This is a genomic window from Streptomyces fructofermentans (assembly GCF_014651055.1).
Classification (GTDB): domain Bacteria; phylum Actinomycetota; class Actinomycetes; order Streptomycetales; family Streptomycetaceae; genus Streptomyces; species Streptomyces fructofermentans.
Window position 1 is genome coordinate 40,087 of sequence record NZ_BMWD01000019.1, and the last position, 55,000, is coordinate 95,086.

The following is a 55,000-nucleotide window of genomic DNA, read 5'->3' on the forward strand; positions in this document are numbered from 1 at the left end:
CGGGCGGGCGGCCGGGGGCAGCGGGACCGCCCCGGCCGCCCGCCCGTCGCACAGCCCCACGACCGGACAGCCCGTCCTCCCACCCTCCTTCCGGCGGGAACAACCGCACGCCACGGCGTTGTTGAACTCCCGCAAGCCGCCACGACCGCGGGGCGGACGTGCGCCGAGACGCCGTACGAGGCCGTCGTCCACGGGCGCCCGGGGCCGGCGCGCGCGAAGCCCACCTCCCCTCCCCGCCGCGCGGCGGGGACCGTGCCGACCCCGGAACCAGGAGCCCGCGATGACGGACCGAGCAGAACTGGCGGCCTTCCTCCGCACACGCCGTGAGTCCCTCCAACCCGAGGACGTCGGACTCCCCCGCGGACGCCGTCGGCGCACGGGAGGCCTGCGCCGCGAGGAGGTGGCGGTCCTGTGCGACATGTCGGTGGACTACTACAGCCGCCTGGAACAGCCGCGGGGCCCGCACCCCTCGGCTCAGATGCTCGCCGCCATCGCACGCGGACTGCGCCTCTCTCTGGAGGAGCGGGACCATGTGTTCCAGCTCGCCGGGCACGCGCAGCCGCACAGGCGGCCGCGCCGCGACCACATCAGTCCGGGGATGCTGCGCATTCTCGACCGACTGGAGGACACACCCGCCCAGGTGGTCAACCATCTGGGCGAGACGCTGAAGCAGACACGGCTCGCGGTGGCGCTGCTGGGTGACGAGACGGCCTTCACGGGGCTCGCCCGCAGCCTGCACCACCGCTGGTTCACGGACCCGGCCGCCCGCTCGCTCCGGCCGGCCGACGACCACGACGAGCAGAGCCGCCTCCTCGTGGCGGACCTGCACGGCGTCCACGCACGCCACGCCGACGACCCTCGCGTGACCGAACTCGTGGAGGCACTGCACCGCGCATCGCCGGAGTTCACGGCGCTGTGGCGCGAGCATCCGGTCCTCGGGCCGTACTGCGCGTCGAAGCGCTACCTGAACCCTCAGGTCGGCACGGTGGAACTGCACTGCCAGACCCTCGTCGACCCCGACCAGTCACAACGGCTGCTCGTCCACACGGCCACACCCGGCACCACGAGCCACAGCCGTCTCCAGCTCCTGTCCGTCGTCGGCGACTCCTTGCGTCCGACACCGGCGGAGCCGAACTGAGCCTGCCACAGGGCCGGTTGCGCACGGCCACGAGCGTGCGCAGACGGGGCTGTCCGACGCGGGCGCGGGCGCGGGCGGGACCACATCGCCGAGAGACGTACGTCACTGTCGAGACCTGTCACGGATGGGCGCATGGCCTGGTCAATGAGGTGTAACGGTCCTACTGGCGAGGAGAACCCATCATGGATGCGCGTATCAACTACTTCGGCAACGCCCTTGCGGGCAAGGTCATGAAGCACCTCAACTCGGCCGGGATGGCGGTGCACTCGTCCCTGCCGATCCTCACGCAGGAGCTGGTGAAGATCCGCGCCAGCCAGATCAACGGCTGCGGATTCTGCACGGACATGCACATCAAGGACGCGGTCGCCGCGGGCGAGGACCAGCAGCGCCTGAACCTGGTGGCCGTGTGGCGCGAGGCGAAGGTGTTCACCGACGCCGAGCGTGCCGCTCTTGAGCTGACCGAGCAGGGCACCCGGATCGCGGACGCGTCGGGTGGCGTGTCCGACGAGGTCTGGGCGAACGCCGCCAAGCACTACGGCGAGGACGAGCTGGTCGCGCTGATCTCCCTGATCGCGATCATCAATGCGTACAACCGGATCAACGTCATCAACCAGCAGCCCGCCGGTGACTACGTTCCCGGCATGTTCGGCTGAGTCACGCCACACCCCACGGAACGCCACGCCTCCCGGCCGACGGAGCCTTCGGCCGGGAGGCGTAGGCCTCCGTCGGCGCCACCGCACTCACCGCGGCGTGGTCATACCCGGGGAGGGTTCACCGACCTCGTCGCAGGCCGCGGGGTGCCGACCATGGTCTCCCTCCCGGCCGACGTCCGGGAGGGAGACTGTCACAATGGAAGCCGCTGTCCGGTCAAACCTGGCACAACGGGCCCAGCACCACGCCGCAGGCACCCGTCTGCGGCCGCCGGAGCCCACCGTTGATCGACCTGCCCACGAACCGTTCCGAACCAGGGAACCGGCAACGTCGATCACCAGGAGGAGGGAATGGCGAGCATGTCGTATCCGGAGCAGAAGTACTGGGGAGAGAACGGCGAGGTCAGCGCCTCGTTCCGACCCGCCTCGACCCCGGCCGACAGGGGCCAGGGCGACAGCGGTCAGGACGCCATCCACTATCTGGCGACGACCGCTGCAACACGGGGCGAGTTCGGGCTGTACCGCGTCGAGATGAAGCCGAAGGCGGGCGGCCCGAAGACGCACTTCCACAAGACCATCTCGGAGTCCTTCTACATCCTCGACGGCACAGTGCGACTGTTCGACGGCGAGCGGTGGGTCGACGCCCGCAAGGGCGACTTCCTGCATGTGCCGCAGGGCGGACTGCACGCCTTCCGCAACGACTCCGACGCCCCCGCCGACATGCTGCTCCTCTTCACACCCGGCGCGCCTCGCGAGGAGTACTTCGAGCAGGTGTCGGAGCTGGCCGACGCGAGCGAGGAAGAACGTACGGCCTTCTTCGACAAGCACGACTCGTACTTCGTCGACTGAGCGCCTGCCGTCGGCCATCGTCCGAGAATGTCCCGCGCATGAGAAATCCGACCGTTTCCGGACCAGGTCCAGTTCCCGTGAACGAGGAACGGGACGACTACGCTGTCAGCGCCGAGTTCTACGACGTCCTGCAGGCCCGCCGGGACGAGTTGCGCGTCCACCGTCTGTACGCCCACGCGGTGGGCGACGCACGACTGGGAGTGCTGGACGTCGGTTCCGGCACCGGACGGGTGGCGTTGATGAGCCTCGCCGAGTCCCGGGTGGCCGTGCACGCCGTGGAGCCCGCGCGCGCGATGCGCGCACCCTTGATGAGCCGACTCGCTTCCCTGCCGACGGAGTTGAGGGACCGGGTCACCGTGCACGCGCTGCCCCTGAACGAGGCGGCACTGCACCGGGTCGCGGACGTGGCTGTCTGCCACAACACGGTCGCGGCCCTGCCGCCCGCCGAACGGCACGCGTTGTGGCCGGCCGTCGCCGACGCTCTCGTTCCCGGGGGTTCGCTGCTCCTCGAACTCCCGCCGTCCCGGCTGCCCGTTCACGACATCGTCCGCGCCCTCCCGATCCAGCGGTTCGGTGAGCACGAATACGGCGGGCGGATGTCGATGTCGACGGAAGGCGACCGGATCCGCACGCGGTTCGACTACTGGGTACGCGGATCGGCAGGCCTGCTGCGGGAGCACACGGAGACGTTCTGGATGTGGCCGGCCTCGCGGGACCAACTCGTGGACGACCTCGGCCGGCATGGCTTCACCGCCGTCCCCGGCGAACGGAACCCGGACGTCCTGACCGTGAGTCTCCCGTCCTGAGCACGGCTCGGTCCGTCACCGCGGTCCGAAGGGGCGGTCGCGCGCACGGAGGCGGCCGCGGCCGCCGAGCAGCGGATGCGACGGCCGTGGCCAGGACCTATCGTGACAGTGACGTGGCGTCCGGGCGGCACGTGGGGAACGAGTGCCCGCGCGGCGCCCGAGTCCTTGCTCATCGTTCCGTGCGTCTCGGCGGCACGGACGGGAGGCCGGAGATGGGCTGCGCGCGTCATGGGTCCGGCTCAGCGCTTCTCGGGTCCGGCGACTGCCTCTCGCCGGTTCCCACCCGTCCGGCCGACCGCCGCCGCTCCGGCCGGGAGCCGGCGTCACCCGCTCGACCCGCGGGTGGTCCGTGCGCCGGGGCTCGGCGGCGGTTCCACCACCGGTCGCGGCGCCGGGAACGGTGGCCGACCGCCTCGCGGCCTCCAAGGTCGACCAGCGGAGAGTTCAGCAGTGCGGCCCGCTCCCGACGAGGCAAGGACACACCATGAAGATCTCCTCATTGATCATCCGAGTGGCGGAACTCGAGCGGTCCATCGAGTTCTACTCCCGTGTCCTGGGCGTGGAAGTGGCCCTGCGCGACACCAACTTGGTCCTTCTCACGTCCGCCGACGGCTCGCAGATCTACCTGCACGGGCAGAACTCGACGAGGACTACCGGTCGCCTCGGCCTGCATGCCGCCACGTGGACGGCAGAATCCGAGGCGGATCTGCTCGCCGTGGAGTCCCGTCTGAAGGAACTGGAAGCGCACCGGCGGACCATGAAGCACGACGACTACATGATCGTCGAGGGCCGGGACCCGGACGGCATGGCCGTCCTGATCTCGTATCCGGGCCCCAGTGACTCCGTCCGCCGCACGATCATCTCGGCCGTCGCCACGTGGTGAGCAGGTCCGCGCGCCGCTGCTCGGCCCGGGGGTCCACCCACCGGGGGCGCGAGGCCTGAACGGTCCGCCGCAGGCCGCCGAGCAGGTACTCGGTCGCCGCCCGGTACCGGGTACCTCGCCGCAGACCGCCACCGTGCCTCATGCCGCCTTGGCCGGTGGAGCCGCACGCGAGACGACCACGAGCGCCGCCGTCACGAGGAGGGCGGGTATCGCCGGCGCCGCGAGTCGGGCCCAGCGGATCGCGAGCCCTCCGAGCGCCGCGCCGACGGGAATGAGTACGACGATCAGCGCAACGTGCTTCTGGAACTGCTTGTTCGCCACCAGCTCCGACACCACGCCCGTGATGGCCCCCGTCATGTAGGCCGTGGTCTGCGCGCCCCCGGTGACGATCCGTACCCCGCCGCTCTGGCAGCCCATGGCCAGAGAACCGCCCGCGAGCAGCGTCGCCTGCTGGGCGGACCCGGGCTCGCCGCCCACGGCCAGCCAGAACACCCATACCGCCCACAGCACGACGGCCTCGGCGACGAGCGCGCCCCGCATCCCCGGAGGCCGTTGCCGCGAGCCCAGCGCGGCCTTGCTGCCGAGGGCCACGCCCACCAGGTACGCGACGATGGCCAGCGCCGCGAGGTGTGCCACGGCCGGGTACCCGCCGGCGAGCGCCAGACCGAGCAACGCCGAGTTCGCCGTCATGACACTGGTGAACACTCCGCCGAGGGCCAGATACCCCACGGCGTTGACACACCCGGCCGCCGTGGTGAGCAGCATCTGCGCCGTCCGTCGGAGCCCCGGCGCGGAGTGGTCGCCCCTCCCAGCGGACATGGCTCCTCCGTTCACGGCCCGGCAAAGACCGCGCCCACGTGCCGCCGTACGCCGCGGGCTGCGGCCGGACGGCGACGGGTGCGAGGCACGCGGACGCCCCGGAGACGGCTGCGGCGGACTGGACCTCGACGCCACGCCTTCCACGGTAGGGCCCGCCGCCCGAGGCCGCCTCACCAGCGCGGAGGCGGGCCCGTGGCCACCGTGGAAGGGCTCGGGCGCCCGCTCGGCCTCCCTGCGCCGGCGCGGGGCGCTCGGTGGTCCTCAGCGGGCGGGTGGGACGAACTCCGGCTGGTCGAGCAGGCGCAGCCAGGTCCCGTCGGACTGGCGCCTGACGACCTGGGCGCGGGCGCCGGCCCCGTCCCTCGGAGGTGTCGACGTGAGGGCGATGCCGTCGCCGACCAGTGTGGGCAGCGGTTGTTCCGGTTCGAAGCGCGGGCGGTGGGCCAGCACCTTCTCCCACAGTGCCCGGATCGCCTCCCTCCCCACCGTCAACTCCCCGGGCGGGTAGGCCATCACCGCCTCCTCCTCGTACAGGGCGGCGACCCCGGCCGCGTCACCGGCGTTGGACCGCTCGACGAACAAGCGGGTGATGTCCTCGGGCCGCAGGGCCTTCTCGTACTCCGGCACGGTTCCTCCTGACGTCGGGTTTCCTCACAGCCCAGCCTGGTCGGACGATGATCAGAAGTCCAACAGATGGATCAGCTGGCAACTAGAATCACCAGTCATGGAGCTGAGGCAGTTGGAGTACTTCGTCGCGGTCGCCGAGGAGCGCAACTTCACCCGCGCCGCGGAGCGCGTGCACATCAGCCAGTCCGGTGTCAGCGCCCAGATCCGTCAGCTGGAACGCGAACTCGGCGCCGAGCTGTTCGACCGGTCGACACGCGCCGTCACCCTCACCGTCGCGGGAGAGGCCGCGCTCGGACCGGCACGCGCGGCACTCGCGGCGGCCGAGGCCGTCGGCCAGGCGGTCGGGGAGGTGACCGGCCTCATCCGGGGGCGGCTGACGGTCGGCATGGTGACGGGCTGCACGGTCACCCCGCTGTTCGACGCGCTCGCCGCGTTCCACCGGGAGCGTCCCGGCGTCGAGATCGCACTCGCGGAGGACAACTCCGAGCGGCTCGTCGAGGCAGTGCGCGCCGGAGGCCTCGACCTGGCCCTCGTGGGTACCGCGGATGCCGTGCCCGACGGTCTGGACAGGCTGACCATCGTCAGCGAACGGCTCGTCGCCGCGGTTCCTGCCGGACACCCTCTGGCGGGGCGGCGCCGGATCACCCTCGACGACGTGGTGGCCCACCCCGTCGTGTGCATGCCGGTGGGGACCGGTCTGCGCACGGTGTTCGACCGTGCCTGCGCGGCCCGGGGCGTCCGGGCGTCGATCCCCCTGGAGGCCGGTGCGGCGGACGCGGTCGCCGGCCTCGCCGTGCGCGGGCTCGGCGTCGCCGTCCTCAGCGAGTCGATGGCCGCGGGTCACGCCGAGCGGCTCACGGCCCGCACCATCGTGGACGTCGAGGCACCGGCGCTGCTCGCGCTCGTCTGGAGGAGCGCGCACAACCCGGCCCTGCGCGAGGTGCTGGTGCACTGCAGGGAGGCGTTCGACCTGCCGGACCCGGCGTGAGGCCTCCTCGTACGGGATCGGAGGCAGGACCGGGATCGGGACCGCCCGGCGATCAGGCGCCGGGCGTGGCTCCGGAAACGGCCGTCGGGGACCGTGGGCGGCTCCGGAACCGACGGACGGGCGCCGTGCGCGGCTCCGGGACCGGTCGTGGGCTGCGCCCCCGATCGACGGTGGTCAGTAGGCCCTTCGTGGTCCGGGGCGGCGCGGAGGGATGCCTGCCGTGAGCCGAAGCCCGGTTCGCCGTCGCCCTCTGGCTATCGTCGGGACGACAGGAGTGACCGCCGGGCATCGGGCCCAGAATCAGGGGTACTCCTCCTGTGGAGGTTCATGATGTTCGAAGCAGGCGACATCCGCGAATGGCGTGGCCACGACGTGGTGGATCGCGACGGCCACAAGATCGGGACCCTGGAGTCGATCTATGTCGACACGGGAACCGACGACCCCTACTTCGCCACGGTGACCGTCGGCATGCCCACCCGCCGCCGACTGGTGTTCGTACCCCTCACCGGTGCCACGGTCGGCCCCGGGTACGTGAAGGTGACCCATGACCGGAACCTCGTGAAGAAGGCTCCTTCCATCGACACGGACGGGGTACTGCCCGCCGTGGACGAGCCCGAGGTCTTCGCCCACTACGAATTGGACTACGAGCCGGGCCTCAAGGGCGAACGCCGCCTCGGCCGCCGCTGATCCGCCGAAGCCGCCCAAGCCGCCGGGAGATCCGATGCGCCTGTTCCTGTTCCTGCTCCTCGTGGCCCTCGTCCTGGGCATCATCGGATTCGCCGCCGAGAGCCTCTTCTATCTGCTCGTCATCGGCGCGGTCGTGCTGGTGATCGCCCTCGTCCACGGCGCCCTGCGCTTCCGCCGGGGCGGAAGGAGGCAGCGCGTCGCGCGCTGACTCCCCTCCCCCGCCTCCCACTTGGACGCGGTGACGGTTCCGCCCGCGCACCGGGCCGAACCGCCACCGCGTTGTCGTGCCTGCCTCAGCCGCTCAGGTGAGGGCTGTAGAGCGCGGACAGGAAGCGGGTCACGACGACCTCGCGGGTCTCCGGGGGCAGGGCGTCCAGGAGACGGTTGACCGGTGCCATGCGCGCCGCGTCCTCTCCCGACAGGTCGACGCCCGCGGCGGGCAGCAGCGCCGCGAAGGAGGCGTTGTCGAGTTCCGTCAGGTCCACCTGACCGAGCAGGTCCACGATGTCCGCGGGAGGGGTCGGGGGCCCGAGCGGGCGGACCGCCTCGACGCATTCGCGCAGGGTGGCGAGCAGTTCGCCGACCCCCTGCTCGCTGACGCCCGTCAGGGTCAGGTGCAGGTTGGCGGGGAGGCCGTCGAGGCTGAGTTGCGGCTGGAGGAAGAAGCCGCGGGCGCGGGTCTCGTCGGCGAGGGCGAACAGGTCGAGCGGGCTCTCGTCGTCCGGGTCCGCGCCGATCGCGACGAGGGTGGCCTCGGGGGTGCCGAGGACGGTGAGGCCGTCGATGGCCTCCACTCCGGCGATCAGGCTGCGGGTGGCGGACAGGGCGGCGCGGCCGAGTTCGCGGTAGCCGTCGGCGCCCAGCGCCTGGAACGTCGCCCACGCCCCGGCGAGGGGTCCGGCCCCCTTGCTGCTCTGGATGGTCGAGTTGACGACCGTGTAGCCGGGCCAGGCCGCGCAGGCGTAGTAGGCGTTGAGGCGCATGGCCTCGTCCCGGAACAGCAGGACCGAGGCGCCCTTGGGCGCGTAGCCGAACTTGTGCAGGTCACAGGAGAGCGAGGTGACTCCGGGGACCGAGAGGTCGAAGGCGGGGATCTCGGCCCCGGCGTCGGCGAGCCAGGGCAGGAGCCAGCCGCCGACGCAGGCGTCGACGTGGCAGGGGATGCCCCGGGCGGCGGCGTCGGCCGCGATCTCGGCGACGGGGTCGATCACGCCGTGGGCGTAGGAGGGCGCCGAGGCGACGACGAGGACGGTGTTCTCGTTGCAGAGAGCGGCTGTGGCGGCGGGGTCGGCCCGGTAGGTCGCCGGGTCGACGGGGGCGCTGCGCACCATGACCCGCAGATAGCTGCCCGCCTTGTGGAAGGCGGCGTGGGCGGTGACGGGGACGACGATCTCGGGGGCGGTGACGTCCGGGCGGGCGTCCCGGGCGGCCTTCACCGCGAGGATGATCGACTCGGTTCCCCCGCTGGTGAAGATGCCCGGGGTGGCGTCGCCGCCGCCGAGACGGGCCGCGGTGGCTCCGACGACCTGGCGCTCCAGTTCGACGATGCTGGGGAAGACGGTCGGGTCGAGCCCGTTGACCTCCATCATGGCCACGTACGCCTGTTCGGCGGCGTCGCGTATCTCGGGACGGCCGCTGTCATAGACGTAGGCGGCGGTGCGCCCTCCCCGGGTGGGCAGGTCGGCGGCGGTGAGGACGGCGAGTTCGGCGAGGAGGTCCGCGCCGGTGCGGCCGGTTTCGGGGAGCCCGGGGTGGCCGGTGAGCGGGGAGGCGGGGGCCTGCTGAGGGGTCGTCATCGGTTGGGATCCGTTTCTTGCGGGGCGCGGCGGCGGCCGTAGGCGCGCAGGGCCGGCAGGGAGAGCAGCATGAGCAGGGCGGGGACCAGGCTGAAGCCCAGCAGGATGCCGGTCCGCGCGGTGGCGGTCTGGGCGACCGGGTGGTCGAGGGTCGAGGAGGCGAAGCCGGTGGCGGCCAGCGCGATGGCGTAGGCACCGGGACCGGCGGCGAGTCCCGCGGTCTCACCCGCCGTCCAGAGTCCTGTGAACGCCCCGGACTGGACCTGTCCGGTCCTGGCCGCGTCGGCGTGCACGGTGTCGGGCAGCAGGGCCAGCGGCAGGACCTGGAGTGCGGCGTAGCAGACGCCGAGTAGGCCGCAGAGCGCCAGTGTGGCGGCGACCGCCACGGTTTCGCCGTCTGCTCCCGCCGCGGGGAGCAGGGCTGTCGCTCCGAGTGCGTATCCGCAGGTCGCGACCTTGAGGCAGCGCAGCCGCCCCCAGCGTCCGGCGGCCTTGGCCCACAGCGGTACCGCGACGGCGCTCGGTGCGACGAGGCAGACGAACAGCACCGAGGTCAGGCCGTAGCTGCCGAGTCGGTAGGTGGCGACGTAGGGCGCGGCGGCCAGCATGATCGCCACGGCGGCCGCCTGCAGGACGAACGAGGCGAGCAGGGCGAAGAACGCGCGGTTGCCGCGTGCGGTGCGGAAGGCCGCGACCAGGCCGAGGGGTTCGGGTCCGGGGCGTGAGCGGACCCAGCGGGTGCCGAGGGCGGGCACGAGCATGACGGCCGCGATGACGAGGCCGGCGGTCAGACCCATCACCCCGTAACCGGTCCGGCCGCCCCCGGCGGCGTCGACCACGAGGGGCGCCGCGCCGCCGGCTGCCAGGATGCCCAGGGTCAGGAAGACGATCCGCCACACGGTGATCCGGGTGCGGACGGACGGATCGGCCGACATCTCGGTGGGCAGGGCCACGTACGGCACCTGGAACAGCGCGAAGGCGCTCGCGGCCAGGACGAAGGTGACGGACACCCAGACCGCCGCGCCGGTCCCGGTCATCGGTGAGAGGAACATGGCGGCGAACGCGGCGGGCAGCGCGAGCCCTCCGGCGACCAGCAGGCGGGTCCGCCGGCCGGTGCGGACGGCCTCACGGTCGCTGGCGGCGCCGACCATCGGGTTGAAGAAGGCGTCCCATGCCTTGGGCAGTGCGACCACGAGTCCGGCCACGCCGGCGGGGACGCCGAGCGCGTCGGTCATGAAGTAGAGGAGCAGAAGGCCGGGGACGGTGGCGAACAGGCCCGTGCCGACCGAGCCGAGTCCGTAGACGAAGAGGCGTCGGCGGGTGAGTTCGTCGACAGCGGCGGAGGGTGGCGCCGCGGTCGTCACGCGTGCTCCGCGTCGCGTGGTCCGCGGGCACCGAGTCCGAGGTCGCGCAGGACGAGACCGCGCAGGTGGGCGCGGAAGCGGGGGACCTCGGTCCGGATGCCCGAGCGGCAGAAGCCGTGCGTGGTCCACAGGACCGTCCAGACGGTCATCTCGACGTCGTCGGGTGTCGCGGCCGCCGCCGGGAGCGCGGCCAGGGCCTCGTCCACGGTGTCGCGGACCGACTCGATCAGCGGACGCGCGTACGAGGCCTCCAGGTCCGCGAACTCGGCGGCGTCCGCCAGCCAGCGGCGCATCCACAGGGCGGGGATGTGCGGCTGGGCGAGGCAGAAGTCGAGGTACTCGTCGACCAGGCCGGTCACGGCGGCGACCGGGTCGGTGGGCGCGAGTTCCCTGAAGGCGGCCAACGCGGCCGTGAGCGCCTGCTGTTCGGCGAGGTGGGCGCGGCGCATGACCTCTCGGTAGAGGTCTGGTTTGCCGCCGACGTGATAGGCGACGGTGGCCATGTTCAGGCCTGCCTCGGCCGCGATCCGACGGGTGCTCGTGCCGTCGTATCCGTGGTCGGCGAAGAGTGCGGTGGCAGCGGCGACGATGCGTTCGCGACTGGCGTCGGCGGACGACGGGACGGGGTCCGGCGAGGCCGGCGGCGACTCGGGCATGGCGCGGACACTACGCGTTCGATCCGTGTCCATCAATCGATTGATGGACACGATTTCCGCGCTCCTCCCCCGAAGCCCGGGCGAGGGGCGCCGCCCTCCGCCCGCCGCGCGGCTCCCGCAGCGGGAAAAGGAGAGTTGAACATGTTCAGAAATGATGCCAGCATGGCGGGACCGTGATCGGCCGGCGCTGGATCACAGCCACCTTGACGCCGCGTCTCCCGGAAGGGTCAGGGCCGTGCCGATCAACTCACCCGGAACCAAAAGGGGTTGGCTCGCGACACCCGCAGCCTGCGTCCTCCTCGCCGCACTCGCGGGATGCACGCCCCACATGTACGACGAGGTGCCCGCCGTCCAGGACGCGAAGCGGAGCGAGGTGTCGGGGACGTGGATCGGCGCGGAGCGCACGAACGTCGTCCTGCGGCCCGACGGGAAGGCCGACATCCGCCTCCTGGACGGGCAGGAGTGGGACTTCGACGAGAGATGGCGCCTGTCGGGCACGGGAACCTGGCAGCTCACCGACGAGCCGGCGGGCTGGAACGACGGCCGGCACGTCCGGCTGACACTCACCTCACGCACCTCGGTCGCACATCGCGTCCCGGACCCGGACGAGCCGGTCGCCCCTATGACCGAAGAGCCCGAGACACCGACGACCTACACGTGGACGTTCGAGTTGCGGCGCGACCGGACGAAGGCGCTCGGGCTCTACTTCTTCTTCGGCGACCCGGACTCGCGCAGCACCTACGCACTGGAGCGCGAGGCGCCATAGGCGTCAGTCGCGCCAGGGCAGGTACCCCGGCAGGTCCTTCGGCACCCGTCCCGGGAACCGCGGCTCGCGGCGCTCGAAGAACGACCGCACGCCTTCCACCGCGTCCGCGCCGCGCACGGTGTCGTACACGAGACGCGAATCCAGGCGGTGCATCTGCTCCGGCGAGTCCGCCCACGCCATCCGGTGGACCATCTGCCGGATCACCGCGACCGACACCGGCGCCGTGCGCGAGGCCAGTTCGGCGGCGAGCGCGTACGCCGCGTCCAGTACGGCGTCCGGTTCGTGCAGGCTCGCCACCAACCCGGTCCGCAGCGCCTCGTCGGCCGCGAAGATCCGGCCCGACACCAGCCAGTCCATGGCCGTGCCGAGGCCCACCAGGCGCGGCAGGAACCAGGCGGAGGCGCCCTCGGGCACGATGCCCCGACGGCTGAAGGGGAAGCCGAACCGGCTGTCGGTCGCCGCGAGCCGGTAGTCGGCGGGCAGCAGCATCGTGGAGCCCACACCGACCGCCGCGCCCCGCACCGCCGCGATGACCGGCTTGTTCATCCCGTACAGGACGCGCGTGACGACACCCGCGGGTTCCTGGTAGGTGCCCGCCTCGACCCGCGCCGCCGTCTCCTCGTCGGCCGGCGCTGAGAAGCCCCGGCCCTTTCCCGCGCCGGCCGAGAGGTCGGCGCCGACGCAGAAGTCCTTGCCCGCCCCCGTCAGGACGACGACACGTATCCCCTCGTCCTCGTCGGCGGCGCGCAGGGCGGCGGCGATCTCGTCGGCCATGGTCACGGTGTAGCCGTTTCGGGCCTCGGGCCGGTTCAGCGTCACCGTGGCGGTGCTCCCGGCGACGGCGTAGGCGATCTGCTCGTACGTGGTGGGCTGTTCGGGCATGGCGTACGGCTCCCGGTTGTGGTCGCACCACGCCGTCGACGCGCGGTGCGGTGATGGCTGATTCGTCGCGTCCGAATCCGCGCGGCACTTGGCGTCTGCGTGCTCAGCGACCGCGGGGACCGGATCCGTGCGAGAGGTCGGGCCGTTCGGGGTGGTGCACGGCGACGATCGCGTACGGCACCGAAGCCGATTGAACGACCGATAAGCTACCGGACGCGGTGAGCCCCGCACCAGCGTCAGGCGGCCGTCGAGCAGGCCGCGTTCGGCCACCCCCACGGCGGGTACGGCGCTCCGCTCGTACCCTGACGCCACCGCCTTCACTGTCAGTGGCCACTGGCAGGATGTGCCGTATGACAACAGCCACCGCGACCGACTACGGCTGGATACGTTCGCCGTCCTCGCCGTTCCGCTACGCACTGGAATGCGGCTACTCCCTGACGCTCGTCCGGGACACGACCCCTGACGAGTTGTTCCGGGTCGCGGAAGCCGAGCAGACGGGCTCCTGCCGGGGCCTGGCCGAACTCGTCGAGCGGTCCCAGGAGTTCCTGTACGAGTGCGCCGACTGGCCCGAGTCGTTCATCGCGGGAGCGTTCGTGGTGCGGGGCCGGGAGGCGGACTGGACCCTCGCGCTGGAGTTCGGCGGCGATCTCGGGACACGGCCCGAACTTCTCGAGGCACTCTCGGCCGGCACGCGTGCCGTCTCGCACTCGAGCAACGGCGGAAAGCCCATGCACTTCTTCAACTGGTACGAGGACGGCAGTCTGCGCACCACCTTCGAGTCCGCAGCGTTCAGGACGGGCAGCACGCCCGACGAACTGAACGCCCTGCTGCGCGAGGTCGGCCTCAATCCCGACGGCGACCCCGATCCCCTGCTTGACCGCAAGGCGGCTGTCTTCGCGCTGACCGAGCGCCTCACGGGCGTACGGGTCACCGAAGCCCTGCTGACCGGGGCCGAGTTCCGGACGGCCGAGGTTCCGGAGGCACCGGTCCCGGAATGACGGCTCGACCGGGCTCCCCGCCGCCGGCACCCGCGCTCGGATCACGCCGTACTGCCCCGCGGGTCAGCGGAGCGCACTGTGCGCCGCGTCGAGGAAGGCGACCTTCGGGGCCCGGAGCCTGTCCCAGACCGTGTCGTCGACGGGCTCCTGCCACATGACGTCGTTCAACGCCTCCACGTAGGTCCGGGCACGTTCGTGGAGCTGCGGACCGAACAGCATGTGGACCATGCGCTCGTGTATCCACAGGTCGTCCATGACGTCCTTCGCGACGGCCTTCCACGCCGCGGTCGCGGCACGGTCCTCAGCCGTCCGCTCGGCCCGCTGGGCCGTTTCGACGAACGTGCGGAGCAGCGTCAACTGCTCCGCACGGCGGGCTTCGGCCAGCTCCCCCGCCTGCCTTCTGTCCTCGCTGCGAAGAACCTGGCGCTGGGTGGTGAGCTGGGCCAGGTAGGACAGACCTCCGCCCAGCCCGACTCCGATCAGCGACGCCACCGACGCCCACATCTGTACCTGCATGCCACGGTCGTACCCGGCTGGGGCACCGGCACTCGAAGGGTTGGCGAGGCACCTCCGGCGGGCGCGCACTCCGCAGGTCCCGTGCGGGCGTGCGACGTGGCGGGGCAAAGCGCGAAGGGTTGGCGCGGGCTCGGCCGGACATACGAGAATGCCCGCCCCGTCGAGCGGGGCGGGCATTCCTTCGTTGAGCGCCGGGCAGGCCTTGCACCTGCATCTCCCCGCAGGAAGCGGGGCGTCTTTCCTTGGACCACCAACGCGTGGCCGCCCTGCATCACTGCGAGCGGCTCAAGATCCAGCATACCGTATGCCCGGCCGGGTGCCAGTCATCTGCGATCCGGCAGGTCCGAACGGGTGAAGGTGACGCCCCCTCACCGGTCCGGCAGGACTGCCCGACCAGGGTCGGGACCGTCCGCCGCTCCCCCGCCTCCTCGTCCAGCGGCGCGCGCGGCTTCCTCCCAGGCGAGAGGGCTGCTCCGGTGGTTCCGGTGGCCGGCTGCGACCACGGAACGCAGTGCGGCGAGATGCCGGGTGTCCGGCGCAAGGTCCAGTCGAGCGAGAAGGGCCGACGCCCTTGCCGGCTCCAGGCTCCCGTACACGTCGTGATAGCCCGCCAGCAGCCCTTCGAACAGGGGTTCATGCAGTGCGGGAAGCCGCGCGGCGGCCTCGTACGCCTTTTGCTTCACGGGCCAGGGCACCGGGCCCGAGCAGGAGAGGACCCGGGACGCGCGGCGCAGGGGGCCGTCGGATCCGTCCGCCGCGACGCGGTCGATGTCGTTCCCCAGCACCTCGGCGAACGCCGTGGCGGCGGTGTCGGGGTCCTCGAACCAGTCGGCCCAGAGCGAGTAGGTGAGCGCCTCGGCGTCCCGGTCCGCCTCCAGCCGCCGGCGGTAGCCGCCCCACAGGACGTCGGCGGGCAGCGGCCCCCGAGGCCCGCGGTCCGCGAACCGTATCTCGCACGCCACCCAGTAGTCGTCGAGCAGGTCCAGCAGCCCGAAGGCCAGCCGCAACTGCGCGACCCGATCCGGCTCGGCGCCGGCGTCGGTGCGGCTGTCGCTGTCGGCGTCCGCGAAGACCTGACCGGCCCAGGAGTGCGCGACCTCGTTGGCGGTGAGCGGACGGCCCTCCTCGGTGTCGAACCAACCGTCACCGGTCCCGGACTCGACGACACCACACTCGGCAAGCCAGCGGCGTGCCTCCTCCTGTTCCCGCGTCACGGCGGAATGGTGGCACACCGCCGCTTGCGCCGGAACGCCGTGCGGGAACCGCCGGTGGCGGACCCGGGGTTCCCGTCGGCGACTGCTCAGCCGACGCTGTCCGCCGGTCCGTCGAACAGGATCGTGTCGCGGCCGGTGACACGGCCGGGGTCGCCCTGCGGGGTGTGGTTGATCTCGAGGATCTTCCCGTCGGAGGGCCTCACGATCCAGTTGGGATCCTGAGGGCTGTGCTCGAAGCCGTCCGACCACTTCCAGGAGACCTTGGTGCCGGTCCGGCCCACCGCGTCCTTCACTCCTTCGGTGACCTCGGCGCCGGGGGTGTCCGCCAGCACGCGGTACAGCGCGGCTCGCAGCTGCGGCGAGGTGGGGGCGCCGGACAGCAGTCCGGCTGCCTGCCGGACGGTCCGTTCCGCGGCGGCGGACCCCTCCGCGCCCGCCGACAGGACTCGGCGCAGGGCGTCCGGCCGGGTGGGGAGCCTGTCGAGGCCGTCCCAGCCGACCTGCCGGGTGCCGACGCTCCATGTGACGCCTCCCGGCGGAGCCTGTTTGGTGACGACTCGGCCGTTCTGGGTCTTGATCACGAGCTTGGTCCGGCTCAGGAAGGAGGTGTCGGTGTGGACCTTGTCGCCCTCCACCGCGCTCCTGACGGTGGTCTTCCAGTAGGGGGCGTCGCTCCCCTGCCCGGAAGCAGCCCGGTCGGCAATGGAGTTGAACAGTTCGGCGGCCGAGGCGCCTGCGGCGGGTTCGCCGCCCATGCCGACGACGGGGAGCACGGCCGCGCCCGCCGCGACGGCGGCCACTGCCGCGGCGCAGGCGAGGATCCGGCGCCTGCCGAAGCGGTGCGTGGCCACGGTGGTGGACTCGGGCATGGTGGGGGCGCCCGTCGCCGTGTCCGCCGCGACGGCCCGGCGGACGAGCGCGCGGGCTGTCGCGAGCACGGCGGGGTCGGGGGCCTCCACCCGTCCCGCGGCCTTGAGCGCGGTGGCGTCCGGGAAGTCGAGTACGTCGGTGAGCCGGTCCTGGTGCGTCATGCGAAGTCTCCCGTCAGATGCGTGAGCGCGGTGTCGGACAGTCCGTCACGCAGGCGGGCGCGTGCCCGGTGCAGACGGGAGCGGGCGGTGCCTGCGGGAATGCCGACGACGGCCGCGGCCTCGGTCGGCGTCAGTTGCTCCCAGGCCACGAGGAGCAGCAGTTCGCGCTCCACCTCCGGAAGCCCGGCCAGTCCGTTGCGCAGTTCCGGGCCAACGGCGGCGGCGTCCAGGCGCCGGTCCACCGCCTGCCACGGGTCCCCGACCTGGGTGTCCGAGGGCGGCTGCGGACCGTCCGCCGCGCGGGCCGCGGCCTGCCAGTGGCGTGCCAGTACGTTCCTGGCGACGCCGAACAGCCAGCCTCTGGCGGGGCCGCGCGAGCTGTCGTACGTGTGCCGGTTGGCGTAGGCCTGGAGCCACACCTCGGAGAGCAGGTCGTCGGCGGCCGTCGGAGCGCGGCGTACGAGGTATCCGTGCAGGGCGGCGGAATGTCGATCGACCAGGGGCTCGAAGGCCGCGGGCTCGCGAGCGGCGCGAGCCAGCAGATCCTCGTCCGGGTCCATGGAGTCTCCTGTCCGAGCCCGCCCGGGCGGCGGTCTCATCCTGTACTTGCACGGGATCGCCGCGAGCGTTCGCACGACGGTACGTCCGGGCGTGCGGGCTGTAACAGGACACGACTGGGACCGACATGGACGGGCACGGGGCGGGGGGGGGCCGCGCCGAACTCGACTGAGGAGGAACGTACTTCGGGGGGCGTTCCCCGCGCACCGCGGTGGCACGCGCGCGGCGGCAGGACGTGCGGAGGTGTGCGCTCAGGAGGCGTAGGCGCGGGACGGGAGGGTCAGGAACTGTGTGTCGCCGTCGTCTTGTCCGCGAGGAGGACGGCGAAGATGCGCTCGAACCGTGCTGTCATCTCGGCCGCGCTCTGCTCGGGATGGTGACGCCACCAGGCGACGGCACCGCTGACCGTCCCGTACCAGAGGTGCGTGACGAGGTCGGCGTCGAGGGGCCGGTCGGCCCGGGACGAGTCGAGGAACTCCGCCACGCCCACCGCGCCCATGCGGTTGAGCGCGTCACGGTGAACGGCGGCCGCCGTGTGGAGCCGGCCCTCCGTGGGCACGGTCGAGTCGTAGACGAGTTCCCAGTCGTGGAGCCGCGACTCCAGCGCCCGGAAGAGGGCCGCGAGGGTGCGAACGGCACGTGTGATGTCGGCCGGGCCCTGCCGGGCGGACTCCACGGCCTCCACGAGCCGGGAACCCGCTCGGTCCAGGCAGGCCAGGTAGAGGCCGTCCTTGGACCCGAAGTACTCGTAGATCATCGGCTTGGTGATGCCCGCCCGCGCGGCCACGTCCGCGGTCGACCCGCGCGCATAGCCCTTGCGGCCGAACTCCTCCCCCGCCGCGTCCAGGATCAGCCGCTCCCGGTCCTTGCGGGGCATTCCCTTGGTGCCGGCGCCGACCTTCCCCTGGTTGCCCATGCCCCCACCCTATGCCATGGTGACCGGCAGGTAATTTACCCGTCGTTCAGATGAGTGGGGTGGCTGGGCAGTGAAGGCCGGGACGCGTTCGTGGTGGGGATGGGGAAACGACGAGGACGCCGTTGTCGGCGTCGAGCGCGAGGAACTGCGCAGACGCACCGGGCGGCTCTTCCCGGACGCCGACCTGACCGTGCACGAGGCCCCGCCCGTCGCCTCGTTCGACCTGGTCCCATGCCGGGTGGAGGTGCCGGCAGCCCTCGCTCCGCTCGCCTCGCACGACGCCCGCGACCGACTGGCGCACAGCCACGGGCAGGCGTTCCGCGACGTCGTCCGTGCCCTGCTCGGGCGACTGCCCCACGTGCCCGACCTCGTCGTGCGCCCCACCTCGGAGGCCGAGGTGCTGCACGTGCTGGAGTGGTGCGGCGACGCCGGCATCGCCGTGGTCCCGTACGGGGGCGGCTCCTCGGTGGTCGGAGGCGTCGAGCCCCGGGTCGGCGACGAGTACACCGGAGTGGTCAGCCTGGACCTCACCTCGATGGACCGGGTCCTCGCGATCGACCGGACCAGCCGGGCCGCGCTCGTCCAGGCCGGGGCACTCGGACCCCGTCTGGAGGAGCAACTGAGGCCCCAGGGACTCACCTTGAGGTTCTTCCCGCAGTCCTTCGAGTTCTCCACCCTCGGCGGCTGGCTGGCCACCAGGGCCGGCGGCCACTTCGCGACCGCGCTCACCCACATCGACGACCTCACCGAGTCGTTGCGGGTCGTCACGCCCGCCGGAGTCGTGGAGACCCGCCGCCTCCCGGGCTCGGGCGCCGGGCCCTCCCCCGACCGGATGTTCCTCGGCTCCGAGGGCTCGCTCGGCGTCATCACGCAGGCATGGGTCAGGCTCCAGGACCGGCCCCGGTGGCGGGCGGGCGCCTCGGTGTCCTTCGCGGACCACGAAGCGGGGGTCGAGGCGGTGCGCGCACTGTCCCAGTCCGGGCTCCAGCCGGCCAACTGCCGGCTCCTGGACCCCATGGAGGCCCTCATCAACGCGGGCTCCTCGACGTCCGTGCTGGTACTCGGCTTCGAATCCGCCGACCACCCCGTCGACGCCTGGTCGGCACGCGCGCTGGAACTCTGCCGTGACCACGGGGGCACCCTGCCCGAGCCACCGCGACTCACCGACAGCGCCGAAGCGGCCGCGCGCACCGGTGCGGCCGACACCTGGCGCTCCTCCTTCCTGCGGATGCCGTACCAGCGGGACGCGCTGGCCGCGCAGGGCATGATCGTGGAGACCTTCGAGACGGCGTGCACCTGGGACCGGTTCGCGAGCGTGCGCGCGGCCGTCGACGACGCGGTCCAGGACGCGATGCGCCAGGTCGGCGCGACAGGTGTCGTGACCTGCCGGCTCACCCACGTCTACCCCGACGGTCCAGCCCCCTACTTCGGGGTCTACGCGGCAGGCGAGTGGGGCAGGACCGTCGAGCAGTGGGACGAGATCAAGCAGGCGGCCTCGGAGGCCCTGATCGCGTCGGGCGCCACCATCACCCACCACCACGCGGTGGGCCGGGACCACCGACCCTGGTACGACCGCCAGCGCCCCGACCTCTTCGCCGCCGCCCTGCGGGCGGGCAAGGCGGTCCTGGACCCGGCGGGAATCCTCAACCCCGGCGTCGTCGTCGACCCCCTCCGCCGCCCCGGCACCTGAGACCCGCCCACCCGAAGACCCTCCGGGCCCGAAGCCGTGGCGGACCCGTCCCGCGCCACCGGGCTCCCACACCGCGCCGACTGCCCCTCGCCGGACGGGCGCCACAACCCGTCCGGCGAGTGTACGAACGTACGCTCCTGCGGGTAATCTGACGCGCATGCCGACGGACTACTTCGCACAGGACCCCCGTACCCACCTGGAGCGCATGCTGGCGGGCGACCTCTACATCGCCGACGACCCGGAGATCGCCCGCCGCCAGCAGCGGGCCGTGCGCCTCGCCGCCCGCTACCAGGCGGCCTACATCGAGGACACGGAGACGGCCGGGCCCGTGCTCGCCGAGCTCCTCGGCTCGGTCGGCGAGGAGGTCCACGTACGACCGCCTCTGAACGTCGACTACGGCAGCAACATCACCATCGGGGCGCGCACGTTCGTCAACAGCAATCTCACGGCGCTGGACGTCGCGGCCATCACCATCGGCGAGGACTGCCAGATCGGCCCCAACGTGCAACTCCTGACCCCCACACACCCCTTGGAGCCGCAACCCCGCCGCGACAAGCTGGAGGCCGCCAAGCCCATCACCATCGGCGACAACGTGTGGATCGGCGGAGGCGCGATCGTCCTGCCCGGGATCACCATCGGGGACGACTCGGTCATCGGCGCCGGAGCGGTCGTCACCAAGGACGTCCCCGCAGGTGTCGTCACCGTCGGCAACCCCGCTCGCACAGTCCGCACTCTCTGAAGGACCCGCCATGGCCACCGGGCACACCGACCCGCAGCGCCGCGACCGCATCCTCGCCGCCGCACTCGACCTCGTCGCCGAGGAGGGCGTCTCCGGCGTGTCGCACCGCAAGATCGCCGCGCGCGCCGGTGTGCCCCTCGGCTCGATGACGTACCACTTCAACGGCATGGACGAGGTGCTCCGGGAGGCGTTCCGCCTGTTCAGCGACCACGTGGTCGCCGTCTTCGACACGCACCTCGCCCCCGCCACCGACGCCGACCGGGCGAGAGAGGCAGTGGCGGACCTCGTCCACGCCCTGTCCGACGGAAGCAGGCGCGACCTCGTGCTCGCCCAGGAGCTGTACACGCTCGCAGCCCGGCAGCCCGCCTACCGGGACCTCACCCAGCAGTGGATGGCCCGCAGCCGCCTCCACCTGGAGAAGCACTTCGACCCGGACACCGCCCGCCAACTCGACGCCCTCATCGAGGGACTGACGCTGCACCGCGCCCTGTCCACACATCCCCACGACCGCGCCCTCACCCTGGACGCTGTCACGCGCGTCACCACACCGTCCGGACACGTCGGGTGAGAAGGCGGTACGAGGCGGGTCGGGCAACGTCGGCACCGCCGCGCCCGGCATCGGGACGAGGGCGCCACGGCTCCGGGCCTTCGATGGGCGCTCACGGCCAAGCCGCTCGGCAGCGGGCTGCGACTCGAGCGGCAGGTGGACTCAGGGACAGCGGACCGGGGACCATGCCCGGGTGAGCAGCATCATCGAGTTCTTCGTGGCGCCCCATCATGAAGCCGCGGCCGCCGCCGTCGAGTTCGGCCCGTCACGGGACCCTGAGTCGCCGAAGTACGGCAACTTCGACGTCGAGGAGGCACTCATCGAGTGGGAGGCCCTCCTCACCGGCCGGAGCTTCGACGAACTCGTCTCCGCCGGCGAGCCCGAGCCCGTCGCGGACTCCGACGGGGAGGGCCCCTTCGTCCTCGCCCTGTCCGAAGCCCTCCAGGACGCGCTGGCCGGCGCCGACCGGGCCCGGCTCGACGAGGTCGGCGGACTGTGGATCGAGGAACGGGCCGCGGACGGGGAGGAGTTCGACGTGGAGATCACGGCGGAGATCCTTGACGGGCTCGCCACGCTGGCCCGCGACGCCATCGGGCGGGGCCGCCGGGTCTATTGCTGGACGGCGTAGGGACGGCGGCCCCGCTGTCGACGGAAGCACACCTGGCTCCGGACGCGCCGTCGAGCCCCGGCAACCCCGGGTGCCGCACGTCCGGCCATGTCCGCCGGTCCGCGCCTCCGCGCCTCCGCGCCTCCGCGCCTCCGCGAGCACATCGCCTCTGTCCTGGCGGCTGGCGGCTGGCGACCGGGCGCGCGGCAAGCCTCCGACCCGGCAGCGCGACGGTCGGGCGGCGCGACGCCCCGGCGGACACTCCACCGTGGGCGTCCGGTGGCCGTCACCCCGGTCGGGACGAGCCCCGAACCGAAGCGGTGCCATCGACTTCGGCGCAGGCAGGGTGTGCGAGCTGCCCCCTCGCCACCGCAACCCCTGTGGCCGTCGCCACCACCGCCGTCGCCACCACCGCCGTCGCCGCGACCCGGAGTCGTGCGACCGCCACCCGGCCGACCGCCACCGGCCCGAATGTCGGCCACGCCCTGCCTCCGCGCCCCCACCCGGGTGGAGGGCTCTGTACGCCTCGGAGCGGTGCGCGCACGGCCCGCGCCGTCGGCCAGAGCGGCGCGTCCGTACCCGGCCGCGTACGGTGGGACAGGAGCGCGGGTCGCCCGCGCCGGCACTCGAACGTCCTCGGGGCGCCGGTGAGGCCGTCCTGGCCCACCGGCCGCAGTGACCGAGTCTGCGGGCGCCGTCGAACCGGCCACGCCGGTCCGGCCGCCCCGGCGCGAAGAGGAGCGTGCGTCATGAGCACTCAGGAATCCATGCCGAGGCTCGCTCCGGGCCTCGCGGCAGAACGTGTTGTATCGCCCGGCGAGACACCCCCTGTGGAGACCGGCATCTCAGGCATCTCCTATCCGGAGCCGCCCACGCCGCGCAAGGCGTGGGGCCCTGTGTCGCTCACGCTGATCATTGCCGTGGTGATCCTTGTGGCGGTCGGCCTGATCGGCATGGTGACGACGCTCAACCTCTGACTGCGGGCGGACCCGCGCGGCACGCTCGGCGAGGCGCCGCGCGGGTCTCGGCCGAGTCGTCTCCCGCACGCGCGCCGACCCGCGCGCCCCAGGCACCGGCTCAGCCGGACCTCGGAGCCTCGTGCCGGTCGTGCGCGGTTCGGAGCCCGACACGGGTCACTGGCCCACGCGGCCGTCGACGCGCTCGCGCAGCAGGTCTGCGTGCCCGCAGTGTCGCGCGTACTCCGCGATCTGCGCCACCAGGACGTCACGGAGCTGCTCGTCGCCACCGGGTTGGGGACCCAGGTCGGAGAAGCCGGTGTTCCGGGTGCCGAGGTCCGTCACGCCGGCCAGGTACCGGTCGGTCAGCGCCACCTCCGCCCGCCACTGCCGCCAGGCGTCCTCGACCACCGCGGGGTCGGCGACCGCACCGTTCCAGTCGCCGTCGCGGTCGTCCTCGGTGCGGTACAGCTTCGGCGCGTCCTCACCCGTCATGACACGGCGGAGGTGCCGCTCCTCCTCGGCCATGTGCCGGATCAGCCCGAGCAGGGACATGGTCGACGGCGGCACGGACCGCCGGGCCAACTGCTCGGCGTCCAGGCCCGCGCACTTCAGTTCCAGGGTGAGGCGGTAGTGGCGCAGCGAGTCGAGCAGGATGCCGCGTTCGTCGACGGCACGGTCACCGGCCTCGCGAGGATCGTCGTCCGGGTCGACCCACATGTCCGGGTAGATGGTTGACTCCGTCCATCGATCCGCCGTCGGATCGTCTATCTGGTGCTCACCCGAGTTCATGGGGGCATGCTCGCGCTCACCGCCACGGCACGCCACCGAATATCGCGATCGCCCCCTCGGGACCGCCCGGGCGGCGAACCGTCGAGACCCTCCGCGACCACGGACGGCTGCGGCGCCATCGGGCCACGGACCACCTCTCCGCTTGTGCCGTCCGACGGCGGGACAGGCGAGAACGCACCGTCACGGTTAAAACATCAAGTGCCCACGTTTACAAGGCTAGTTGAGACATTCGGGTCGCACTGGACGAGCATGATCAGCACCCTTGACAGCCGTTACGGACATGACAGAATTCCGCTGCCGCACAAGATCACCGGTCAACGACACCACCCCGTCGCGGCACCGTCAGGACCCTCGCACCACCCGCACGTGCATGCCTTCTTGCAATGTCATGCATCTGACAATCTTGGAGTCGACATGTTCAAGCACGTCCTCGGCAGGACCGCTGCAGTACTTGCCACGGCCGCCGCCGCCACTGTCCTCAGCCCGGCCACCGCCGCCCACGCGGGCGCGTCGTGCTCCCTCGCCGGCTGCTCGGAAACGGTCAACCAGAGCGACCTCAGCGTCTACGCCGCCCGGAACTGGTGTATCGCGGGCAGTGACACCGGTGCCACGACGACCACGACGCCCACCTGCAGCTCGGACGGGGTGGCCCAGGCGACCAGATGGGTCACCGCCGGCACGCAGACCCCCTCGGGCCAGGACTGGGACACGTTCCGCGTCGACGCGGGCTTCTGCTACAAGGTGTCGTTCAAGAGCCCCATCGACACGGACTTCACCAAGACGTACGACCGCCGCGGAACCTCCGCCGTCTGGGTCAAGGTCGAGGACGACTACACCGCGTACGTCACCTCGCAGAAGACCGCCACGTGCTGACCGGCTGAGAAGTGGGCCTCACCCGCCACGGGGGCGACGTGGGGCCCACACAGCCGACCACTGTTCGATGGACCGAACCATGCGCCGAGGTGGCCTCGTTGAGGCTCTGGACAGTCCTCGGCCGACCGGTGGGCAAGGTCGGAAGGCCGTGTGGGCCAGGTCTGGAAGCCGGGTGGGACCGACTCGCCATGCCCGTTCAGCGCGCCCAGGAAGGGCTCAGCCGCTTCGCCGTTCCGCAGTGTGCGGTCCTCCGATGGCGCCACAGCAGCATCGCGGTGAAGGCCAGCAGCAGGGTGAACACCCCCAGCAGCACGCCCACCACAGCCGTCTGACGAAGGCCGTGGGACTGCTGGATCTGGAGGAGCAGGGTGAGCGCGCACAGCGCGACCCCCGTCGCGTACACCCTGCGTACCCGCCTCAACTGCCGCACCATGCGGGGGGCCAGGGCCATGGGCTTCATCAACACCATCACGCCATCCACGCCTCTCGACACCGGACTTCACCGGCGGGCGCAGCCCACCCGACGACGTCCTGACGGTTCCGACTTCCTCGGCACGACCTCACCCGGGACCCCCGGACCTCGTGAACCCCCGTCCCCACAGGGACAGTGACGGGCCCTCAGAGGCTCCAGGTCGAACCGCTTTCCCCACGCACACCCGGCCACCGACCGGCCACGCCGCCAACACCACTGGCAGAACCGCCACTTGGGGTATGCACCGGCTGCTGCGGCAGGGCCTCAGCTCTCCACCGGGTGGCCGCCGTCGCCCTCGACCACGATCCGGTCGGCGCCGGCCTCCTCGGCCCGCTCGACCATCGTCACGTCGACCTCACCGTCACCGGTCGTGTCGAACTGGTACAGATCGGCCTTGCCGTCACCGGTGGTGTCGGTCATCCACACGTCGGTCTTGCCATCACCGTTCGTGTCGGCGCTGAGGACGACGTGATGCTCGTCCCCGCGGGTCTCGACCACTTCCTCGGTGCCTTCATTCGTCTCCATGACGGCCGGTTGCCCCCGCCGAACCGACCGAAACCACGGCTCCCGAAGCCCACCGGCGGCCTGCGGGAACAACGGCCACGGGTCGCCGGCCCTCGACGCGCCACGCCCCTCCCCCAGTGCCGGGACGAGCCGGCCCGCGCGTACCGCCATGGGCGGACTTCAGCGTGCGGACGGCACTCGCAGGGCGCGCTCGTAACGACGACGGCAGAGGACCTGCACCGGCAGGAGAAGCGGGAACACGCGCCGCCACAACCCTCGGGGGGCGGGGGCGGTCAGGGAGCGCAGGGTCAGGGTGACGAGGCCGTCGGAGTCCCTGCGCAGGATGAACGCCTCCTCGCCGGAGACGGGGTGGCCCGGAAGGGTGCCGTAGGCGAAGCCGCGTACGTCCGCGGTCTCCACGACGGCCACGACGCGGACGGGTTCGTGGACCACAAGCGGGCCCCATGCCGCGGTGATGGTGTAGCGCGCACCCTCGGAGACCCGCGGGGAGGCGCCCCCCACCGGGGTGACCCTGAACCCGCTGCGCCGCTTCACGCCCCAGTGCAGGAGTGCGTCCGACGCTGTGTGCCAGTGGTCGTCACCCCGCCCGACAACGACGGTTCTCGCGTGGCGGCGGTACCCCGGGATTCCGGTGGTCCATGTCTCGTCCCCGGGACGCGTCGCGCCCGCAGGACCGTAGGTCAGCACGTCCGCGGACTCCGCATCACGTGCCCGACCGCGATCGGGTCCGTCCGGCGGCACGGGGACTCCTGTCGTAGGGGCGGGTGGCTGGTCGGCCGTCGTGACACGGGCCGACCGGTGACGCCACCCTATTGGCCGGTCCCGGCGGACCCGGTCCCGCCCTGCCCCGGGGACCCGACACCTCTCGCGGGCCGCACCGTGGCCGTTGGCCGGCCGACGCGCTCCCGCCGGCCGCGGGACGACCCCGGCCCGGCTTCGAGCGCCGGGCCGTGACGGCCGTGTGTGCCGCGTGTGCAGCCGCTGTCAGCTGTCGGCGAGGAGCTGGAGCGTGTCGATGACACGGTTCGAGAAGCCCCACTCGTTGTCGTACCAGGCGACGACCTTCACATGCCGGCCGTCCACGCGGGTGAGGGCCGAGTCGAAGATCGACGACGCCGGGTTGCCGACGATGTCGGAGGACACCAGCGGGAAGTCCGAGTACTCGAGGACGCCCGCGAGCGGCCCGTCCGCGGCGGCACGGTAGGCCGCCAGGACGTCGTCGCGCGTCACGTCCCGGGCCACCGTCGTGTTGAGCTCGACGATCGAGCCGACGGGAACCGGTACGCGGATGGAGTCGCCCGAGAGCTTGCCTTCCAGGTTGGGGAGCACGAGGCCGATCGCCTTGGCGGCTCCCGTGGTCGTCGGCACGATGTTGACCGCGGCGGCACGGGCCCGGCGGGCGTCCCGGTGCGGACCGTCCTGCAGGTTCTGCTCCTGCGTGTAGGCGTGCACCGTCGTCATGAAGCCGTGCTCGATCCCGGCCAGCTCGTCGAGCACCGCGGCGAGCGGTGCCAGCGCGTTGGTCGTGCACGAGGCGTTCGAGACGATGGTGTGCACGGCCGGGTCGTAGGCGTCGGTGTTGACCCCGTACGCCAGCGTGACGTCGGCGCCGTCCGACGGGGCGCTCACGAGCACCTTGCGCGCGCCCGCGTCGAGGTGCGCGCCCGCGGCCTTGGCCGAGGTGAAGCGGCCGGTCGCCTCCAGGACGATGTCGACACCCAGTTCCGCCCAGGGCAGCTGCGCGGGGTCACGCTCGGCGAGCACCTTGATGCGGCGGCCGTCGACGACGAGGGTGTCCCCGTCGGAGGTCACCGGGCGGCCGAAGCGGCCTGCCGTCGTGTCGTACGCGAGCAGCCGCGCGAGCGTGGCCGGCTCGGTGAGGTCGTTGACGGCGACCACTTCGAGGGCGCTGTCCCGTTCGACCAGGGCCCGGAGCACGTTGCGTCCGATGCGGCCGAATCCGTTGATGGCGATGCGAGTCATGAGTGGTGTCCCTTCGGTTCCCCTCCAGGCTCGCTCGCGACGGGCGCCCCTGCCAGTGGCGAGATCGCCACGGTTCAAAAGGATCGCGCCACCTGGGGCTACTCGCCCTGGGCGAAGGTGCGCCGGTACTCGCTGGGCGTCGTGCCGAGGATCCGCTGGAAGTGCAGCCGCAGGTTCGCCCCGGTGCCGAGCCCGACGTCGGCCGCGATCTGCTCGACGCCGCGCTGCGAGCGTTCCAGCAGCTCCCGGGCCATGTCGATGCGGGCGCGCATGACCCACTGCATCGGCGTGTACCCCGTCTCGTCGACGAACCGCCGGGAGAAGGTGCGCGGCGAGACCGCCGCCTGCCGGGCCAGGATGTCGAGCGTGAGCGGCTCGCCGAGCCGGCGCAGCGCCCACTCCCGGGTGGCCGCGAACTTCTCGCCGAGCGGTTCGGGCACGCTGCGCGGTACGTACTGCGCCTGGCCGCCGCTGCGGTACGGCGCGGCGACCAGGCGCCGGGCGGCGTGGTTCGAGGCGGCCACACCGAGGTCGCCGCGCAGGACGTGCAGGCACAGGTCGATGCCCGAGGCCGCGCCCGCCGAGGTGAGGACGCTGCCCTCGTCGACGAACAGGACGTTCTCGTCCACGCGGACGAGCGGGTACTTGGCCGCCAGCGCCCGCGTGTAGTGCCAGTGCGTCGTGGCGCGCTTCCCGTCGAGCAGTCCGGTCGCGGCGAGCGCGAAGGCACCCGTCGAGATGGCCGCCAGCCGGGCTCCCCGGTCGTGGGCGGCGATCAGCGCGTCGACGACGGTACGCGGCGGGTCGTCCCGGTCGGGGAACCGGTAGCCGGGGATGAAGACGAGGTCGGCCCACGCGAGCGCGTCGAGGCCGTCGGCGACGTGGTACGACAGGCCGTCGCCGCCGGTCACCAGCCCGGGTGCGGCACCGCACAGCCGCACCTCGTACGGCATGCTCGCGCGCGTGCTGAACACCTGGGCGGGAATGCCGACGTCGAGCGGCTTCGCACCGACCAGCACGAGAACGGCGACGCGACGCAGGGGGGAGGCTGGCACGAGGACAGGTTACGCAGTCGTGCGCGCGTCGCGACCGCTCGGCGGGCTGTGCCGCGAGCGAGCCGGGCCACCGCGGATGGCAAAGCCCACGGCTCGCCCCCTCGGCCCACCCCGCACCGGCACCTCAGTCCCGTGGAAGCAGCGTCCCGAGCGGGCCGAGGTCGAGATTGAGGTCCTCCGGCCGCACTCCGTGCTGCTCGCAGAGCTCGGTCATCCTCTGGTCCAGCATCATCAGGGTCGTCCCGATCTCGTCCGCCTGCTCATCACTGAGGTCCCCCAGCTCGATGCGCCGAATCGCCTGACGTTCCATCAGCTGCCGTAGGAGCTCCACCACTGTGAGGACCAGGGCGACCAGATCACGCCCCACCTTCTCGGAGTCGAGTTCGATCCGCGAACCGCTCACAGTGGGCCGCCGTCCGCCCAGGGAGCCGGCACGCGCTCGTTGACGGACGACAGCAGAGCGTGCAGGGAGAGTCTGACCAGCGGGACGTCCGCGATGGCAATGACCAGGTCACCGCTGATCACCACCCCTGTGGCCAGTACACGGTCCAGCAGGTCGACCAGAGGCACGCCGACGGGCCCACTCAGCGGTCCGGACTCGTCCCATGGCACCACATCGTGCGTCACGCTCTACACCTCGCCGACGAAGGAATAGGGAACCCACGGCCCCGACAGCTCGATCTGGGCCCCTGTACGTTCCCGCAGCGCCCGTGTCAGCACGCCGAGCTCCTCGGCGCGGTGCTCCGCCACGAGGTAGGTCGCGTTGAGGACCTGGATTCGGCGCTCTCCGGGCGGCTGGGCATGGGGCCGCAACCTGCGTGACGCTGCGGCGAGGCCACTCACCTCGACGTCGACCACCTCCGCGATGCGCAAGGCCTCCGTCTGGCACCGCTCACGGCGCTGCTGCGCTCCCCGCTTGCGGTTCAGGTAGGCAAGCCCGGCTCCGGGCGCCGGTCGGGACCGGTCGCCCGACGCGGCAGGCACGGCAGGCTCCTGGTTGCCGTCGTCCCTCGGGCCGGGTGCCGCGTACACCTTCACGCCCCATTCGGCATGCCGCGCAATACGCCCCAGCACGGCGTGGAAGCGATCCGCCTCGTCGGCAAGGGCCTGCCGCGCCCTCTCAGCACCGCGGTAGAGGGTCGCCATCGGGAGTGGCACGGTGGGACACGCTGCCGCGACCGCGGAAACGACGTCGTGGTGGCCGCGTGCATAGCGTTCGAGTTCCACACTGTCGGCCAGGCGGGCCTCCCAGGCCTCCTCGCCGAAGTCACCCGCTCGGACCCTCTGGACGATCGCCGTGAGCGCCCCCAGGGACAGCGGAGCCACGGGCGACTCGTCCGAGACACCGGACAGCCCGACGAGCACCGACGGGTCCGGGTCCCGGCATACAGCGAACACGTAGATGGTGTCGGCGTCCGACGTCTCAGGGTCTCGCTCCGTCATGTACCTCGGTTCTCCTTGCTCGGTGCCGTTCGGTGCCGTTCAGTGCCGTTCAGTGCCGTTCGTCGCCATGCGCCGCCGGCTCACGTCCCACCGCTGGGCCGCCGACGGACTACTCCTCAGCCGCGCCGGACTCGAGCTCCTCCAACCGCTTTCGCAAGAGGCGGTTCTCCTCCTGCATGACGTTGCGAGCAGCACGCGAGCTGAGTGCGGGATCGGTCTCCCACCAGTCGATTCCGGCCTTCTTCGCGGTATCCACGGATGCCACGAACAGGCGGAGGCGAATGGTGAGCAGTTCGATGTCAAGGAGCTCGATCTTGATGTCCCCGGCAATCACGATCCCCTTGTCCAGGACACGTTCGAGGATGTCGGCCAGGTTCGTGGTCTGAGGTCCTGACACGGGGTACGCCCCCTGCCGGAAGTCAACGTCAGTCACGGCGTTGCCTCTGTCCTCTCCGCTTCCGGGGAGCTTCCTCTTCCTCCTCGTCCGGTTCTTCCTCGTCCGGCTCCTCGTCCTCCTCCGGTTCCTCTTCGTCCTCGGCCTCGTCCTCGTCCTCGTACACATCCTCGGCTTCGGCTTCGGGCTCCTCGTCCTCCGGCTCCTCGTCGGCCTCGTACTCGTCCTCGCCCTCAGTCCCGCCGTCGGGCTCGGAACCCTCGTCGTCCTCCTGCTCGGCCTCTTCCTCCTCCACGGCGTCCTCGTGGGAGACGACGACTTCCCCGTCACGAATCTCGCCGCGCCAACCCTCCGGCTCCTCGGTGGTGAGCGTGACGTACCGCTGGAAGTTCTTGAAGTCGAGGCGCATGCGGCGCCCTTGCGCGCGCCAGAGGTTCCCGGTCTTCTCGAAGAAGCCGGACGGGTAGTACTCCACGACCAGCACGATCCGCGTCAGGGTCGGCGTCAGTTCATGAAAACTGACCGCTCCGCGGGTGGTCCCCTTGGCGCCTTCGGAAGTCCAGACGATCCGGTCGTCAGGGATCTGCTCCTCGACCGTGGCTTTGAAGCTGCGTGTCGAGGGTCCGACCTTGACCTTCCAGTCGCTCTCCAGCTCATCGCTCTTCGAGACGTCGCGAACTCCCTTGGCGAAACTGCTGAACTGGTCGTACTGCGTCCAGTAGTCGTAGGCGTCCCGCAGAGGCACTCCCACATCGAGCACCTCGATGATGTTCATGACCTTGCCGCCGCTGGCCTTGCGTTTGCCCTTCCCCCCGCCGAAGGCCTCCTTGGCCTTTCCCACGACACTGTCCTTGACGCCCTTGGCCTTCTCCGACACGAACGCCTTCAGGGGCGAGTCACCCTTCAGGATCCGGGAGCCGATCGCGGGCAGCCCGCCGCCGTTCTCCGCCGAGTCCGTGAGCTGACCGGTGATGTCCGTCAGCTTGCCGCCGGCCTTCTCCGCAAGGTTCTCCACCTGCGCCGACAGAAACTTGGACAGTTCTCCCCGCAGTTGGTCGACCCCCGAAGTCTCCTCGGCGGGCTCGTCGCGTTCCGTCTTGGTCATGGCTGCCTACCTCCGGCGATCGGCGCGCTTGGCTGTCGCCCGCTTCGACGAAGTCGCCTTCTTGGCTGCGGTCTTCTTGGCGGGACCACTCTTCTTCGCTGCGGTCTTCTTGGCGGGAGCCGTTTTCTTCGCCGCGGTCTTCTTGGCCGCCGTCTTCTTGGCGGGAGCCGACTTCTTCGCCGCCGTCTTCTTCGCTGCGGTCTTCTTGGCAGGAGCCGTCTTCTTGGCAGCGGTCTTCTTGGCCGCCGTCTTCTTGGCGGGAGCCGACTTCTTCGCCGCCGTCTTCTTCGCAGGCGCCCTCTTGCGCGCCGCGGGCTTCCTGCCTGTCCGGGGCTTCTCGCCCGCCGACTGCGAGGACGCCCCGCGTGACCGCCCCCGCTGTGGCTTGGGCTCCGGCTCCTCTTCCTCCTCCGGCTCCTCTTCCTCTTCCTCCTCCTCGTCGTACGCGTCCTCGTCCTCGTCCTCGAACTCGTCCTCCGGCTGCTCCGCTGCCCCTTCCTCCTCCTCGTCGGCTTCCTCTTCGTCTTCGTCCTCGTCCTCGTCGTACTCGGCCCCCGGCTCCTCTTCCTCCTCGTACTCCTCGTCGTCCTCCGGGCCGTACTCCTCCTCGTCCTGCTCCTCCTCGTCCGCCGGCTGCCCGATCCGGGCGGTGCGGTCGCTGAGGGCACCGGCGAGCGTGCTCATACCCCGGTCCGCGGCAGCGGTCACAGCCTGCCGACCTGCCTCGAGGACCTCTCCGCGCAACTGCTCCTGCAATTCCGCGACCTGCGGCAACTCACTCAGCCTGCGCATGCCTTCGGCGGCCAGCTGGCTCGGTTCGAGCCCGAACCGTCTGCCCGCCAGATAGGTCGCGATGGAGAGAGCGAGCCGCCCCTTCTTGGTCCGGCCGAGTACGTAGCCGCCGACTACGGCAACCGCCAGGGCCACCTTGTCCTTGTCTTCCATGGGTCCGTCACCTTCGATCGTTCGGTGAGGAACACGCCCGCGCGGCATGCAGCCGGTCGAGCAGCCGTTCCTCTTCTCGTTCGAACTCCTCCAGGCTGATGTCCCCGTCCTCGAGTTCCTGGTTCAGCTGCGCCAATTGGGCACGGAGCACACCCGGGTCGTGCAACTCACGCTCGGCCGCGTCGTTGAGCTTCTCCGCCACCCAGACCACGCCGCGCACCGGCGCGATGGGAAGGGTGAGCAGTCCCGTGATCAGGCCCATCTCACGCTCCCTGGGCTCGGACAGCGGCGCCTTCGGCCGGGACGAAGCTGTAGCAGGGCAGCGGACCGGAGAGACGCAGCTCCATCCGGTCCCGGCTCGTCCGGGCGATACGCTCCGCGACACCGCGGAAGTCCTCGGAGGCCCCGCGGTCGACCAGGAACGACGCGTTGAGCACGCATCCCCGTACCTCGGGACCGAAGGTCACGGCACGTGCCTGCGGTGTGAGCTCGCTCAGAGCCCTCTGACCGGCCTCGGCGGCCCGTCTCCGCAAGCCCGCCGCTACGGCCTCACCCAGTCGGATACTTGCCTCATAGCCGGGGTGGCGACGCAGTTCGTCGCGCAGGCGGCGGACCTTCTTGTCCTCCGCGACGAGAGCAGCCAGCGCGTCCTGCGCCGGCAGTGCCTTGATGTTGAACTCGACGCCGCCGGAGAGGTGCTCCAGGGCGCCCACGTACTCCGCCTCGCGCGTCGCGAGCTGGCCGTGCACCGCCGTCTCGTCGCCGGCCACCATCCCGAACCGCATCGGCAGCACCGCGCCCTGTTCCGAAAGGAGCAGCAGCAGTTCCTGGTGCGCCAGGAGATCCCGCCGCCTGGCCCGGAGATCGGACGGCGCGTCACTGACGACAGCGGCGATCCGTCCGCGCCGGAGCGCCCGCAGGGATCGCTCCGGGCTGCCCACGCCTCGCGCCCCCGGCGGCAACCGTCTCCCCGCGCGGATGATCGCGTAGACGTACACGCCGTCGGCTGTCACGGCTCACGCCTCCACGGGTCGTCGTCGGTTCGATCCACTCCGCGTCGGGGCACGCCGCTTCCTGGGCCGCTCCTGCTGCTCTTCTTCGTCGTCATCGACGTCGTCGGCGTCGTCGTCACCGCCTCCGACCACCTTGCGCACGGTGTCACCCACGCTCTCGGCGGCCTTGCGGACCTTGCGCTTGCCGATGGACTTGGCGGCACCCCCGCCGAGCAGCTCGGGAATGGTGGTGCTGCCGGAGTCACGCTCCAGGTCAAGCCGGTTGCAGGCTTCGGCGAATCGCAGGTAGGTGTCCACACTCGCCACCACGATTCGCGCGTCTATCTTGAGAATCTCGATGCCGACCAGGGACACCCGGACGAACACATCGATCACCATGCCCCGGTCAAGGATGAGCTCGAGTACGTCGTACAACGTGCCGGCGCGCGGGGGGCACGCCACAACCTCGTCGGAGTAGGTGGTCGCAGGCATGAGGGGTCCTTCCGGTTGTGGGGCACTCCTGGGTCAGTGGTCACTCGTCCGCGGACCCCCGCCGATAGCGACGGACCCTGCGGTACTCCATGAGCTCGCCGTCCTGGTCGAGCCGCACCTCGTACGAGGCGAGAAGACTCGTCGTGTCCGGGATCCGGGGAAGCTCCAGGACGTCCACCACGACGCACCAACCGTCGTCCTCACGCCCCACCGCCGACACACCCTCCGTGGGGTGACCGATAAGACCTTCCAAGCTGCGGCGGGCAGCCCGTGCGGCTTGCTCCGCCCCACGCACGGCCGACGAGCGGCGAGCGGTGGTGGTCGAGGACTTCCTGGCGCGCGGCCGACGCTCTTCTGCCATGAAGTCAAGTCTGGTAGCTATCCGGCGAGGCGCATCTTGGGCGGGGCAGTCGAGTGCCGCGTTCCCGCGGTATCGAGGCCGTCCACCGCGGATCAGCAGCGGCTCGGCACACGACCCGGCGCGGGCGGCAGGCCGGTAGCCGATCAGTTACTCTCCGCGCGGCCGCTCTGCGGAGCCGCGCGCTGTCCGAGCCTGCGCAACCACGCCGCTGCGCGAAAGAAGGTGCGTGAATGCGGCCTTGGATCGGCACAACCCTTCCGCACGGTGCGTGCACCAGGACGCGCCCACGTTCGTCGCGTCCGTCGGCGTCAGGAAACGGTGCTGCCGACGAGGTCCGCCAGCGCCTCGGCCGACTCGGGCGTCAGGCGGTAGAAGCCCTGGAGGCTGATCGAGTGCTGGAGGCGGCCGTCCACCACGTACTTCAGGCCGCGTGTCTTCCCCCGGCGGTTGCGCCAGGTCAGCTCGGCCAGGAGGTCTCCGGGTACCGGAACGTCGAAGCGCACGGGCGGCGCGTCCACGTGGACCGGCGCGGCGCCGCAGCCGCCGGCACCGAGCATGGACCAGTCGTCGTGCCCGGGAAAGGCGGGGTCCTGCCACGTCGCGGGGGCGGCGCCGCAGCAGTCGCGCCGTTCCGTGTCCAGCACGCGCATCCGGCTCACCACGTGCACGATGCACTTGTTGACGTGCAGTGCGTACACCTCGTCGCCGGCCCGGGCACCCGACCAGGCGGGCAGGGAGGAGTGCACACCGCTGAAGGCCACCGGGGGCCGCTCGCCCACGCGCGCGGCCTTGCGCAGGTATCGGCAGGTGTCATGGGCCCAGAGGACGGTGAAGGCGTCAGGCATGGGCGGATCCTATGAACGACCACTGACAATCGGCCGGCTGCGGCAACGGCTGCACGGCATGGTGCGAGCGACGGCCCCTGTTGCGTCCTCGACACCCCACGGCGTCGGGTCTTTCCGTCTCCCGGGACAGGTACGCGAAAGACCCCGCATCGGAACCCGATGCGGGGTCTTCGTCGTGGAGCGCCGGGCAGGCCTTGCACCTGCATCTCCCCGCAGGAAGCGGGACGTCTTTCCTTGGACCACCAACGCACGTCCACCCGCCGTCACTTACCGGCGAGCAGCTCTGGATCAAGCATACCGCACGAGCCTCCCGCACCCGCACGGACAGCCCCCGCGTGTCGGAACCGGGGGCACGAACGCCCGCTCCCCGGACACCCGCTCCCCCGGGCCGCGGCGAAGCGTCCGAAGTCGGCCCGACCGTGCGGACGGACCGTCAGCGGGTTGCTCTCGTCCGCCGGGTGTGGCGCGCTTGCGGAGTCGGGGACGTTCAGGCACGGTGCATCCGCCGGGGAGGGCGACCCGCACCACTGCGCCTCGACCGGACCTGCGATCCTCACGGCGCAGGGCACCCGGCAGTTCGGATTCCGACCAGTCCCTGCGGACGTAGCGATGAGTTTCGTCGGACCGGGGAGTCACAGCACCGACATCGGCAACAGCAGGAGGAAGAACACGTGGCCCAGCTACTGCGAGTCCAGAACTTCGGCATCTCGAGCGACGGATTCGGCGCGGGTGCGGACCAGAGCATGGAGAGGCCGTTCGGGCACGCCGACCCCGGGAACCTGCTCTCCTGGGCCTTCGCCACGGCGAGTTGGAACTATCGCTCGGACGCCGGCGGAAGCCGCGGCCTGGACGACTACTTCACGCGGGACTACGCGCGCAACATCGGCGCCGAGATCATGGGGCGGAACAAGTTCGGTCCCCAGCGCGGACCCTGGCAGGACCACGAGTGGCAGGGCTGGTGGGGTGACGAACCCCCGTTCCACACGCCGGTGTTCGTCATGACCCACCACACCCGTCCCTCGTTCACGCTCTCCGACACCACGTTCCACTTCGTCGACGCGGACCCGGCCACGGTCCTCGAACAGGCGCGGGACGCTGCGCAGGGCAAGGACGTCCGGCTCGGCGGCGGGGCCGCCACGATCAGGGAGTTCCTCGACGCCGACCTCGTCGACACCCTGCACATCACGGTGGCACCGGTGAAGCTCGGGTCGGGTACCCGACTCTGGCACTCCCCCGACGAGTTGCTCGACCGGTTCCACCTCGATGTCGTGCCCAGTCCGAGCGGGGTGACCCACCACCTGTTCTGGCGAAAATAGCGAACGGGGTCATTCGCGGACACCGGCACGGCCAGGGCGGGCGTGCCGGTGGATGACCTGTGGTTGTGGCCGAACCGAAAGCACTGGAGTCCACGAAATGTCCGAGCAGTCTTCCGATCCGTCGCCGAACGACGCACTGCGGGCGTACGAGACGCACTATCCCGACGTGGTGCGAGCGGGGTCGCTGCAGAACGCTCTGCAGGCAGCCGCAGACCGCGCCGGCCACGGACTGACCATCGCCCTCACCTCCTCGCCGGGGTGGCGTCATGTCGCGGCCACGGTGGCAGACCGGGACCGCTCGGCGAATGCCTTCATGTCCCAGCACGACCGCACCTTCCTTGTGGACTGCTGGGCCGGCGGGATCCACATGGCCACCGGCAGCACCGCCGATCTGTCCGAGGTCGCCGGAGCCATGAAGTCGTGGCTGTCGGAGTCCGGGCTACGGGAACTCGTCACCCGGTGGAATTTTCTGCGGACCTGGGAGTTGGCCCTCGCCCACGAACGCGGCGATGCCATACCTGTGCGGTGGCGCCGGCTCCGCGAGGCAGCCACACGCATGAACGACACGCCCTTCCAACAAATGGTCGAGGCGGCCTTCGAGCAGCCGCGCCTTCGCGTGCTGTCGCCGGGCCGCAGCATGTACTGCCTCACGTTCAGCCGCCGAGCCGCACCACCCATTTGCGACGACCTGCCCAGAGTCATGCCGGTGAAGCACGGCGGATACCGGGTGTGGTTCCCCGACGGCACGCTCGAAACCGTCGATGACGCCCGGCAGGCCATCGCACTGATTGTGGACGGGCTCCCCGACGACGCGGTCCCGTGGACGCCGGCCACATGACAAGGCCAGGGGGCGCCCGCCACTCGGGCCCGGTGGTGAAGGGCCGCCGACCTCCGCCGGGCAACGCGCACATGGTCCTCGAACGCGTCGAGGCTCCCGTAGCCGCCGCTGTCAGTGGCCGGTGACATTCTGACGGGGTGCTGATCAAGGGATACGACTACGGCCCATTGCTCGCAGGCGAGCCGCTGATGCCTCGCCCGGGTTTCTGGTCCAACTACCTGATGCCGATGTGCGGCGACGGAACCGGCGCCGAACCTCCGACTCCGGAGTGGTTCGGCGACGACGGAGCCGACAGCGACGCCATGTCCGAGGTGCTCTTCGACCCCGCACACTGGCCGGTGTTCCGGGTACTCGCGGAAGACGGTTCCGGGGTCGTGGTCGTCCACCGCAATCTGCCCGGCGAATACGGCATCGACTACCTCCTCACCCATCCGGGCCGCAGTTGCGCTCAGCAGACCGCCAGTTGGGAGGGGAGCCTTTCGGGGTCCGGGCTGACATGGCTCGAACTGATCCGTATCGCCGACAGTCCCGCGGACGAAGGCGTCGAGGATCCCGCCGCGCGCCTCCTTCTCGTCCTTCCCCTTCTCGACGACCTGGACGTGCCGGAGTCGGCCCCGGCAAGGCTCGGCGCAGCCCTGGTGGAGACCGGGGCCCCGCAACACTCCGCCCGGAACACGGCCGAGCGGCTGCTCGCCCACCTGACGGCGAAATCGCTCCACGACCCGACGTGGGCTTCGCCGCTCAGCGGCAGCCAGGGACCGCCCCGTGGGTGACTCCCTGGTCGGTGTGTCAGCGGAGTCCAGCGGGCCGCACTCTCGACAGGGCCCCCGTCCGGTCCCCCGCCTGAGGTCAGAGGTGGTGCCCCGCCTGGATCGGCGCGCCCCATCCAGGAGGTGCGGCGCACAAGTCCGTTCAGGTGACACGTACAGCGCGCTTACGTCGGGGGGCTCGCGGGGTTCGGGTGAACTGAAGGGACACCACTTGCAGCCAGGAGGCAGGCATGGCGTACACGTCCGACGACGACCTCGCATTTCGCAACGCGGTCAAGGACGCCTTTCTCAAATACCCGGAAGCGCAGCGCAAGTACGCGTTGTCGAGCCTTGACCTCGAAGAGCGGATGGGGATCGATTTCGACCAGCAGGTCGGGGTTTCCAAGATCGTCGGCAATAAGATCATCACCGAATTCCTGGATCGGAAGGCGGTGATCAGGTCGCAGCTCTGCCTCAAGTGGAACTTCGACTACAGCAAGTGCCTCCAGTGGGAAGAAGCACCGGAATAGCACGCAGCCGCACCCTCCGTGCGCGCCGTCGGCGGGCCGGGGGCACGGGGCCGGAGACGACCGCAGTGGGCGCGGACAGGGCCGCCGCGCGGGCACGACGCATACGCTCCTTGTGTTCCACGGGGTCGTGGGCCCGGGTCCCGCGCGGCCACCGTCCGGACCCGGCCCGGTTCGGCCCGGTTCGGCATCTCGCCCGACGGGGCAGACGCCATGGCCACCGTGCGCGCCCCGGCCGGACAGCCGGATCTCCGACCACCGGCGGCGAACGCGCCAGGTGAGGAGCCAGCGGGTTCCGATGCCGCCGGGGCAGCGGCACAGGGCCCTGCCCGTAGGGGACTTGGCCGCGATCCCACCGGGATTTCGGGCCGGTGCTCCGCGCGGATAGCGTTGCCGTCATGACAGGCACCGCGGCGGACATCACAGAGGACCTCGTCCGGGAGCTGCTGCGCGAGCAGCACGCCGACCTGGCGCACCTCCCCGTGCGGCTCGGCGCGCGTGGCTGGGACAACCAGGTGTGGCGGCTCGGCGACGACCTCGCCGTCCGGTTGCCGTGGGCGACGGAGTCCGCGGACGCGCTGCTGCTCAAGGAACACGCCTGGCTGCCCCTCATTGCCCCGCGCCTCCCGCTGCCGGTGCCCGTCCCTCAGCGCCTCGGCGGGCCTTCCACTCGGTTCCCGCGACCCTGGCTGGTCACGACCTGGGTGTCGGGCGAGCCGGCCGACCGCGCCCCCGCGACACGCGTGAACGAGTCGGCCGACGCCTTGGCCGCCTTCCTGACGGCCCTGCACCACCCGGCCCCGACCGGCGCGCCCACCGGCCGGGGCCGGGGCGGACCACTGCGCGACCAGACCGAGAACTTCACCCGAGGCCTCACCTCGGCAGTCGAACTGGGCCTGATCGACAACCCCGACGCCGTCCGCGCGGTCTGGGCGGACGCCGTCGCCGCGCCGGACTGGGCCGGCCCGCAGCTCTGGCTCCACGGCGACCTGCACCCGGCCAACATCCTGACCGCCGACGGCACCTTCTCCGGCGTCATCGACTTCGGAGACCTCTTCGCCGGCGACCCGGCCTGCGATCTCGCGGCGGCGTGGATCCTGCTGCCCGACGGCGCCGCGGACCGGTTCCACGAGTCCTACCGGCCGGTCCCCGACAAGGCGACCCTGCGCCGCGCCCGCGGCTGGGCGGTACTGAAGGCCCTCGCCGGCATGCACATCGGACACTCCGGCGTCCACGGCCTGCCCGGAGGCAAGTCCACCTGGGGCCCGCCCGGCCACGCCTCGATGCGACGCCTCACCGCATCGCTCCACCCGTGAACATCGCTCGACCCATGACCGGGCGCCCCGGCGGGAGGCCGGGCGAGGATCACTGCCCGTAGAAGTACCGTGCGGCCTTCTCGTTGAAGTACGAGGCGTAGACGCGCCCGAGTAGCGGCTTGCCGCGGAACATCCCCACGTACTGACGTGAGCTGTCGACCACGACCGGCCTCGTCATGCAGGCGAACTTGACCCGCTGCTGCGACTCCGCCCAGTGCACGGCCGCCGGGTCCACCCTGTCACTGACCAGCAGCGGGAAGGCTCCGACGCCGTTCTGCAGGCCGACGGGCAACCCGCCCTTGGTGTTCTTGGCGTACTGGACCACCTGGTCGGTGAAGGCGGATATGACGGGCACGGTTATCTCGGGGACGGCCGCCGCCACCGTGAACAGGTGCAGCTTCGTCGCCATCCACCGCAGCCGGAACTCGGCCCGTCGCCCGACGAGTACGGGGGCGCCGCCCCAGTTGTCCCATTGCGTACCGCATCCGTCCGCGGCCATCCGCTGCTCCACGAATGCCAGGTACGTGCCCGCCGCCGACTGCTCCTGCTGTCCATGCATGGACGGGATCCTAAGCCCCGGGAGCAGTGCGCGGATCCCCTCGTGGTGGACTCCGCGCATCGGACGACCGCTCGCGCGGCGGCCGGGTCCGGCGGCAGGTCGCGGCCCCGGGGCGACGGAGGCGGCCTGTCTGGACGCATTGCCTCACAGCAACTAGAAAGCGCTTCACTTCGAGCGAGCCGTTCGTGACACTGGCAGCGCGAATCTTCGAACCTTCAAAGCACCCAGAAACCCAAAAAGCCTTGCCGCACACATCACTTGGCGCCCGAACCCTTGCCAGTCCGCCGGAGCACCCCTATCGTCTGCCGCCAGAAAGCGCTTTCTCTCCAGCTCTGCCAGTTCGACAGAGCCAACCCGTCGTGGGAGCCGCCGCGGCGTGTGCACGAGCCGCCGGAAAGTCCGGCACGGGACACCTCTTGGTGCCCCGCGCCGCGCATCGAAGGGTGCACGCCATGACTCTCTCCCCTCGCACGGTCCGTCCCGCACGCGAGGTGCCCCGCACGGGGTGAAGGACGCCCGGTCCCACCCGGGCCGGGCCGACGCACGACGGTGCCCCCACACACAGATCACGGCCACGCGCGGATGCCTGCGCCCCGACGCCGAGTACCCGAACACGCACGACACATCAGGAGACGAGAATGAGACGATCAGTCGCACTGCGGCTCTCCGCGGCCTCGGCCGCGATGGCCCTCGCCACCGCGCTGGGCGTGGCCCTGTCCATGCCGGACGAGGCATCGGCGGCGACCGGCAGCGCCACCGGCTACGCGACCCAGAACAGTGGGACCACCGGCGGGGCCGGCGGGCAGACGGTGCGGGCCACCACGGGAACCGCGATCCACGCGGCGTTGTGCGGGCGGGCCTCCGGCAGCACCCCGATCACGATCGAGGTCGAGGGGACGATCAACCACGCCAACACCGCCAAGGTGTCGGGCAGTAGTTGCAACACGGCTGCCGGGGTGATCGAGCTCAAGCAGATCAGCAACGTCACGATCGTCGGCGTCGGCAGCGGTGCGGTGTTCGACCAACTGGGCATCCACATACGTGAGTCCAGCAACATCATCATTCAGAACGTGACGGTCAGGAACGTCAAGAAGTCGGGCTCCCCGACGTCGAACGGCGGGGACGCCATCGGCATGGAGAGCGACGTGCGCAACGTGTGGGTCGACCACACGACCCTCGAGGCGTCGGGCGGTGAGTCGGAGGGGTTCGACGGCCTCTTCGACATGAAGGACAACACGCAGTACGTGACCCTGTCGTACAGCGTCCTGCGCAACTCGGGCCGGGGCGGCCTGATCGGTTCAAGTGAGAGCGACCTGTCGAACGGCTTCGTCACGTTCCACCACAACCGCTACGTGAACATCGACTCCCGTGCGCCCCTGCTGCGCGGCGGAACCGCCCACATCTACAACAACCACTACGTGAGCCTCAACGAGTCGGGCATCAACTCCCGTGCCGGCGCCCGGGCCAAGGTGGACAACAACTACTTCGAGGACTCCAAGGACGTCCTGGGGACCTTCTACACCGACGCGGCCGGGTACTGGCAGGTCAGCGGGAACATCTTCGACAACGTGACCTGGTCGAGCCCCGGGAGCGACAACAACCCGGCGGGACCGGACCCGCAGTCCAACACCACGGTCTCCATCCCCTACTCGTACAGCCTCGACGCCGCCGCGTGCGTGCCCGACGTCGTCGGCCGGACAGCGGGAGCCGGAACCGGACTGCAGGTGTCGAACGGCAACTGCTCGGTGCAGACACCGACCGCCACCCCGACCGCTACCCCCACCTCGGCGACACCCACCCCCACGCCGACGCCGACCCAGCCCAGCGGCACCAACCTCAGCGTGGGCGCGGGCTCGGACGGTTCCAGCAAGGCCAGTGGCACCAGCTACGGCAATGTGCGGGACGGTGACCTGACCACGTACTGGTCACCCGCCGCCGCGACCGGTTCCGTCTCGATCAAGTGGGGCTCGGCCACGGCCGTGTCCCGGATCAACATCCGCGAGGCCTCCGGCTCCACCGGGGCAATCGGCTCCTGGCGGGTCCTCAACGGCGACACCGGCGCCGCTCTGGCCTCCGGCAGCGGTGCGGGGGCCATCTCCTTCACCCGGACCACCCTGAGCAAGATCACGTTCGAGATCACCGGTTCGAGCGGCACCCCGAAGGTGGCCGAGTTCGAGACGTACGCGCAGTAGAGGCACCCGCCACTCAGTTGCCCTGCCGGACGCGCCCCGCCCGGCAGGGCATCGGCATGTCCTCCCGGGCGTTCCATGGAGCCGGTCGGGCCGCGGCGGGAGGTGCGGCGCCGGTCCGGGGGTCAGGCCCGTTCCGGCGCCGCCCCCGTTCGTTGCCGCCTTCGATCCCTCCGCGCCGGGTGGCGCGCGAGGTGTGCGGGTCAGGCGGCGGTGCGGTCGAGCGCGGCGGTGTCCAGGTGGTGTTCGCCCGGGCCGACCGTGCGGGGGGCGTGGCCCGGCAGTTCGACGACTCCTTCGCAGCCGCTGGGCACGGTGACGTGGACGGACAGTCCGGCCGCCGTCCGCTCCCAGGACACGGCGGCGGTCCCGTACGGCGTCTCGTGGCGGGCCCTGGCCCAGGTGATGCCTCCTCCGGGGCGCGGCCGGAAGCGGAGGGTGCGGTAGCCGGGCGACGTGGGTTCGAGCCCGGCGACGACCCGGTGCATCCAGTCCGCGACGGCGCCCAGGGCGTAGTGGTTGAAGGAGGTCATGCCGCCCGGGTTGAGGGTGCCGTCGGGGCGGAGGCTGTCCCAGCGTTCCCAGATGGTGGTGGCGCCCATGGTGACGGGGTAGAGCCACGAAGGGCACTCGGTCTGGGTGAGGAGGCGGTAGGCGACGTCGAGGTGCCCGGCGTCGGTGAGCGCGTCGCAGATCAGCGGGGTTCCGACGAAGCCCGTCGCGATGCGGGCGTCGTCGGCCAGGACGAGTTCGGCGAGCCGGTCCCCCGCGTGCGAGCGCTGCGCCGCGTCGGGAAGCAGACCGAAGGCGAGGGCCACCGCGTAGGCGGTCGGTGTGTCGCTGCTCATGCGGCCGCCGGGCAGAACGTACCGGGCGCGGAAGGCCTCGGCCACCTCGTCGGCCAGTCGCGCGTACTCGTCGGCGACCTCCGTAAGTCCCAACTCGCGGGCGGACCAGTGCACATGGCGTGCGGACCAGGCGAAGTAGGCGGTGGCGACGAGGTGTCGGTCGGTGCGGCTGGCCGCGGGGTCCTCCGGCGGTGCGTTGGGGTCGAGCCAGTCGCCGAGCTGGTGACCGGTGTCCCAGAGCCGGCTGTCGCCGGACAGGCGCGCCATGAGGTCGACCCAGGCGCGGCCCATGGGGAAGTGGCGGCGCAGCAGTTCCAGGTCCCCGAAGCGCCGGTAGAGCACCCACGGGGTCAGTGTGGATACGTCTCCCCATGCGGCGCCGGGCTTCACGGGCGTCCACTGGGGGCCGCCCGGGATGACGGGCACGTACCAGGGGATGGTGCCGTCGGGGAGTTGTTCGGCGGCAACGTCGGCGAGCCAGGAGTCGAGCATGCCGGCGCAGTCGTACAGGAAGCCGGCGGTGGGGGCGAAGACCTGGATGTCGCCGGTCCAGCCGAGGCGTTCGTCGCGCTGCGGGCAGTCGGTGGGGATGTCGACGAAGTTGCCGCGCATGCTCCAGACGACGTTCTCGTGGAGCCGGGTGACCATCGGATCGCTGCACTCGAACCAGCCGGTGCGCCGCATGTCCGTGTGGTGGACGCGGGCGACGATCGCGCCGTGTCTCAACTCTCCCGGCCAGCCCGTGACTTCGGCGTGTCGGAAGCCGTGCAGGGTGAAGCGGGGTTCCCAGGTCTGCGTTCCGGTGCCGTTCAGGACGTAGGTGTCGGTGGAGTGGGCGTCCCGCAGCGGGCGGGTGGCGAGTTCGCCGTTCTGGAGGACTTCGGCGTGGCGCAGTGTGACAGTGGTGCCGGCCGGGCCGTCGACGGTGATGCGCAGGCGTCCGACGAGGTTCTGCCCGAAGTCGAGCAGGTGCCGGCCGTCTGCCGTGGTGGAGACTTCGACGGGGTGGATCTCCTGGGTGCAGCGTACGGGCGGGCCCTGGGGGGCGACGAGTGTGCGCGGGTCCCTGGCTGCCGTCGCGACGGCTGTCCAGGTCGTGCCGTGGTGGTCGTCGGTGCCGTGGCGCGGTGTGGACCAGGACGGGTCGTTCAGGCGTGCGTCGTACGTCTCGCCCTCGTAGAGTCCGGTGAACAGGATGGGGCTGGGGGCGGCCTGCCAGGAGGGGTCGGTGGCCACGACGGTGGTGGTGCCGTCGGTGTGGGTCACTTCGAGTTGGGCGAGGAGGGACTGGTCGGTGCCGTAGAGGTTGCGGTGGCCGCCGTCGAAGCCGATGTGTCCGCGGTACCAGCCGTCGCCGAGCCAGGCGCCGATGGTGTTGGGGCCTTCTGCGAGGTGGTCGGTGACGTCGTACGTGTAGTAGCGCAGGCGTTGGCCGTAGACGGTCCAGCCCGGGGAGAGGGTGTCGTCTCCGACGCGGCGGCCGTTGATCTCGGCTTCGTACAGGCCGTGGGCGGTGACGTAAAGGCGGGCACGGGCGACGGGAGCGCGGAGGGTGAAGTCGGTGCGGACCCGGGCGGGGCGGCGGTCGGTGTCCGGGTCCTGGTCCCACGCGGGGCCGACGGGGACGGCCGTCCAGTCGTCGGCGCGCAGCAGGCCCGCTTCCACCGTGCCGGGGTCGCTCCACGGGGACGGTTCGGTGCTCCGGTCGGTCCACACGCGTACGCGGACGGTGGCGCGTTCGCGGGAGGACAGGGCGGGAGCGGGCCAGGGGACGAGGATGTGTCCGGTGCCCGGTGTGCGGCCGGTGCGGTGGACGTGGCCGTCGCGGTGGACTTCCAGTTCGTACGCGTCCTGGGTGGTGGCTCCGTCGGGGAGGTGCCAGGTCAGGCGGGGTTCGGCGACGCCGATTCCGAGGCCGTCGCGCAGGTGCTCGAACGTGACGGGGGCAGGCTGAGTGGACACGGCTGGGGGACCTTCCTGGAAAGCGGGGCGCGGGCTCGCGGTGGCACGGGTGGGGTGGGTGCGGCCGTCAGCCCTTGACGGCGCCCGACGTGAGGCCCTTCATCACCTTCTGGTTGAGGAAGAGGTAGATCACGAGGGTGCCGAAGACGTTGATGCAGATGGCGGCGAACAGCGGGCCGTACTGGGTGGCTCCGAAGTCGCCGGTGAAGTTGAGCAGGCCGACCTGGATGGTCCGCAGGTCCTGGTTGTTGGTGAAGGTGAGCGCGATCAGGAGGTCGTTCCAGACGAAGAAGAACTGGACCAGGCCAACGGTGAGGAGGGCGTTGCGGACCATGGGGAGGCTGATGGTCCAGAAGGCGCGCAGGATGCCGGCCCCGTCGATGGTGGCGGCCTCGAACAGCTCACGTGGCACGGTCTTGTAGTAGGTGGCCATCATGAACACCGTGAGGGGCAGCCCTGTGCCGGTGTAGGTGAGGATGAGCGGCCAGAGCGTGCCGGACAGTCCGGTCCGGAAGTACACGGTGAACAGGGGCAGCAGGATCATCTGCGGGGGGACCATCATGCCCGCGAGGAAGACGAGCAGGGTGAGGTTGCGGCCCTTCCAGACCATGACCTGCAGGGCGAAGCCGGCGGCGGTGCCCAGGAGGAGGATCAGCGCGAGGGCGGGCAGGACCGCGAGGAGGCTGTTCTGGATGTAGAGGCCGATGTTGCCGGTGGTCCACGCCTCGGTGTAGTTGCCCCACTCCCATGTGGTGGGCAGGCTCCAGGTGGAGTTGTTGAGGTAGTCGCTGTTGGACTTGAGCGACGTCAGGAACATCCACACCAGCGGGTAGACCTCGACGACGAGCAGCAGTGCGACGAGGAGTGCGACCCACGGCCGGTTGCCGGGGCGGCGGCGCAGGGGACGGCCGGAGGGGGCGGGTATGCGGCCACCGCTGCCGGGCCCGCCGGCGGTCTTGGGGTTCGAGTCGACGGCCATGGGTTCAGCCCTCCGTGAGGTCGCGCCGCGAGACGCGGAAGACGACCAGCGTCACCAGCAGGCACACCACGGTCAGCAGCATCGCGACGGTGCTGCCGTAGCCGTAGTCGCCGTAGGTGAACGACGTCTGGAACATGTACAGGGTCAGCGGGGTGGTCGCGTTGCCCGGTCCGCCGCCGGTGAGGGCGACGATGGAGTCGAACGCCTTGAGCGTGCCGTTGATGCTGAAGATGAGCGACGACAGCAGTACCGGGAACGACATGGGCAGCACGATGTGGCGGACCAGGCGCAGGCCCGAGGCCCCGTCGAGGCGGGCGGACTCCAGCACCTCCTCGGGGATGTCGAGGATTCCGGCGAAGAGCAGGACGGCGTAGAAGCCCATGGACCGCCAGACGTCCATGACGATCAGGACCCAGAAGGCGTGTCCCGCGCTGCCGAACCAGTCGACGGAGTCGATGCCGACGGCGTTGAGGAGCGAGTTGACGGGACCGGTCTGCGGGGCGACCTGGAAGAGCTTCTGGAACAGCAGGCCGACCGCGACCGTGGGGAGGACGACGGGGAAGAACACGAGGGTGCGCACGAGCGCGGAGGCCCGCTTGAGGAAGAACACGTAGAGCAGTGCCAGAAGGTAGCCGGCGACGACTTGGCCGACGGTCACGACGACCGCGTACTTGGCGGTGAACCACAGGGCGTCGTGCACGGCGGGGTCGGTGAACAGGCGCTGGAAGTTCCCCAGGCCGTTGGCGGTGAACCCCTCGATGGTGTTGCCGCTGGTGAACGAGTAGCCCAGTGACCACACCATGGGAACGAGCATGATGAGGGAGTGGACGAGCAGGGCGGGGCCCAGCAGGATCAGGACCGCCTTGCGATCACCGAGTACGCGGTGCATGTGTGAAGTCCAGTTCTCGTGGATGCCTGTTGACGTGCGGCGGCCGCTCGGCGGGGCGGTCCCGCCGGGCGGCCGGGCGCGTCACTTGGCGGACAGGGCGTCCTGGACGGTCTGCATGAACTTCTGCGGGCTGAGGCTGCCGTTGACCAGTCCGGCCGCGTTGGTCTGGCTGACGGTCGTGGCCTTCGTACTGAAGAGGGCCTCGAACCACAGGACGTTCCGCTTCGAGGAGCTGATGGTCTCGCGCACCTGACCGGTGACGGCGGTGGCGTCCTTCACCTCGCCGTTGACCTTGAAGCCGGAGATGACTCCCTGGTCCTTGAGCGCGGTGGCGCCGTAGTTCTTGGTGATGCAGGAGACCCAGTCACCGGTCCTGCTGTCGAAGGACTTGGCGCCGAGGGTGATGCCGAGGCCGACGTTGGAGGGGTACTGGTCGACGGCGCCCTTGCCGCCGGCGACCGCGGGGAACGGCATGAAGCCGACGTTGTCCGCGCCGAGTGTGTTCTGCTTCTCGTCGGCGATGTTCGCCAGTGCCCAACTGCCCATGTAGAACATGGCCGCCTTGCCGGTGAGGAACTGGTTCATCGCGGTGTCGTAGTCGATGGACCCGACGCCCTTGCCGAAGTAGCCCTTCCTGCCGAGGTCCGCGATCTCCTGCGCGGCCTTGACGTATTGCGGGTCGGTGAGCTTGGCCTTGCCGTCCGCGACGTCCTGCAGCGCGTCGGGTCCCAGGCTGCGGTACAGGTAGCCGCTGATCAGCCGGGTGAGCGGCCATCCCTGCTGGCCGGAGGCGGAGAACGGCTGTATGCCCTTGCCCTCCAACTTCGCGGAGGCCGCGACCAGTTCGGCCCACGTGCCGGGCACGTCCAGGTCGTTGTCGGTGAAGATCCTCTTGTTGTAGAAGATGCCCTCGATGTTGTACTCGTACGGAAGGACCTCCACCTTGCCGCCGTACAGGGCCTTGATGGTGGAGACCGCGGCCGGCTGGAGCTGGTCGTAGACGCCGAGCTTCTTGAGCTCCTTCTCCAGGTCTGCGACGTGGCCGGACCTGGCGAGCTGCTGGGTGAGCGCGGGGGCGTTGCCGGCGGCGAACTGCACGGGCAGCGCGTTCTGTCCGGCGAGGAGTTGGAGCTTCTGGTCGAGACCGGACTGCGGAACCGTCTCCACCTTCAGCGGCAGGTCCTCGTTCGCCGTCCTGCACGCGCCCTTGGACAGCGTGGTCAGGGCCGTCTTGACGGTGGTGTTCTCCGTGACGCTCAGGTAGCTGAAGTTCTTGGGCGAGGCGGTCGAGCCGCCTCCCGTCCCTCCGCAGGCGGAGACGAGGACCACCATCGCGGCGGCGCTCGCGGTCATGCCGGCGAGGCGGGCCCTTCTGGCGGCGGACGAGTTGGTGATCACAGCATGGCTCCCTGTCATCGTTGAGCGAAGGCGCACGGCGAAAGCCTGCGAAGAGGACCCGCGACGGAGAGGAGTTGTATAACGTTCTCTACGTCGAAGTGCGCACCACAGTGCATCCAGCGTCGCTGAACGTCAAGACATCAGGGCGAAACGCCGAGGAAAGACCGACCACATCTGGCGCCATACTCGGTTCATCGTGTAGACCGTTGTATCCACAGGAGAAGCTCAGGGGGCACGACGCATGCAGCAGGGCTCACAGCGCAGGAAGCGAGTGACGATCACGGACGTCGCGCGGCACGCGGGAGTGTCGACCGCCGCGGTCTCCAAGGTCATGCGCAACGCGTACGGGGTCAGCGCCGCCATGCAGGAGAAGGTCCGCGCCGCCATGGCCGAACTCGACTACCGCCCGCACGCCGCGGCGCGGGGCATGCGCGGCCGGACCTACACGATCGGCGTCCTGCTCGACAACATCCGCAACGCCTTCTTCGCCGACATCCTCGACGGCATCCAGGACGAACTGCACAGCAGCGAGTACACCGTGCTCATCGGCGCGGCGGGCTTCGGGGCGGAGGCGCAGAGCAAGACCATCCGGTCGATGGTCGACCGCCAGATGGACGGCCTGGTCCTGATCGCCCCCGGCACCTCGCGCGCGGACGTCCTGGCCATGGCCGACACGACACCCACCGTGGTCATCGGCCACCACGACCCCTCCGACCTCCACGACTCCGTCGTCGACGCGGACGGCGCGGGAGCCGGACTCGTGGTGGACCACCTGGTCTCCCTGGGGCACCGCCGGATCACCCTGGTCTCCGCCCAGGGCACCCGGTCCAGCAAGTGGACGCGCACCCCGGAGATCGTGCTGACCAACGGCTACACCGAGGCCATGGGCCGGCACGGCCTCGCCGCGGAGACCCGCGTATGCCGCGCGGCCTACTCCGACGAAGGCGGGTACAAGGCCGGCATGAGCCTGCTCACGGGCGAGCACCCGCCGACCGCCATCATGGCCGGCGCGGACGTCGCGGCCCTCGGCGTCTGGCGCGCGGCCCACGAGCTGGGCCTGCGGGTCCCCCAGGACGTCTCGATCGTCGGCTACAACAACACCGCGGTCGCCGACCTCGCCACCGTCCAGCTCACGAGCGTCGACCAGGCCGGGCACAACATGGGCGCCACCGCCGCACGCCTGCTCATCGAACGTGTGGAGGGCAGGCGGGAGCACGCCGTGCAGACCAGCATGACCCCGCGCCTGGTCGTACGCGGCAGCACCGGCCGGCCTCCGGGGTAGGCGGCCCGAGGTGCCGCCGACGACCCCTTCGCGGACGTACGCGGCTGTCCGGCGGATACGGCCGCACGTGGGCCGTATCCCCCTGCGAGCCGGGACGCCCGGCGCGCGGCCGCACAACTCGTGCCGCGTGACGTGCTCACGGACGGCCCCGCGCGGGTATGGCATGCACCATCTGGACGCGTGCCCGGGGAGGACTGATGGCCTCGTTCCACATCAGGGTCGACGACGCCGACGAGGAGACCGGACGCCGCGCGTTGGAGGCGCTCGCTGCCGCGGGGATCGGCGTGGACCGCGCCTGGCTCGACGACGGGCCGGCCGACGCGGTGCCCCCGCCGGACTCCCCCGGTTCCGGGCCCGGCCGGACCGAGGAGCCGCCCGCTCCGCACGGCTGGCCGATGTGGGTCTCCCTCGCCCTGCTGACCGCGTGCTTCGCCCTGGTCGTCCTGTGGATCTGGTCGGGCGACTGGCGGTTCGCGGTCACCGCGGGGGTCGCGGGCGTGTTCGCCGCCGGGTTCTTCGTGGGGTCGTTCTGACCCACTCGGAAGACCGGCGGCGCGAGCGGTGCCCGGCGGCCGGACGGCCGCCGAGCGGGTCAGCCGATGATGGCGACCGGGGCGTCCCAGGCGTTGCGGTCCACCGTGATCGTGTGACCGCCGCGCGTCTCCTTGCTGTTCACCATGTACTGGTGGGCCCGGCTGTGACCGGTGTACAGCTTCGGGTCCCAGGGCCAGTCCGCCGTCGTGGTGTTCTTCTTGTCCCACAGCGCGTACCAGAGGTTGCCCGGCAGGTCCGTCCTGTCCTCGGCCGTCGCGACGGCCTTGGCGCTGGAACTGCTGAAGCCGTAGTAGCCGGCCCGGTAGTTCTTGGCGCGCACGGTCTTCGAGAAGGAGCGCACATACGTGAGCACGGCGTCGTTGCACGCCTTGTCCGCGATGTCGTACGGCTCCATGTCGAGGTAGACCGGGCTGCCCGCCTTCATGCCGAGCGCGGAGGCCTTCGCGACCGCGTCCTTGGCGTTGCTCACACCGAGGGAGGACGCCGTCGCCGCGGTGAACTTCTCCGGGTTGCGGCCCGTCTGGCACGGCGGCTGGGCACCGACGTAGAGCGGGATGAGCTTCCAGCCGAGGGCGGTCACCGACTTCGCCCAGGACGCCGTCAGGTTGGGCTGCGCGCAGCCGCGGTTCCTGCCGCCGACGTACACCGCGACGGCACCGTAGAAGCCGGTGTTCCACGCCTTCATCGCCGCGAGCGAGGGAGCGGTGCAGGCGTCGAACGCCCGGCCCGTGTAGGTCTTCTGGGCGGGCATGGTCGTGGCCGCCATCGACGTCTGCGCGGCCAGGCCGGCCCCGGCCGCGACGACGACGCCCGCGGTCGCCCAGGCGATGTAGCGGCCCTTCTTGGACAGCCGGTGACTGGACATTCCCCACCCCGTTCGAATCTCGGCCCGTGGCCGTGGCTGGTGCGCCCCGCCGCTGCCCGGCGGGCGGCACTCCGAAGGTGTGGCGCTGAGCCCGGGTGCCGCCTGTGGCGTGCGTACGACTCCGGTGTGCGGAGCGCTCCGCACCCTATCCAAGATCCGCACACCGGTTGGTAACCGGCGGACAAAGATCCACGGTCGAACAGGGTGCGCCGGCGGGCGTCCTCGCGGTGCCGTGGCTCCGAGGGGCGCCCAAGCCCAGCGGCGAGCGCGGCAGCACGCGCGACCGGCCGCGGGCACCTCCCCCGTTGTCAGTGCCCCACGGCATGATGACCGCCGTGAACACCGAGACTCTCATAGACACCTGGCGGCGACTTCTCGCCGATCCGCACAAGTCGTGGGTGCTGTACGAGCACGGCACGTGCGTCGTACTGACCGCTCCCGAGGGGGACCTGGCCGAACAGGCCACCTCGGTCCTCGCAGAGTTCGGCCCCGTGCACGCCGGATCGCCGGCGGGAGACTTCGGGGTGGTCGACGTGCAGGACGCCGAGGGCTGGGTCGTCACCGGACACCACGACGACGTCCTGACGTACGTCGGCCCCGAGGAGTCCGAGGACCCGGGCCAGCTCGCGGTCGGCCTGCTCGGACGGTCCAAGCGCCACCGGGACGGCACCGAACTCCGTGTCGTCCACGTCGAGGACCGGCGAACGGTCGCCGACCCCGCGTGAGGAGGCGCCGGACGCCGCGCGGGAACGGCCGCGCGGCGTCCGGCGGTTCACCGGTTCCCGTTGGTGGGCGGCGGCGAAGCGGCCTCGTCGATGAACTGCCAGATTGTGACAAGGGCAGCTGCCTGCGCCAGCAGCCAGGCGACCTGAATGGACAGATAGCGCATCTGGTAGACCGAGTGCAGCAGGGCGAGGCGGCTGCGCCAGAAGTGCCGTTCGCCGCGGAAGGTCTCCAGATCCATCATGATTCCGGTCAGGGTGAGGACCAGGAGCATCGCCGCGGCGGAGAAGGCCAGCGCGGTCTGCTCCTCGCCCAGCCCCCAGTTGCCCAGCGCGAAGAGGCCGATCGGCAGTGCGTACGCGGCAGCCGGAGCCAGCGCCTTCGCCGGACCGCGGCGTCCGGGAAGCTCGTGCCACAGGGCGCCGAGCACGAACCCGGCGGCCCCGTACCCGACCTGCCACAGGACGAGTTGGACGAACACGTCCGGCAGACCGAGCCCGTAGTGCAGGGTGCCGGTCAGGGATTCGCCGCGCAGCATCGTCTCCCACACCAGACCGACGCTGAAGGGCAAGGACACCGGCTGTGTCAGCCTCGCCGCCCTGACCCCGTTGTCCCACCAGGTGGGAGCGGGCCCGAGAACGAGGGCCGCGTCCACGACGGACACCTGGTGCGGAAGGCTGTCGCCGCGGCCCGTGGACGAGCGCCAGCGGTGCAGGCGTCGCAGTCGCGTCTCCAGCACCCGCCGCTGCGCACCGCCCTCGTCGGGCTGACCCTGGTCCAAAGCCCGCAACTGGGCGTGGAGTTCACGGAAGCGGCGCGCGCGGTCACGCAGTCGAGGCGCGTGCCGGGCGGCGAGCACGGTACCGAGAGGCTCCCCGGACCTCGCCAGGCGCTGCGCAGCGACGGCTCGGGAGGCGAAGAGCCGCAGGACGACGACGAGGGCCAGGAAGTACAGGGCCGACCACACCCACACGAGGGCGGAACTGGACGTGAAGTCCCCGATGTTCATGGCCGCCATGACCGGGAAGAGCAACAGCAGCATCAGCCGGTCCGCGCCCCTGGGGCCGCGGCGGGCCACCGGTTCCTGCCGCGTCAGCGTCCCCCGGGCGCGCAGGACGGCCAGCAGGGCCAGACCGCTGGGAATCCACAGCATCGTTGCCCACCATGCGTGCGCGTTGTGGGTGAACCACAACAGGCTGCTGCGCAGTTCGGCCTGGTGCCAGGCCCCGTAGAACGGGTCGGCGTGCGGGGACAGCCAGGAGCCGCGGCGCCACTCGCGCTCGGCCGTCACCGCATAGCAGACCGCGACGACCGTGAGGGCGAGCACGGTACCGCCCAGCAACCGCCGCGTACGCCAGCCGGCCGAGGTGCCGTGTATCAGACCTCCGTGGACGACGACGCGCCTGACCGCCGCCACACCGCCCAGGAGGAACAGCAGGAACGAGCCGATGGTGACGGTCCACACCGCCCCCACCGTCCGCCATGTCGCCGTCGTCGACGGCTGGATGAACAGTGCCGTGTCGGGCCCGGCCAGGGCCAGCCACAGGGCGGCAGTGGCGGTGGCTCCGAACAGGAGGGCGGCGGTGACGCGGAGGGTCCGAGGGGGCCTGGCGAAGAGCAGCAGCACGATGCCGGCGGCCGTGGAGGTCAGCCAGGCGCGCGGGGCGTACGCCGCCTGCTGCCGCCACTCGTCGGACTCCTGGAACGCGCCGATCCACCCCAGGCGCAGGTGGTGGCCCTGGACGAGGAGCGCGACGGCGAGGAGGGTCCAGCTCCAGTCCCTGAGGTTCGCGACCGCCCTCCGCTCCTGCGGCGTCGGCACCGGGTGTCCGGGCAGTACGACGAGAACGCACCACAGCGCTCCGACCAGGGCCAGAAGCAACAGCAGACCGCCCGCTTCGTCGAACACCGCGAACGGCGGATTGTCGTCCTGCGCGGAGAAGGAACGGGGCCACGCCGGTACGACACCGACCACGACATCCGGCACCGGACCCCCGGCGGCAGGGTTCCACACCAGTGTGTTCGCCCCGCGTCCGCCGTCCGGCGCGGGCTCGGCCGAGGCGGCTCCGGGCCGGCCCGGATCGACGGTGATCCTCTTCCACCGGGCCCGTTCCAAGGTGCCGGGCGGCTCCAGGCGGATCGTCCAGCGCGCCCTGCCGACATCGACGCTCCATGCGCCGATGTGGAGCTTCTCGCGTTGTTCCACCCAGCCATGGGCGGTCATGACGACCTTGAGCCGCGGCGCGGAGTCCCGGCCGTGACCGGACTTCTCCGGAAGGACGGTGACGGTCGGCTCCGAGGAACGCCACTCCCTCCAGCGGGTGTGGAACCCTTCGAGCGGGCCGCGGACCAAGCACCGCATCGCCCCCCGGTACCGGTCCGAGTCGGGGCTCAGCAGCAATTCGTGGGCGTGGGGCCACGACGGGGGCACTTCCACTGTCAGCGTGCTGAACACCTTGGTGAACGTGCGGTTGTCGTGGTCGAGCCGAAGTCCCGCCGTGACGACGGCCTTCCTCAGCCCGTCCGCGGCGCACAGCCCGCCGCCCGCCGAGGTGTCGCCGGCCCCGGCCGGCTTTCCGGGGGGCGGGGAGGAGGCCGCCGCGGGTGGAACCGGCACGGCCAGGCACCAGAGCAGGAGCAGCACCGATGCGCGAAGGACCGTACGACGTGTGCACGGCGGGCGCGACAGGCGCCGGGTTCCGAGTGGACGACGGGGACCTGGTGGACGAGGTGACGTGACGATCAGTCATACCTCCGCGCGACGGGGCCGCTGGACCGACAACTCCTCCGACGAGGAGGGTCGACGCCACATCATCGCGTCCGGGGGCGCCTCCCGTCCGCGAATCCCGCAAGCCGGACCGACGGCGGCCGGCGACCTGCCGTCAGGATCGTTTCTGCGGTGAACCGCGCCGCCCAACTGGCTGAACTCCCTTTCAGCCGCGCCCTGTTTCCACCGAACTCCACTGTGGTCCGGGACGCGAGCGACGGAGGTACGCATGGGCGACACGGCAGGCGGGACACCGGAACGGGAAGCGCTGCTCGTCA

Annotated in this window: 61 protein-coding genes (1 of these 61 cut by a window edge); 26 read left to right on the forward strand and 35 right to left on the reverse strand. The window is 71.1% G+C overall.

What is annotated here, in order from left to right:
• Positions 1-280 precede the first annotated feature (280 nt).
• The 5 genes from IE265_RS24310 to IE265_RS24330 all read left to right on the forward strand — a co-directional run bounded on the left by IE265_RS24310 (position 281) and on the right by IE265_RS24330 (position 4,326).
• Positions 281-1,138 (forward strand): helix-turn-helix transcriptional regulator, encoded by an 858-nt coding sequence (locus tag IE265_RS24310; RefSeq protein ID WP_190037795.1) that lies wholly within the window; start codon positions 281-283, stop codon positions 1,136-1,138.
• 182 nt (positions 1,139-1,320) lie between these two features.
• Entirely contained in the window at positions 1,321-1,791 is a 471-nt protein-coding gene (locus IE265_RS24315; RefSeq protein ID WP_190037796.1) for a carboxymuconolactone decarboxylase family protein, read from the forward strand.
• 357 nt (positions 1,792-2,148) lie between these two features.
• Positions 2,149-2,637: a cupin domain-containing protein gene (locus tag IE265_RS24320; RefSeq protein ID WP_190037910.1), complete on the forward strand. Its 489-nt coding sequence runs from the start codon at positions 2,149-2,151 to the stop codon at positions 2,635-2,637.
• A gap of 77 nt (positions 2,638-2,714) precedes the next feature.
• Entirely contained in the window at positions 2,715-3,443 is a 729-nt protein-coding gene (locus IE265_RS24325) for a class I SAM-dependent methyltransferase (protein WP_229916454.1), read from the forward strand.
• 484 nt (positions 3,444-3,927) lie between these two features.
• On the forward strand, positions 3,928-4,326 hold the full coding sequence (locus IE265_RS24330) for a VOC family protein (protein ID WP_190037798.1): 399 nt from the start codon (positions 3,928-3,930) through the stop codon (positions 4,324-4,326).
• A 138-nt stretch (positions 4,327-4,464) separates the two neighbouring features.
• Here the strand turns inward: IE265_RS24330 and IE265_RS24335 are convergent, their stop codons facing one another.
• Complete coding sequence (locus tag IE265_RS24335; RefSeq protein WP_190037799.1) at positions 4,465-5,145, reverse strand: YoaK family protein; 681 nt, start codon at positions 5,143-5,145, stop codon at positions 4,465-4,467.
• Positions 5,146-5,406: 261 nt separating this feature from the next.
• Positions 5,407-5,772: a YybH family protein gene (locus IE265_RS24340; protein ID WP_190037800.1), complete on the reverse strand. Its 366-nt coding sequence runs from the start codon at positions 5,770-5,772 to the stop codon at positions 5,407-5,409.
• Between the two features lie 97 nt (positions 5,773-5,869).
• On the opposite strand from IE265_RS24340, the gene IE265_RS24345 reads away from it, so the two are divergent.
• The 3 genes from IE265_RS24345 to IE265_RS24355 all read left to right on the forward strand — a co-directional run bounded on the left by IE265_RS24345 (position 5,870) and on the right by IE265_RS24355 (position 7,655).
• On the forward strand, positions 5,870-6,760 hold the full coding sequence (locus tag IE265_RS24345) for a LysR family transcriptional regulator (protein ID WP_190037801.1): 891 nt from the start codon (positions 5,870-5,872) through the stop codon (positions 6,758-6,760).
• A gap of 330 nt (positions 6,761-7,090) precedes the next feature.
• Positions 7,091-7,447 carry a PRC-barrel domain-containing protein gene (locus IE265_RS24350; RefSeq protein WP_190037911.1) on the forward strand — a complete coding sequence of 119 codons (357 nt, stop codon included), beginning with the start codon at positions 7,091-7,093 and terminating at the stop codon, positions 7,445-7,447.
• Between the two features lie 34 nt (positions 7,448-7,481).
• Complete coding sequence (locus tag IE265_RS24355) at positions 7,482-7,655, forward strand: hypothetical protein (protein ID WP_190037802.1); 174 nt, start codon at positions 7,482-7,484, stop codon at positions 7,653-7,655.
• Between the two features lie 85 nt (positions 7,656-7,740).
• Here the strand turns inward: IE265_RS24355 and IE265_RS24360 are convergent, their stop codons facing one another.
• From IE265_RS24360 to IE265_RS24370, 3 genes are read right to left on the reverse strand one after another with little or no spacing between them, the layout of a single operon-like run.
• Positions 7,741-9,243, reverse strand: a complete 1,503-nt coding sequence (locus IE265_RS24360) for a pyridoxal phosphate-dependent decarboxylase family protein (RefSeq protein WP_190037803.1) — start codon at positions 9,241-9,243, stop codon at positions 7,741-7,743.
• The gene (locus tag IE265_RS24365; protein ID WP_190037804.1) at positions 9,240-10,607 is read right to left on the reverse strand and encodes an MFS transporter; all 1,368 of its coding nucleotides are present in this window, start codon (positions 10,605-10,607) and stop codon (positions 9,240-9,242) included. Before IE265_RS24365 ends, IE265_RS24360 begins: the two co-directional genes overlap by 4 nt.
• Entirely contained in the window at positions 10,604-11,263 is a 660-nt protein-coding gene (locus tag IE265_RS24370; protein ID WP_190037805.1) for a TetR/AcrR family transcriptional regulator, read from the reverse strand. The genes IE265_RS24365 and IE265_RS24370 overlap by 4 nt, the downstream gene beginning before the upstream one ends.
• 235 nt (positions 11,264-11,498) lie before the next feature.
• Here IE265_RS24370 and IE265_RS24375 point away from each other — a divergent pair, with 235 nt between their 5' ends.
• Entirely contained in the window at positions 11,499-12,029 is a 531-nt protein-coding gene (locus IE265_RS24375; protein WP_229916456.1) for a hypothetical protein, read from the forward strand.
• A gap of 3 nt (positions 12,030-12,032) precedes the next feature.
• Here IE265_RS24375 and IE265_RS24380 read toward each other — a convergent pair whose 3' ends face one another.
• Positions 12,033-12,911, reverse strand: coding sequence for an enoyl-CoA hydratase-related protein (locus tag IE265_RS24380; RefSeq protein ID WP_190037806.1), 879 nt, complete (start codon positions 12,909-12,911; stop codon positions 12,033-12,035).
• Positions 12,912-13,261: 350 nt separating this feature from the next.
• On the opposite strand from IE265_RS24380, the gene IE265_RS24385 reads away from it, so the two are divergent.
• Complete coding sequence (locus IE265_RS24385) at positions 13,262-13,909, forward strand: DUF6461 domain-containing protein (protein WP_190037807.1); 648 nt, start codon at positions 13,262-13,264, stop codon at positions 13,907-13,909.
• A 63-nt stretch (positions 13,910-13,972) separates the two neighbouring features.
• On the opposite strand, the gene IE265_RS24390 is transcribed toward IE265_RS24385, so the two are convergent.
• The 5 genes from IE265_RS24390 to IE265_RS24410 form a co-directional block, all read right to left on the reverse strand.
• Complete coding sequence (locus IE265_RS24390) at positions 13,973-14,425, reverse strand: hypothetical protein (protein ID WP_190037808.1); 453 nt, start codon at positions 14,423-14,425, stop codon at positions 13,973-13,975.
• Positions 14,426-14,793: 368 nt separating this feature from the next.
• On the reverse strand, positions 14,794-15,639 hold the full coding sequence (locus tag IE265_RS24395) for a hypothetical protein (RefSeq protein WP_190037809.1): 846 nt from the start codon (positions 15,637-15,639) through the stop codon (positions 14,794-14,796).
• 86 nt (positions 15,640-15,725) lie between these two features.
• Positions 15,726-16,670, reverse strand: coding sequence for a hypothetical protein (locus tag IE265_RS24400; protein ID WP_190037810.1), 945 nt, complete (start codon positions 16,668-16,670; stop codon positions 15,726-15,728).
• Positions 16,667-17,230: an RNA polymerase sigma factor gene (locus tag IE265_RS24405; protein WP_190037811.1), complete on the reverse strand. Its 564-nt coding sequence runs from the start codon at positions 17,228-17,230 to the stop codon at positions 16,667-16,669. Before IE265_RS24405 ends, IE265_RS24400 begins: the two co-directional genes overlap by 4 nt.
• A 278-nt stretch (positions 17,231-17,508) precedes the next feature.
• Positions 17,509-18,144, reverse strand: a complete 636-nt coding sequence (locus IE265_RS24410; protein WP_229916458.1) for a TetR/AcrR family transcriptional regulator — start codon at positions 18,142-18,144, stop codon at positions 17,509-17,511.
• Between the two features lie 70 nt (positions 18,145-18,214).
• Here IE265_RS24410 and IE265_RS24415 point away from each other — a divergent pair, with 70 nt between their 5' ends.
• The 5 genes from IE265_RS24415 (at position 18,215) to IE265_RS24435 (ending at position 22,704) form a co-directional block, all read left to right on the forward strand.
• A complete protein-coding gene (locus tag IE265_RS24415) occupies positions 18,215-19,834 on the forward strand; it encodes an FAD-binding oxidoreductase (protein WP_190037812.1) in 1,620 nt (539 codons plus the stop codon).
• A gap of 157 nt (positions 19,835-19,991) precedes the next feature.
• Positions 19,992-20,573, forward strand: coding sequence for a sugar O-acetyltransferase (locus IE265_RS24420; RefSeq protein ID WP_190037813.1), 582 nt, complete (start codon positions 19,992-19,994; stop codon positions 20,571-20,573).
• A gap of 10 nt (positions 20,574-20,583) precedes the next feature.
• On the forward strand, positions 20,584-21,141 hold the full coding sequence (locus IE265_RS24425; protein ID WP_190037814.1) for a TetR/AcrR family transcriptional regulator: 558 nt from the start codon (positions 20,584-20,586) through the stop codon (positions 21,139-21,141).
• 172 nt (positions 21,142-21,313) lie between these two features.
• Positions 21,314-21,748 (forward strand): hypothetical protein, encoded by a 435-nt coding sequence (locus IE265_RS24430; RefSeq protein ID WP_190037815.1) that lies wholly within the window; start codon positions 21,314-21,316, stop codon positions 21,746-21,748.
• Between the two features lie 728 nt (positions 21,749-22,476).
• The gene (locus IE265_RS24435) at positions 22,477-22,704 is read left to right on the forward strand and encodes a DUF6480 family protein (RefSeq protein WP_190037816.1); all 228 of its coding nucleotides are present in this window, start codon (positions 22,477-22,479) and stop codon (positions 22,702-22,704) included.
• Positions 22,705-22,860: 156 nt separating this feature from the next.
• On the opposite strand, the gene IE265_RS24440 is transcribed toward IE265_RS24435, so the two are convergent.
• Positions 22,861-23,475: a DinB family protein gene (locus IE265_RS24440; protein ID WP_190037817.1), complete on the reverse strand. Its 615-nt coding sequence runs from the start codon at positions 23,473-23,475 to the stop codon at positions 22,861-22,863.
• 414 nt (positions 23,476-23,889) lie between these two features.
• Here IE265_RS24440 and IE265_RS24445 point away from each other — a divergent pair, with 414 nt between their 5' ends.
• A complete protein-coding gene (locus tag IE265_RS24445; RefSeq protein ID WP_190037818.1) occupies positions 23,890-24,348 on the forward strand; it encodes a hypothetical protein in 459 nt (152 codons plus the stop codon).
• A gap of 196 nt (positions 24,349-24,544) precedes the next feature.
• Here the strand turns inward: IE265_RS24445 and IE265_RS24450 are convergent, their stop codons facing one another.
• From IE265_RS24450 to IE265_RS24525, 16 genes are all read right to left on the reverse strand, one after another.
• Complete coding sequence (locus IE265_RS24450; RefSeq protein ID WP_190037819.1) at positions 24,545-24,817, reverse strand: hypothetical protein; 273 nt, start codon at positions 24,815-24,817, stop codon at positions 24,545-24,547.
• A 267-nt stretch (positions 24,818-25,084) separates the two neighbouring features.
• Positions 25,085-25,345 carry a hypothetical protein gene (locus tag IE265_RS24455; protein WP_190037820.1) on the reverse strand — a complete coding sequence of 87 codons (261 nt, stop codon included), beginning with the start codon at positions 25,343-25,345 and terminating at the stop codon, positions 25,085-25,087.
• A 159-nt stretch (positions 25,346-25,504) separates the two neighbouring features.
• Positions 25,505-26,032 (reverse strand): DUF1990 domain-containing protein, encoded by a 528-nt coding sequence (locus IE265_RS24460; RefSeq protein WP_229916459.1) that lies wholly within the window; start codon positions 26,030-26,032, stop codon positions 25,505-25,507.
• Positions 26,033-26,329: 297 nt separating this feature from the next.
• Positions 26,330-27,328 (reverse strand): type I glyceraldehyde-3-phosphate dehydrogenase, encoded by a 999-nt coding sequence (gene gap / locus IE265_RS24465; protein WP_190037821.1) that lies wholly within the window; start codon positions 27,326-27,328, stop codon positions 26,330-26,332.
• A gap of 98 nt (positions 27,329-27,426) precedes the next feature.
• The gene (locus IE265_RS24470; RefSeq protein ID WP_190037822.1) at positions 27,427-28,383 is read right to left on the reverse strand and encodes a GlxA family transcriptional regulator; all 957 of its coding nucleotides are present in this window, start codon (positions 28,381-28,383) and stop codon (positions 27,427-27,429) included.
• 124 nt (positions 28,384-28,507) lie between these two features.
• Positions 28,508-28,786: a gas vesicle protein K gene (locus tag IE265_RS24475; RefSeq protein ID WP_190037823.1), complete on the reverse strand. Its 279-nt coding sequence runs from the start codon at positions 28,784-28,786 to the stop codon at positions 28,508-28,510.
• A complete protein-coding gene (locus IE265_RS24480; RefSeq protein WP_190037824.1) occupies positions 28,783-29,010 on the reverse strand; it encodes a gas vesicle protein in 228 nt (75 codons plus the stop codon). Before IE265_RS24480 ends, IE265_RS24475 begins: the two co-directional genes overlap by 4 nt.
• 3 nt (positions 29,011-29,013) lie before the next feature.
• Positions 29,014-29,826: a GvpL/GvpF family gas vesicle protein gene (locus IE265_RS24485; RefSeq protein WP_190037825.1), complete on the reverse strand. Its 813-nt coding sequence runs from the start codon at positions 29,824-29,826 to the stop codon at positions 29,014-29,016.
• Between the two features lie 109 nt (positions 29,827-29,935).
• Positions 29,936-30,259, reverse strand: coding sequence for a gas vesicle protein (locus IE265_RS24490; RefSeq protein ID WP_190037826.1), 324 nt, complete (start codon positions 30,257-30,259; stop codon positions 29,936-29,938).
• Positions 30,252-31,325 carry an SRPBCC family protein gene (locus IE265_RS24495; protein ID WP_190037827.1) on the reverse strand — a complete coding sequence of 358 codons (1,074 nt, stop codon included), beginning with the start codon at positions 31,323-31,325 and terminating at the stop codon, positions 30,252-30,254. Before IE265_RS24495 ends, IE265_RS24490 begins: the two co-directional genes overlap by 8 nt.
• A 6-nt stretch (positions 31,326-31,331) precedes the next feature.
• The gene (locus tag IE265_RS24500; RefSeq protein WP_190037828.1) at positions 31,332-32,270 is read right to left on the reverse strand and encodes a histone protein; all 939 of its coding nucleotides are present in this window, start codon (positions 32,268-32,270) and stop codon (positions 31,332-31,334) included.
• A gap of 7 nt (positions 32,271-32,277) precedes the next feature.
• Positions 32,278-32,532 (reverse strand): gas vesicle protein GvpG, encoded by a 255-nt coding sequence (locus IE265_RS24505; protein ID WP_190037829.1) that lies wholly within the window; start codon positions 32,530-32,532, stop codon positions 32,278-32,280.
• A gap of 1 nt (position 32,533) precedes the next feature.
• A complete protein-coding gene (locus IE265_RS24510) occupies positions 32,534-33,283 on the reverse strand; it encodes a GvpL/GvpF family gas vesicle protein (RefSeq protein ID WP_190037830.1) in 750 nt (249 codons plus the stop codon).
• 3 nt (positions 33,284-33,286) lie between these two features.
• Positions 33,287-33,754, reverse strand: coding sequence for a gas vesicle structural protein GvpA (locus tag IE265_RS24515; RefSeq protein ID WP_190037831.1), 468 nt, complete (start codon positions 33,752-33,754; stop codon positions 33,287-33,289).
• Between the two features lie 40 nt (positions 33,755-33,794).
• On the reverse strand, positions 33,795-34,115 hold the full coding sequence (locus IE265_RS24520; protein WP_190037832.1) for a gas vesicle protein GvpO: 321 nt from the start codon (positions 34,113-34,115) through the stop codon (positions 33,795-33,797).
• Positions 34,116-34,423: 308 nt separating this feature from the next.
• The gene (locus IE265_RS24525; RefSeq protein WP_190037833.1) at positions 34,424-34,960 is read right to left on the reverse strand and encodes a hypothetical protein; all 537 of its coding nucleotides are present in this window, start codon (positions 34,958-34,960) and stop codon (positions 34,424-34,426) included.
• Positions 34,961-35,631: 671 nt separating this feature from the next.
• Here IE265_RS24525 and IE265_RS24530 point away from each other — a divergent pair.
• From IE265_RS24530 to IE265_RS24550, 5 genes are all read left to right on the forward strand, one after another.
• The gene (locus IE265_RS24530; RefSeq protein ID WP_190037834.1) at positions 35,632-36,276 is read left to right on the forward strand and encodes a dihydrofolate reductase family protein; all 645 of its coding nucleotides are present in this window, start codon (positions 35,632-35,634) and stop codon (positions 36,274-36,276) included.
• A gap of 97 nt (positions 36,277-36,373) precedes the next feature.
• Positions 36,374-37,114, forward strand: coding sequence for a DUF6193 family natural product biosynthesis protein (locus tag IE265_RS24535; protein ID WP_190037835.1), 741 nt, complete (start codon positions 36,374-36,376; stop codon positions 37,112-37,114).
• A gap of 137 nt (positions 37,115-37,251) precedes the next feature.
• Positions 37,252-37,887, forward strand: coding sequence for a hypothetical protein (locus tag IE265_RS24540; RefSeq protein WP_190037836.1), 636 nt, complete (start codon positions 37,252-37,254; stop codon positions 37,885-37,887).
• A gap of 227 nt (positions 37,888-38,114) precedes the next feature.
• Entirely contained in the window at positions 38,115-38,393 is a 279-nt protein-coding gene (locus IE265_RS24545; protein ID WP_190037837.1) for a hypothetical protein, read from the forward strand.
• Positions 38,394-38,788: 395 nt separating this feature from the next.
• Complete coding sequence (locus tag IE265_RS24550; RefSeq protein WP_190037838.1) at positions 38,789-39,706, forward strand: aminoglycoside phosphotransferase family protein; 918 nt, start codon at positions 38,789-38,791, stop codon at positions 39,704-39,706.
• A 49-nt stretch (positions 39,707-39,755) separates the two neighbouring features.
• Here the strand turns inward: IE265_RS24550 and IE265_RS24555 are convergent, their stop codons facing one another.
• Complete coding sequence (locus tag IE265_RS24555; RefSeq protein WP_190037839.1) at positions 39,756-40,265, reverse strand: levansucrase; 510 nt, start codon at positions 40,263-40,265, stop codon at positions 39,756-39,758.
• A gap of 638 nt (positions 40,266-40,903) precedes the next feature.
• On the opposite strand from IE265_RS24555, the gene IE265_RS24560 reads away from it, so the two are divergent.
• The gene (locus IE265_RS24560; RefSeq protein ID WP_190037840.1) at positions 40,904-42,457 is read left to right on the forward strand and encodes a pectate lyase family protein; all 1,554 of its coding nucleotides are present in this window, start codon (positions 40,904-40,906) and stop codon (positions 42,455-42,457) included.
• Positions 42,458-42,657: 200 nt separating this feature from the next.
• Here IE265_RS24560 and IE265_RS24565 read toward each other — a convergent pair whose 3' ends face one another.
• The 4 genes from IE265_RS24565 to IE265_RS24580 all read right to left on the reverse strand — a co-directional run bounded on the left by IE265_RS24565 (position 42,658) and on the right by IE265_RS24580 (position 48,530).
• Complete coding sequence (locus tag IE265_RS24565) at positions 42,658-45,264, reverse strand: family 78 glycoside hydrolase catalytic domain (RefSeq protein ID WP_190037841.1); 2,607 nt, start codon at positions 45,262-45,264, stop codon at positions 42,658-42,660.
• A gap of 67 nt (positions 45,265-45,331) precedes the next feature.
• Complete coding sequence (locus tag IE265_RS24570) at positions 45,332-46,243, reverse strand: carbohydrate ABC transporter permease (RefSeq protein WP_190037842.1); 912 nt, start codon at positions 46,241-46,243, stop codon at positions 45,332-45,334.
• A gap of 4 nt (positions 46,244-46,247) precedes the next feature.
• Positions 46,248-47,132, reverse strand: coding sequence for a carbohydrate ABC transporter permease (locus IE265_RS24575; protein ID WP_190037843.1), 885 nt, complete (start codon positions 47,130-47,132; stop codon positions 46,248-46,250).
• Between the two features lie 81 nt (positions 47,133-47,213).
• Positions 47,214-48,530 (reverse strand): ABC transporter substrate-binding protein, encoded by a 1,317-nt coding sequence (locus tag IE265_RS24580; RefSeq protein ID WP_229916461.1) that lies wholly within the window; start codon positions 48,528-48,530, stop codon positions 47,214-47,216.
• A gap of 271 nt (positions 48,531-48,801) precedes the next feature.
• Between IE265_RS24580 and IE265_RS24585 the strand changes: the two genes are divergently transcribed.
• Complete coding sequence (locus IE265_RS24585; RefSeq protein WP_229916463.1) at positions 48,802-49,812, forward strand: LacI family DNA-binding transcriptional regulator; 1,011 nt, start codon at positions 48,802-48,804, stop codon at positions 49,810-49,812.
• Positions 49,813-50,009: 197 nt separating this feature from the next.
• Positions 50,010-50,345, forward strand: a complete 336-nt coding sequence (locus IE265_RS24590) for a hypothetical protein (RefSeq protein WP_190037845.1) — start codon at positions 50,010-50,012, stop codon at positions 50,343-50,345.
• A gap of 59 nt (positions 50,346-50,404) precedes the next feature.
• On the opposite strand, the gene IE265_RS24595 is transcribed toward IE265_RS24590, so the two are convergent.
• A complete protein-coding gene (locus tag IE265_RS24595; protein WP_190037846.1) occupies positions 50,405-51,232 on the reverse strand; it encodes a glycoside hydrolase domain-containing protein in 828 nt (275 codons plus the stop codon).
• A 326-nt stretch (positions 51,233-51,558) separates the two neighbouring features.
• On the opposite strand from IE265_RS24595, the gene IE265_RS24600 reads away from it, so the two are divergent.
• Entirely contained in the window at positions 51,559-51,957 is a 399-nt protein-coding gene (locus tag IE265_RS24600; protein ID WP_229916482.1) for a hypothetical protein, read from the forward strand.
• Positions 51,958-52,004: 47 nt separating this feature from the next.
• Here IE265_RS24600 and IE265_RS24605 read toward each other — a convergent pair whose 3' ends face one another.
• The gene (locus IE265_RS24605) at positions 52,005-54,599 is read right to left on the reverse strand and encodes a DUF6185 family protein (RefSeq protein WP_190037848.1); all 2,595 of its coding nucleotides are present in this window, start codon (positions 54,597-54,599) and stop codon (positions 52,005-52,007) included.
• A 352-nt stretch (positions 54,600-54,951) separates the two neighbouring features.
• Here IE265_RS24605 and IE265_RS24610 point away from each other — a divergent pair, with 352 nt between their 5' ends.
• A protein-coding gene (locus IE265_RS24610; RefSeq protein ID WP_190037849.1) for a hypothetical protein crosses the window boundary here: on the forward strand, positions 54,952-55,000 show its 5' portion. Its footprint extends 1,133 nt past the window's final position; the window shows 49 of its 1,182 coding nt (coding positions 1-49); its start codon is at positions 54,952-54,954; its stop codon lies beyond the right edge, outside the window.

Excerpts from the sequence above, each read along its gene's own strand:
- IE265_RS24550 (WP_190037838.1), top strand. The coding sequence starts at position 38,789 with ATGACAGGCACCGCGGCGGACATCACAGAGGACCTCGTCCGGGAGCTG.
- IE265_RS24520 (WP_190037832.1), bottom strand. The coding sequence starts at position 34,115 with ATGGCAGAAGAGCGTCGGCCGCGCGCCAGGAAGTCCTCGACCACCACC.
- IE265_RS24590 (WP_190037845.1), top strand. The coding sequence starts at position 50,010 with ATGGCCTCGTTCCACATCAGGGTCGACGACGCCGACGAGGAGACCGGA.
- IE265_RS24360 (WP_190037803.1), bottom strand. The coding sequence starts at position 9,243 with ATGACGACCCCTCAGCAGGCCCCCGCCTCCCCGCTCACCGGCCACCCC.
- IE265_RS24500 (WP_190037828.1), bottom strand. The coding sequence starts at position 32,270 with ATGGAAGACAAGGACAAGGTGGCCCTGGCGGTTGCCGTAGTCGGCGGC.
- IE265_RS24535 (WP_190037835.1), top strand. The coding sequence starts at position 36,374 with ATGTCCGAGCAGTCTTCCGATCCGTCGCCGAACGACGCACTGCGGGCG.
- IE265_RS24445 (WP_190037818.1), top strand. The coding sequence starts at position 23,890 with ATGTTCAAGCACGTCCTCGGCAGGACCGCTGCAGTACTTGCCACGGCC.
- IE265_RS24350 (WP_190037911.1), top strand. The coding sequence starts at position 7,091 with ATGTTCGAAGCAGGCGACATCCGCGAATGGCGTGGCCACGACGTGGTG.
- IE265_RS24315 (WP_190037796.1), top strand. The coding sequence starts at position 1,321 with ATGGATGCGCGTATCAACTACTTCGGCAACGCCCTTGCGGGCAAGGTC.
- gap (WP_190037821.1), bottom strand. The coding sequence starts at position 27,328 with ATGACTCGCATCGCCATCAACGGATTCGGCCGCATCGGACGCAACGTG.
- IE265_RS24310 (WP_190037795.1), top strand. The coding sequence starts at position 281 with ATGACGGACCGAGCAGAACTGGCGGCCTTCCTCCGCACACGCCGTGAG.
- IE265_RS24555 (WP_190037839.1), bottom strand. The coding sequence starts at position 40,265 with ATGCATGGACAGCAGGAGCAGTCGGCGGCGGGCACGTACCTGGCATTC.
- IE265_RS24455 (WP_190037820.1), bottom strand. The coding sequence starts at position 25,345 with ATGGAGACGAATGAAGGCACCGAGGAAGTGGTCGAGACCCGCGGGGAC.
- IE265_RS24545 (WP_190037837.1), top strand. The coding sequence starts at position 38,115 with ATGGCGTACACGTCCGACGACGACCTCGCATTTCGCAACGCGGTCAAG.
- IE265_RS24405 (WP_190037811.1), bottom strand. The coding sequence starts at position 17,230 with ATGGACCCGGACGAGGATCTGCTGGCTCGCGCCGCTCGCGAGCCCGCG.
- IE265_RS24355 (WP_190037802.1), top strand. The coding sequence starts at position 7,482 with ATGCGCCTGTTCCTGTTCCTGCTCCTCGTGGCCCTCGTCCTGGGCATC.
- IE265_RS24570 (WP_190037842.1), bottom strand. The coding sequence starts at position 46,243 with ATGGCCGTCGACTCGAACCCCAAGACCGCCGGCGGGCCCGGCAGCGGT.
- IE265_RS24400 (WP_190037810.1), bottom strand. The coding sequence starts at position 16,670 with ATGACGCACCAGGACCGGCTCACCGACGTACTCGACTTCCCGGACGCC.
- IE265_RS24370 (WP_190037805.1), bottom strand. The coding sequence starts at position 11,263 with ATGCCCGAGTCGCCGCCGGCCTCGCCGGACCCCGTCCCGTCGTCCGCC.
- IE265_RS24560 (WP_190037840.1), top strand. The coding sequence starts at position 40,904 with ATGAGACGATCAGTCGCACTGCGGCTCTCCGCGGCCTCGGCCGCGATG.
- IE265_RS24575 (WP_190037843.1), bottom strand. The coding sequence starts at position 47,132 with ATGCACCGCGTACTCGGTGATCGCAAGGCGGTCCTGATCCTGCTGGGC.
- IE265_RS24595 (WP_190037846.1), bottom strand. The coding sequence starts at position 51,232 with ATGTCCAGTCACCGGCTGTCCAAGAAGGGCCGCTACATCGCCTGGGCG.
- IE265_RS24450 (WP_190037819.1), bottom strand. The coding sequence starts at position 24,817 with ATGGTGTTGATGAAGCCCATGGCCCTGGCCCCCCGCATGGTGCGGCAG.
- IE265_RS24410 (WP_229916458.1), bottom strand. The coding sequence starts at position 18,144 with ATGGGCAACCAGGGGAAGGTCGGCGCCGGCACCAAGGGAATGCCCCGC.
- IE265_RS24495 (WP_190037827.1), bottom strand. The coding sequence starts at position 31,325 with ATGACCAAGACGGAACGCGACGAGCCCGCCGAGGAGACTTCGGGGGTC.
- IE265_RS24420 (WP_190037813.1), top strand. The coding sequence starts at position 19,992 with ATGCCGACGGACTACTTCGCACAGGACCCCCGTACCCACCTGGAGCGC.
- IE265_RS24380 (WP_190037806.1), bottom strand. The coding sequence starts at position 12,911 with ATGCCCGAACAGCCCACCACGTACGAGCAGATCGCCTACGCCGTCGCC.
- IE265_RS24335 (WP_190037799.1), bottom strand. The coding sequence starts at position 5,145 with ATGTCCGCTGGGAGGGGCGACCACTCCGCGCCGGGGCTCCGACGGACG.
- IE265_RS24330 (WP_190037798.1), top strand. The coding sequence starts at position 3,928 with ATGAAGATCTCCTCATTGATCATCCGAGTGGCGGAACTCGAGCGGTCC.
- IE265_RS24385 (WP_190037807.1), top strand. The coding sequence starts at position 13,262 with ATGACAACAGCCACCGCGACCGACTACGGCTGGATACGTTCGCCGTCC.
- IE265_RS24515 (WP_190037831.1), bottom strand. The coding sequence starts at position 33,754 with ATGCCTGCGACCACCTACTCCGACGAGGTTGTGGCGTGCCCCCCGCGC.
- IE265_RS24390 (WP_190037808.1), bottom strand. The coding sequence starts at position 14,425 with ATGCAGGTACAGATGTGGGCGTCGGTGGCGTCGCTGATCGGAGTCGGG.
- IE265_RS24505 (WP_190037829.1), bottom strand. The coding sequence starts at position 32,532 with ATGGGCCTGATCACGGGACTGCTCACCCTTCCCATCGCGCCGGTGCGC.
- IE265_RS24425 (WP_190037814.1), top strand. The coding sequence starts at position 20,584 with ATGGCCACCGGGCACACCGACCCGCAGCGCCGCGACCGCATCCTCGCC.
- IE265_RS24320 (WP_190037910.1), top strand. The coding sequence starts at position 2,149 with ATGTCGTATCCGGAGCAGAAGTACTGGGGAGAGAACGGCGAGGTCAGC.
- IE265_RS24345 (WP_190037801.1), top strand. The coding sequence starts at position 5,870 with ATGGAGCTGAGGCAGTTGGAGTACTTCGTCGCGGTCGCCGAGGAGCGC.
- IE265_RS24435 (WP_190037816.1), top strand. The coding sequence starts at position 22,477 with ATGAGCACTCAGGAATCCATGCCGAGGCTCGCTCCGGGCCTCGCGGCA.
- IE265_RS24485 (WP_190037825.1), bottom strand. The coding sequence starts at position 29,826 with ATGACGGAGCGAGACCCTGAGACGTCGGACGCCGACACCATCTACGTG.
- IE265_RS24440 (WP_190037817.1), bottom strand. The coding sequence starts at position 23,475 with ATGAACTCGGGTGAGCACCAGATAGACGATCCGACGGCGGATCGATGG.
- IE265_RS24525 (WP_190037833.1), bottom strand. The coding sequence starts at position 34,960 with ATGCCTGACGCCTTCACCGTCCTCTGGGCCCATGACACCTGCCGATAC.
- IE265_RS24600 (WP_229916482.1), top strand. The coding sequence starts at position 51,559 with ATGACCGCCGTGAACACCGAGACTCTCATAGACACCTGGCGGCGACTT.